Here is a 53,699-nt window from a genome sequence, read left to right on the forward strand (position 1 = left end):
CTCAATGGCCTGAGCCCTGTCGACTACAGGGCTCAGGCTGCTGGTTAATACTGTCCAACTTTAGGGGGGCAGTCCAGGGAAAGCATCAACCCTGAGAACGCGAAGCGGTCGTCGGCCTAGCTCCTGCGTCAACGGCACCGGCAGTTGGCTGAGCGGGCCGCCGTGGCGGGTCCAAGGTTAACGTCAACATTAAGATCAGGCCTGCTCCGCTCGCCCCTGTTCCAGCAACCGCTCCATCAGCATCCGTGCATTTTCGGTGCAGGCGCGGTCTTCGGGGCGGTTTTCGATGCTGTCGATGGCTACCAGCAATTGCGCGCGATTCTGCGCCAGTTGCTGTTGCAGCACTTCAATCTCGGCGACCTTGCGTTTGAGCCCGGCCAGCAGCGCGTCATGCTGCCAGCCGTCGGCGTTGGCCGGCAGCAGTTGGCGGATCTCCTCCAGGCTGAAGCCGGCACCCTGGGCGCTGGTGATGATTTGCAGGGTCCACAGCGCTTGCGGGGCGTAGTCGCGGTAGCCGTTGGCCTTGCGCGCCACCGATCTGATCAGGCCGCTGGCTTCGTAAAAGCGAATTCGCGAGGCACTCAGGCCGCTGCGTTTCGCCAGTTCTCCTATTCTCATAGCTCGCCTTCAACAGGGCATTGACCTTAAACCTCACTTTAACCCTAGGACGCAGCAAACACATCACAGAGGAGCAACGAACATGGCATTCGTCACCACCAAAGACGGCGTTGAAATCTTCTACAAGGACTGGGGCCCGCGCGATGCCCAGGTGATTCTCTTCCACCACGGCTGGCCGCTCAGCGGCGACGACTGGGATGCGCAGATGCTGTTCTTCCTGGCCCAGGGTTATCGGGTGATCGCCCACGACCGCCGCGGCCACGGGCGCTCCAGCCAGGTCTGGGATGGCCACGACATGGACCATTACGCCGATGACGTGGCAGCAGTGGTCGACCACCTGGGCGTACGCGGCGCGGTGCATGTCGGGCACTCCACCGGTGGCGGCGAGGTAGTCCATTACCTGGCCCGCCACGGCCAGGACCGCGCCAGCAAGGCGGCGATCCTCGCGGCGGTGCCGCCGCTGATGGTGCAAACCGCCAGTAACCCCGGCGGCCTGCCCAAGTCGGTGTTCGACGACCTGCAGGCGCAGCTGGCGGCCAACCGCGCGCAGTTCTACCACGACATTCCCGCCGGGCCGTTCTACGGCTACAACCGCCCCGGCGCGACGCCGTCGCAAGGGGTGATCCTCAACTGGTGGCGCCAGGGCATGATGGGCAGCGCCAAGGCCCACTACGACGGCATCGTCGCCTTCTCGCAGACCGACTTCACCGAGGACCTGAAGCGCCTCACCCTGCCGGTACTGGTGATGCACGGTGACGACGACCAGATCGTGCCGTACGAAAATTCAGGCCTGCTGTCGGCCAGGCTGCTGAGCAACAGCACCCTGAAAACCTACAAAGGCTACCCCCATGGCATGCCCACCACCCATGCCGACATCATCAACGCCGACCTGCTGGCCTTCATACGCAGCTGATGCGATGGTGCCAGGGCCCTGCCCTGGCACTTCGCCCACCCCTCTGAAAAAGCTTGTTGACATTAAAGTTAACTTTAACGTTATGGTTCGGACACGATCAACCGAGGTGTTGCCATGAACGTGTTCGACAAGCTGACATTGCCCAACGCAAGCGAAATCCCCAACCGCCTGGCCAAGGCCGCGATGGAAGAGAACATGGCCGACGCCGACCAGGCACCGTCCGCAGAGTTGCTGCGCTTGTACCAGGCCTGGGCCGAAGGTGGCGCCGGCCTGTTGATCAGCGGCAATGTGATGGTCGACAGCCGCGCCATGACCGGCCCGGGCGGCGTGGTGCTGGAGGATGACCGGCAGTTGGCCAAGTTCAAGCGCTGGGCCAGTGTCGGCCGTGCCCAGGGTGCGCAGTTCTGGCTGCAGATCAACCACCCCGGGCGGCAGATGCCGGCCAACCTCGGTCAGCCCACCTGGGCGCCGTCGGCGGTGGCGCTGGAGATGGGCAAACTGTCGAAGCACTTCAACCCACCCCAGGCGATGACCGAGACGGTGATCCACGCTGTCATCCAACGCTTTGCCCGTACCGCGCGACTGGCCGAACAGGCCGGTTTCACCGGGGTCGAGATTCATGCCGCGCATGGCTACCTGCTGAGCCAGTTCCTCTCGCCGCTGAGCAACAAGCGCAACGATGCCTGGGGCGGCTCGCTTGAGAACCGTGCACGGTTGTTGCTGGAAATCGTCAAGGCAGTGCGCGCGGTGGTAGCGCCGCAGTTTGCCGTGGCGGTCAAGCTCAACTCCGCCGACTTTCAGCGCGGCGGCTTCAGTGCCGATGATGCCCGTCAGGTGGTGCAACTGCTCAACGGCCTGGGCGTCGACCTGGTGGAATTGTCCGGTGGCAGCTACGAAGCCCCGGCCATGCAGGGTGATGCTCGTGACGGGCGGACCCTGGCCCGGGAAGCCTACTTCCTGGAGTTCGCCCGCGAGGTGCAGAAGGTGGCGAGCATGCCGCTGATGGTCACTGGCGGCATCCGCCGCCTGCCGGTGGCCCAGCAGGTGGTCGACAGTGGCGTGGCCATGGTCGGCATCGGCACGGCGCTAGCCATCGACCCCAACCTGCCCCGCGCCTGGCAGCAAGGCAAAGGCACGGCGCCGGCGCTGGCGCCGATCACCTGGAAGAACAAGCCGCTGGCATCGCTGGCCAACATGGCCCTGGTCAAGTTCCAGCTGCGCCAACTCAGCCAGGGCAAGGCGCCCCGCCCGCAGGTGTCGCCGCTGTGGGCGCTGATCGGCCAGCAACTGGGCAATACACTGCGCGCCCGCCAGTACCGGCAGTGGATCGCCCAGCGCGTGCGTTGAGCCACTTCACCCGCGATGAGGCCAGCACAGCTCTATCAGGGTCCATCAGCTCTGGCAGAAGCGGATCCGGTTGCCAAACGGGTCATAGACTTCCAGCACCTTGCCCCAGCCCTGCTCGACAATATCCGGCCGGCCATAGCCGTAACGCTTGGCCTGCAGCTCGTCGCGCAGTGGCTCGATATTGTGCATGGGCACGAAGATCGTCGCGCCCGGGCTGGCATCGCCGTGATGCTCGGACAGGTGCAACTGCAGGCCATCGCGGCTGATGCCCAGGTACAGCGGCAGGTCAGCCTCGAAACGGTGCTCGAACTCGACGCTGAAACCCAGGAACCCCAAATAGAACTCGCGGGCCTTGGTTTCATCGAAACTGCGCAGAATGGGGATGGGCTTGTCGAAGCGGATCGCCGCTGCCGGGCTGTCCGGAGGCAACAACGCAGCGGCGGTGTTCCAGTCTTTATAACCCAGCTGCTGCGCCACCAGCTCCAGCGCGCCTGAATGGGAAAGCTGCGGGCTCTGGGCTTGCAGCGACACGCGCAGACGCTTGGCCATCTGTTTGGCCTGTTCGAGTGAAATCATCGTTCCTCCTGGAGTCGAGGCCACAGGGTGCTCGCGTTGCCAAACTTCGACTGCAAGAAAAGCGACAGGGTTCGGGAGTTGTTCACATGCTTTCACCATGCCCTGAGGGCGCGAGCGGCAGGCAGCATTGGCCTGGGGGCGATAGTACACAGATGATCAGCGCACTGTCGATTTTGCCGCGCCTGGTTCGACTATGGTCAGGCATGCCCTGGTCGGGGAGCTGGCGCAGGCGATCCGTACCCTCAAGCAACAGGCGGGCGACACCTTGTTGACCCAGGGCAGCGGCGAGCTGGTGCGCCAATTGCTGGCGGCAGGGTTGGTGGATGAACTGCGGCTGTTGATCCACCCGATCATCCTCGGGCGTGGCAAGCGCTGGTTCGACGACCAGGCACACGCGTCGGCATTTACCCTGGCGCAATCGAGCAGCACGCCAAGCGGAGTGCTGGTTGCACGTTATGTGCTTAACGCAGAGGTACGCACCGGCTCGTTTGCCTAGACTGAGCAGGTACCGTCGACTGGAGAGCGCAATGCCCGCCCCTGAAACCGAGCTCTTGCAAAGCTGGCGACACAACGCCCGGGCCTGGATCGAAGCCATCCGCAGCGGCGCCATCGAAAGCCGCCTGATGGTTACCGATCAGGCCATTCTGCTGGCCGTGCTCGGCCGCCAGCCCGAACGCGTGCTGGACCTCGGCTGTGGTGAAGGCTGGTTGTTGCGGGCGCTGGCCAAGCGCGGCATCGATGCCGTGGGCGTCGATGGCGACCCGACCCTGGTGGAAGCGGCGCGGGCAGCAGGCGCTGCTCAGGTACACCTGGCCAGCTACCAGGCACTGGCACAAGCGCAGGTAGATATTGGCCGCGACTACAACCTGATCTGCGCCAACTTCGCCCTGCTGCACCAGGACATCATCCCCCTGCTCGGCGCCATGAACGCCCTGCTCGCCCCTGGCGGCGCCCTGGTGATCCAGACCCTGCACCCGTGGACGGCCGCTGCAGGCGACTATCAGGACGGTTGGCGGCAAGAGACCTTTGCCGGTTTTCAGGGCCAATGGCAACCCATGCCCTGGTACTTGCGCACCTTGTCCAGCTGGATCAATGCCCTGGACATGGCGGGGTTCAGGCTGATCGCCCTGCAGGAGCCGCAGCATCCGCAAAACCCGCTGCCGCAATCCTTGTTGCTGGTGGCCGAGTCGAGAGGATGAGTTCGGTCACCTCCCATTCCATCCACGTAAAAGGAAGCACGCGTCATGAGCGAAGAGACAAAAGTAAAAGGGCCAGCTTCGTACTTCCCCTCCATCGAGAAAAAGTACGGCCAGCCCATCAGCCACTGGCTGAACCAACTTGGCACGGTCAACGACAAGAAGCACATGGAGATGGTCAACTGGCTCAAAGCCGAACATGGTATGGGCCATGGCCATGCCAATGCGCTGGTGGCGTATTTTTTCGCGAGCGCTAAAAACACCTGACGACACAGACCCGATACCACAAGGCACAGGCATCACCGCCGAGCGGGTCGATCACCCGCGACTCAAGCGGCGTCCGACCCTGGCGCAGTTCTGCGCGCTGGAGCACGTGATCGTCTCACCCGATGGCGGCGGCTTTTTCGCGCCGACCGATGCGGCCCTGGCCGAACAGGGCCTGAACCGCCAGGTGGGGCCGGTGGGCAGGTGAACCGCACAGCCGTAACCGTGCTTGACGTAACCAACGCCGCCATCAAGCTCGCCGCGATGGGGGGATGTCCATCGTCACCCACGCCATAGCGCTCGAGGGTCTCGGGATACCTGAGCGTTGCATGAGTTCGGCAGCGGCGCTGACACTTGCCTGGTAATCGCGGATCAGTCTGGCGAGGAGATTGTTCATGCAGGCTCGCGTTGACAGGGCTGGTCCTCGTCGCACCAGCCAAGCGCTTTGTAGGAGGTTTTATCCTGCTCGGGATAGTCGCTTCGGTACTCTCCCCAGTCCATGTAGGCATAGTATTGGCTCATTGCATCGAAATAACTGTCAGCTTCGACTTCCCACACAAGCCTTGAGCCGGCGCCCATGAGCGCCCGCGCGTTGTCACCGCGGGGCCCAGCCAGGCAGAAGGTTTGACAGTCATCCGGTTCCACCCAGAGTTCATGTTTCATGTACAACGCTCGCGATTGAGTCCGCGCTATCGTGCACGAAATCATCGGTGAATGACCATTCCAAATCCTGTGGGAGCAGCTGGCCAGCGATCGAGCGCGAAGCGGTCGCAACCCAGCCGGTACCTACCGTGATTCGTGCAAAGCCCGGCAACACTGCTATTCCTGTACCCAGGTCCGCGTTTGCAAGGAACAACCGTCCAATGCTGGTCATCGAACACCTGCACAAGTCCTTCAGTACCGCCCAAGGCCCGCTACCGGTGCTGCAAGGCGTCGACTTGCACCTGGCCCAAGGCAGCAGCCTGGCGTTGATGGGCGAGTCCGGCAGCGGCAAGAGCACCCTGCTGCACCTGGTCGCCGGCCTCGATCGCGCCGACAGCGGGCGCATCCTGATCGACGGCCAGCCCCTGGACGGACGTTCAGAAGCCGCCCTGGCACGCTGGCGGCGGGAAGGCATCGGCCTGGTGTTCCAACAGTACAACCTGATCAGCAGCCTCGATGTGGCGGCCAATCTTGCCTTTCAGGCCCGGCTGGCGGCGCGCTGTGAGCAGCACTGGCTGGACTACCTGACAACCCGCCTTGGCCTCGCCAGCCTGCTGCAGCGCTACCCGGAGCAACTGTCCGGCGGCCAGCAGCAGCGGGTTGCCATTGGCCGGGCACTGGCCGCCCGTCCGCCACTGGTGCTGGCCGATGAGCCCACCGGCAGCCTCGACGAAGCCAGCAGCGATGAGGTACTGACGCTGATGCTGCAACTGGTCGGCGAGGCCGGCAGCAGCCTGCTGATGGTCACCCACAGCCCGCGCCAGGCTGCGCGCCTGGAGCAGCGCTGCGTCCTGCATGCCGGGCGTATACAGCGCGAGGCGCTGTGATGAGCCCGCTGCTGATTACCCTGCAGGCACTGCTGAGCCATTGGCGGCGCCATCGCTTGCAGTTTTTCAGCATCTTTACCGGCCTGTGGCTGGCCACCGCACTGTGGACCGGGGTGCAGGCGCTCAACAGTCAGGCCCGGGCCGACTACGCCCGCGCCAGTGCGGTGCTGACCGGCCCTGCGCAAGCGCAGCTGGAGGCCCGTAGCGGTGAGCGCTTCGATCAATCGCTGTATCTGCAACTGCGCAAGCTCGGCTGGCAGCTGTCGCCGGTGCTGGAGGGTCGCCTGCGCTTTGCCGGCGAGCAGCCGCTGACGGTGCGCCTGATCGGCATCGAGCCGCTGAGCCTGCCAGCGGCAATGACCGTTGCCGGCACCTCGCTGCAAGGGTTCGACTTGCAGGCATTCACCGGCATACCGGGGCAAGCCTGGGTGGGCCCCGATACGTTGCGACAACTGGGTGTGGATGCCACTGGGCGAGCTACCAGCAGTGACGGTCAGGTGTTGCCGCCCCTGGTGGTGCAGCCGCAGTTGGCACCGGGCGTGATCGTGGTGGATATCGGCCATGCACAAGCGTTGTTGCACGCACCCGGGCAATTGTCGCGATTGCTGGTGGGCGATGAGGCCAGGCCCTTGCCGGCAGAGCTCGCCGAGCGCCTGACCCTGCACGCGCCCAGCGACGACGGCGACCTGCAGCGTCTGACCGACAGCTTTCACCTCAACCTCACCGCCCTCGGCCTGCTGGCCTTCGTCGTCGGGCTGTTCATCGCCCATGCCGCCATCGGCTTGGCCCTGGAACAGCGCCGCGGCCTGATTCGCAACCTGCGCGCCTGCGGCATCAGCTTGAACACCCTGTTGATCGCCCTGGTACTGGAGCTGGGTGTTTTCGCCGTACTCGGCGGCCTGGCCGGAGTCGCCAGCGGTTATGGCCTGGCCGCCCTGTTGCTACCTGATGTCGCCGCCAGCTTGCGCGGCCTGTACGGCGCCCAGGTGGCCGGGCAACTGAACCTGCCGGCCTGGTGGTGGCTGGCGGGGGTCGTGGTGAGTGTCTTCGGTGCCTTGCTCGCGGGAGTGAGCAGCGTGCTGCGTGCTGCCCGTTTACCGTTGCTGGCCCTGGCGCAGCCGCAAGCCTGGCGCCTGGCCCAAGGGCCCTGGTTGCGCCGCCAGGCGCTGGCGGCCGGGCTGTTGCTGGCGGTTGCGTTGGGCTGCTGGCAATGGGGCAACAGCTTGGCCAGTGCCTTGCTCCTGCTCGCCACATTGCTACTGGCGGCAGCGTTGCTGTTGCCCGCCCTGCTCGATGGCGCGCTGGCCTGGCTGGCACGCCTGTGTCGTGGGCCGTTGGCGCAGTGGTTTGTCGCCGACAGCCGCCAGCAGCTCCCTGCCCTGAGCCTGGCGCTGATGGCGCTACTGTTGGCGTTGGCCGCCAGTGTCGGTGTGGGCAGCATGACCGAGGGCTTTCGCAAGACCTTCAGCGCTTGGCTCGACCAGCGCCTCTCTGCCGATCTTTACCTCACCCCCCAGGACACGACACAGGCCCTGCAGATCGCTGAGTGGCTAAGCCGGCAACCGGCAGTCACCGTGCTGCTGCCCAGCTGGCGTGCAGAAATACGCTTGCAGCAGTGGCCGGTACAAGTCCAGGGCATCATCGATCACCCCGCCTACCCTGCGCGCTGGCCATTGCTGGAACAACGCCCGCAGGCCTGGGCGCAATTGGCCAGCGGTCGGGCGGTGATGCTCAGTGAACAACTGGCCCGGCGCCTGGGCGTGCAGGTGGGCGACCCCCTGCAGCTACCGAGCCAGGCCATGACCGTGGTCGGCATCTATGCCGACTATGGCAACCCCAAGGGGCATCTGCTGGTCAATGCCGACTGGCTGCGCGGGCACCTGCCAGAGGCAAAGCTGAGCACTATCAGCCTGAACCTGGTGCCTGAAGGTATTGCGCCGCTCAAAGCCGACCTGCAACAACGCTTCGCCCTGGACGACAGCCGCGTGGTCGAGCAAGCCAGCTTGAAACGCTGGTCTACCGAGATCTTCAGCCGCACCTTCGCCGCCACCACGGCGCTCAACAGCCTGACCCTGGGGGTGGCGGGCATCGCCCTGTTCATCAGCCTGCTGACCCTGAGCCAGAGCCGCCTGGGCCAGTTGGCCCCCCTCTGGGCCCTGGGCGTGCGGCGCACCCACCTGGTGTGGTTGTCACTGGGGCAAACCCTGATGCTGAGCAGCCTGACCGTGCTCCTGGCCATCCCCTTGGGGCTGTTGCTGGCCTGGTGCCTGGTGGCGGTGGTCAATGTCCAGGCCTTCGGCTGGCGCCTGCCCCTGCATGTATTTGCCACGCAACTGCTGCAACTGGCGCTGCTCGGCCTGTTGACCAGCCTGCTGGCCAGCGCCTGGCCGTTGTGGCAACTGGCGCGGCGCCAGCCGAGCGCGCTGTTGAGGCAATTTGCCGATGAAGCGTAACCGCTGCCTGTTGATCGGCCTGTTGCTGCTGGGCGGTTGCGACCAGCCTGCGCCAACGCCCAAAGGCTTTGCCGGATTGGGCCAGGACGCCGCGGCCTTCAGCCAGGTGACGCGCGCCCATTCGCTGGTGTTCCCCCTCGACCACGCGGCCCACAATGGCTTTCGCATCGAGTGGTGGTACGTCACCGCCAACCTCAAGGACAACCAGGGACGTGACTGGGGCGCGCAGTGGACGCTGTTCCGCTCGGCCCTGCGCCCCGGCCCGGAAACAACCGGCTGGAACAGCCCCAACCTGTGGATGGGCCATGCCGCACTCACCGGCCCTGGCGGCCATCAGTCCAGCGAAACCCTGGCGCGCGGTGGCATTGGCCAGGCGGGCGTCGAAGCCACGCCGTTTCGGGCCTGGATCAACGATTGGTCATTGCAGGGCAGCAACGACCTCGCACGCCTGCAAATGACCGCCAACGGCAAGGGCTTCAACTACACCCTGAACCTGGTCAGCACCGGCCCGCTGGTGCTGCATGGCACCCAGGGCTACAGCGAAAAATCCGGCAAGGGCCAGGCGTCGTACTATTACAGCCAGCCGTTCTACCGGGTCAGCGGCGAGGTCGAACGCGACGGCCAACGCCTTGCGGTGACCGGCAGTGCCTGGCTCGACCGCGAATGGAGCAGCCAGCCCCTAGCCGCCGGGCAGTCGGGCTGGGACTGGTTTTCCCTGCACCTGGACAGCGGCGCCAAACTGATGCTGTTTCGCGTGCGCGAGACACAAGGCGCGCCCTATCGCGCAGGCACCTGGATCAGCGCCGAGGGTCGCGCCCAGGCACTGCAGGGTGAGCAGGTCCAGCTCAATGAGCTGGCCTGGAGCAAGCAGCAAAACGGCCGCAAGGTGCCCACCCGTTGGCGCGTGCAGGTGCCGGCGCATGGCGTGGATGTGCAGGTCGATGCACTGGAGCCGAACGCGTGGATGTCTACGCGCTTTCCGTACTGGGAAGGGCCCGTGCACTTTAGTGGAAGTGTGAGCGGCAAGGGCTATCTGGAAATGACCGGGTACTGACCTGGGCCGGGCAGCTCGGTCAGGATGGGTAGGTGAACGGGTCCCAGGTGAGTGGTGGCATAGCCTCCCCTGCGTTCAATCCTGCCATTTGGGCCGGACATGATCACATGAAAAACGTCGGGTATGATTTGGCCTACGCAAGCGCAGGCTCCGGCGCTTGCAATCACGGAGTTGATAATGGAATTTCCCACCACCCTATGGCACTGGTACGGGCAGGCAGAGTACAAGCGCGTGCTGGCGGTGTGCGAGGCGATTGAAGGGCTGACCTTTCTGGCCATGAGCGCCAGTGCGCAAGAAGATGCCATCCACCCCTGCCGGGCGTGTGAAACCTGGTCGGTAAAGATGTTGCCCTTGCATGACGCGCTGACTGTCTGCGGCAGCGCAATGCCTGCTCAGGTGCGCAACCCGTTGCAGCGGGTCTGGGAAATGTGCAACGAACTACCCGAGACAGCATTCGATTGCGGGGTCCGGCTGATGTTCGAGCACGAGGAGTGGCAGCCTCTGCGAGACGCCGCTGAGCTGACACTCGCCTTACTTGAGGTGGACCAGCTGGCGGCTTTTCTTGAGGAACTGGAGGTGGACTGTAGAAATGAAGTATGGGGACTGAAGAGATAAACAAGCGCCAGCGCTACCGTTTCGCAACGCATTCAGTCTGCTGGCAACAGCAACTCATGCCGCACTTGTAGGGCGATTGCGGCAAAGCCTTTTCCAGTACCTCGCTTGGCCGTTGAAAAGTGCTGATAGTTTGCTCCTGAACATTCAATTGCCGCTTTTTCAGTAAGCGTCCAATATCCATTACGATCCCTCGCAGGTTTCTTGATAACAGCATGGCGTTGCGCTAGCGCGCTCGCAATACGCGACAGGAGACGCACCATGGACCGATTCACCGGCGGTTGCCTGTGCGGCAATGTGCGCTTTGCAGCCTCGGGACGCCCCTACCGGGTCGGCCTTTGTCACTGCCTGGACTGCCGCAAGCACCATGGCGCGCTGTTTCACGCCTCGGCGATATTCCCCGAACACGCGGTCACCCTCGAGGGCGAAACCCGTGACTACGCCGGGCGCTATTTCTGCCCGTGCTGCGGCTCGTCGGTGTTCGCCCGCTCAGGCGATGAAGTCGAGATAAACCTGGGCTCTCTGGATGCCCCGGACCTGCTCACGCCCACCTACGAAAGCTGGACCATCCGCCGCGAGTCCTGGCTGCCGGCCTTCCCGATCAGCAGGCACTACGAACGGGATCGCGACGCGTCGGGGCGCTTTGAGGACTAAGCGACCAGCCGGCGCTCCATGGCCTGGGACATCAGGCTGGAGCCCTCCCGTAGTGGCTCCGGGGCGCCAACCGCCTGGAAGCCATGGGCCTGGTACAAACGCATCGCCGGGCTATCGGCGAGCGTGACGCCGAGGCGAACCCGGCGCACCGCAACGCTTGCCGCCCATTCCAGTGCCGCCTTGAGCAAGGCACTGCCGGCGCCCAAGCCGCGCGAAGCGGGATCGACCCACATCTGATAGAGATCCGCCACTGCGGGCTCGGCAGCGGCCAACTTGCACCAGACCAACCCACATACCGCGTCGCCATTGAACGCGAAAAATGCCCGGTCGTCAGCGTTGGCATTGGCGGCCGCGATGCGCGCCGCCCAGTTGTCATCGGCCCTTTGCGACTCTGCGTCGAAGGTGCTGCCGAAGGCATCCGGTGCATCCTGCAGTGCCCGCAGGCGCAGATCCCGGTAGGTTGGCCATTCATGGGGTAAAACGGGACGGATGGCGATCACAAGGCTTCCTGCGCTGGTTGACCCTAAACAGCTGCCAGACTACCACCAAGGTGCGATCATGCCGCCCTTCATCGACACCGCAGGATCAACCCACGATGTTTTCAGCAAGATGGACCTGGCTGGCCCTTACCCTGTTTCCCGCCCTGACCCAAGCCACAACACCGGAACCGGTGCCACTGACCCGGGTGTTCCAGGACTGGCGGGTGGCCTGCGACAACACCCGCCGCTGCACCGCAGTATCGGGCAGCACCGACAACCCAGGGATGGGCCTGTACATCGTTCGCGAAGCCGGCGCCAAGGGCAGCACCCGGGTCAGTGCGATCAGCTACGATGACGTCGCCCTGCGCTACGAGTTTCACCTCGATGGCCGCCCTACCGAAAAATGGCACATGGGCTCCCAGGGCCGTGAGTACTATTACCTGGAAAACGACGCCGCCGTCGAGAAGCTGCGCGAGCTGCGCAACAGCGACACCCTGAGTTCCAACAGCAACTTTGGTGAGCGCCGGGTGTCGCTGCAGGGCTTGAGCGCCACCCTGCTGCTGATGGATTCGGTGCAAGGGCGCATCGGCCACCCCAGTGCATTCGTGCGCCCTGGCTACCAGCCGGACAGCCGGGTGCCGCCGGCCCCGGCCACTCCCAAACTGCCGCGTTTCACCCTGGCACCGGCCTTGAGCGAGGCCGAGCAACAGGCCATAAGCGACTACATGATCGCCTTGAGCAAAGACGAACTGAGCGCTGCGCCCCATCAAAACTGGCAGGCCCAGGCCGAGGTCTACCCCCTGGACCCGGCTCACGCCCTGGTGCGCCTGCGCTACGGCTGTGCCGAGGACGGCTGCAACCACAGCCTCTACCGCGTCTCGCGCACGGCCCCTTACCAGGCGACGCCGCTTGAGCTCAAAGCGGCCCCCGAGGCTCATTTTGCCCCTGACCTGTACGGGTTGATCAGCTTCAACCCGGTCAGCGGCCAGTTGAAGGTTTTCCGCGAGATGGGCAAGGACTGCGGCGATAGCTCGATCTGGCAATACGACGGTACGGCCATGCAGCTCAAGGACCGCCGGACCATGTGGCGCTGCGACAGCATCAACGAGCAATACTGGCCGGTGATCTGGCGCGCCAAGGGTTGATCGCTGATGGCCGGCATCGGTCAGCTTCACCACGCGCGTGTTGCGCCCCGGCCTGATCAGCGAGCAGACCCGCCATCGTCATGCGTGGCATGATTTGCGAAAATCCCTGTCCCCTTTTGTTCGCTCGCTTGTCATCAAGGGCATGTGAACCCAAAAGAGAGCGCAACAATGCCCGCACTGACACGCCACCGAACGCGCCTGGCGTCTTCGTTTTCGTCCCCGACCCTGTGCCTGATGCTGGGCCTGGCGTCGCTGGCCCCGCTGTGTGCGCTGGCCGATAGCACCACCCGCAGCTACCAGGTGCCGGCTGGCGACCTGGGCGCGGCGCTGACCCGTTTTGCCGCCCAGGCCGGGGTCAGCCTGTCGGTGGACCCGGCCCTGGTCAATGGCCAGCGCAGCGCCGGCTTGAGCGGCAGTTTCAGCGTCGATGAAGGGTTTGCCCGGCTGCTGCAGGGCTCGGGCCTGCAACTGCAACCGGTGGCGGCGGGCGCCTACACCCTGGTGCCGGCACCGCAACGCGGCGACGCCGTGGAAATCGCCCCGACCAGCATCCTCGGTGCCCACAGCGGCGCTGACGACGATGGCCAACGCTATGCCGGTGGCCAGGTCGCCCGCCGTGGCTCGCAAGGCTTGCTCGGCTCGCGCGACTTCATGGAAACCCCCTTCAGCATGACCACCTACACCAGCGAGGCGATCAAGGGCCAGCAGGCGCGGACCCTCGGCGACCTGATCGCCAGCGACCCGTCGGTGCGCGCCACCAACCCGGCTGGCGGGCGCTTCGAGCAGTTCACTATTCGCGGCTTCAGCCTGTTCAACAGCGATGTCGCCTACAACGGCCTGTATGGCATCCTGCCGACCTATTCCATCGACATGGAAATGGCCGACCGCGTCGACATCATCAAAGGCCCCAGCCAGCTGATCAACGGCATCTCCCCACGCGGCAGCGTCGGCGGCGGCATCAACGTGGTGCCCAAGCGCGCCAGCGACAAACCGATCACCGAGTTTACCGGCAGCTACGCCTCAGGCAGCCAGATCGGCGGCGCCGTGGACATCGGCCGGCGTTTTGGTGAGGACGGCAAGTTCGGCCTGCGCTTCAACGGCGTCAAGCAATCGGGCGACACCGAATGGGACCAGCAGAGCGTCGACCGCGAGATGGCCGTGCTCGGCCTGGACTTTCGCGGCGAGCGGCTGCGCCTGTCCACCGATATCGGCCATACCGAGCGCAACACCGATGCGCCCCAGGAGGGGGTGATCGTCGGCGCCAATGCCAAGGTTCCGGATGCCGAGGAGGTGCGGCGCAACTACGCCCAGGCCTGGAGCAAGGCGCGCACCAACGACACCTTCGGCGCGGTGAACGCCGAATTCGATATCAACGACTCGCTGATGGCCTACGGCGCCGTCGGCGCGCGCAAGAGCAACCACGACTTCCTCCGCCATAACGTGCCGGTCTCCAACGATGCCGGTGACTTCAGCGTCCAGCCGCGCGACTTCACCCGCGACGAGAACGTGCGCACCGCCACCGCCGGCCTGCGCAACTGGTTCGAAACCGGCCCGGTGAGCCACGAGGTCAACCTCGCCGCCAACTACTTCTACATGGATTTCGAAAACGGCGGCGGGCGTTATGCGGCGCGCCCGAGCAACCTCTACAACCCGCGCCCTACCCCTACTCCCGGCCCCCTGCTGCGCTCGGACCCCAAGGTCTATACCGAGAACCGCTTCAGCGGCGTGGCGCTGTCCGACACCCTGGGCTTTTTCGACCAGCGCCTGCTGCTGACCCTGGGCGCGCGCTGGCAGCGGGTCCAGGTCGATGACTGGAGCGATGGCATCAAGGGCGACACCGCCTATGACGAAGAGAAGGTCTCGCCCTCGGGCGGCATCCTGTTCAAGCTCACCGACCAGCTCTCGCTGTATGCCAACTACATGGAAGGCCTGAGCCAGGGCAAGATCGCCCCGTCGACCTCGATCAACGAAGACCAGATCTTTGCACCGTTCATCAGCCGCCAGGTGGAGGTGGGTGCCAAATATGATCTGGGCAGCTTCGCCTTGACCGCCAGCGCCTTTCGCATCAAGCAGCCGGCTTACGAGACCAATGCCAGCACCCGGGTGTTCGGGCCCAACGGCAAGCGCGAAAACAAGGGCGTCGAGCTCAATGTGTTTGGCGAGCCGCTCAAGGGCTTTCGCCTGCTGGGTGGGGTGATGTACATCGACAGCGAACTGACCGACACCGTCGGCGGCAGCTTCGATGGCAACCGCGCCCCGGCAACGCCGGAGTACAACGTCAGCCTGGGCGCCGAGTATGACGTGCCGGCCCTCGCCGGCCTGACCCTGACGGCTCGCGGCCTGCATTCCAGCTCGCAATACCTGGACCAGGCCAACAGCAAGCAGATCGACGGCTGGGAGCGCTACGACCTCGGTGCACGCTATGCCTTCAAGGTCGATGACAAGGACATCACCCTGCGCGCCAGTGTCGAGAACGTGCTGGATGACCGCTACTGGGCCTCGGCGGGCGCCTCGGATGACAGTGAGGCGGGGCTGACCTTGTCGACGCCGCGCACCTACCTGGTGTCAGCGACCCTGGGTTTCTGAGGGCACAGCTTCGCGCTCGATCGCGGGTCAAGTCGAGGCGTCGCACCGCCGCTCCCACCCTTATTGTGGGAGCGGGCTTGCCCCGCGATGAGGCCAGCCCAGACAACACATTGGGTTGCTACTCTCCCCTGACCGCCGCCTCAATCACCGCAATGTCAATCTTGCGCATCCCCATCATCGCCTCGAAGGCGCGCTTGGCCGCAGCACGGTCTGGGCTGGTCACCGCCTCGACCAGCACCCGTGGCGAGATCTGCCACGACAGCCCCCACTTGTCCTTGCACCAGCCGCAGGCGCTTTCCTGGCCGCCATTGCCGACAATGGCATGCCACAAGCGATCGGTTTCCGCCTGGTCTTCGGTCGCCACCTGGAACGAGAACGCCTCGTTATGCTGGAACATCGGCCCACCGTTCAACCCCACGCAGGGGATGCCCAACACGGTAAACTCCACGGTCAGCACATCCCCCTCCTTGCCTGAGGGAAAGTCGCCCGGCGCCCGATGCACCGCACCGACCTTGCTGTCGGGGAAGGTTTGCGCGTAAAAGGTTGCAGCCTCAAGCGCGGTGCCGTCGTACCAGAGGCAGATGGTTGTTTTATTGCTCATCCTGGTTCTCCACGATTGGTGAATGGCAGGTTGATTCTAGTCATGAAGACAGCGGACATACGTGAGGATTTATACAACATGACCAGGATCAGCATTGCCTGCGCCTCACCCACCAGTGACCTGGAAATCGCCGTGTTTCTGCATCAACGGCTGAAGATGTCGATCAGCGGCGCCCGCAAGCTGTTGGCCATTGGCGCGCAGGGCTTTTTCTACAGCGCTGAGCTTTACGGCAATGACCATGTCCAGCGCGACAGCGACATTCGCGACATCCTGGCCTTCTTCCAGCAAAAACAGCTGGCGCTGATGCTGGTGGAAACCGACGAGGGCCAGGCGCTGCCTGTAGCGGATCTTGAGCAGTATTCAATACCCGAAGAGCACCTGCTCAACGCGCTGGACGCCTGCCGAGGGCGTTACCACTAGCGGCTTCATGCACCGGCAAGCTCACAACGCGCCGTTCAACTGCCCCAGGTCCGCCGCCAGTTGCAACCGGGCGGTGTACCAGTTGACCAGCGACTCCACGCGCCGCTGCTCGGCGATGGCCAGCTCGTTCTGTGCCCTGAGCAGCTCGATGATGCTGCCCACCCCGGCCTTGTAACGCCCCAGTGCCACCTGATGGGATTGCCCGGCGCTGGCGACAAAACTACGGCTGATCGCCAGCGCCCGCGTGCGCGCATCCAGAGTCTGGCGGCTCTTCCAGACGTTGAGGGCGACCGTGCGCTCGGCCTGCTCCACCGCCTGCTCGCGGGCACCGGCTTCGTAGTCGGCGGCACGGGCACGACGACGGCTAAGAAAGCCATCGAAGAGCGGCACGGTGATCTGCACCCCGACACTCCAGGTCTCGATCTGCTGGCGCGTCGACACCTGGTCGATCGGTGTGTCCTCCTGCTGGTAGCTGCTGAACAGCGACACCTTCGGGCGCCCCTCGGCACGCGCTTGATCCGCCTTGGCGCGGGTGGCGGACCACTCGGCGCGGGCCTTTTCGATGGCCGGGTGCAGGGCCCTGGCTTGCGCCATCAGGGCATCGACGCTGGCCATGAACTCGCCCTCCTGCCCCGCTGGCTCGTTCAAGGCCGTAAGCTTCAGCGGCGCCGAGGGTGACAGCCCGAGCGCACTGGCCAGGGCACCCTGGGCCGCCGCGTATTCACCCTCGGCCAGCACCCGTTCGAGTTGCGCCTGCTCATGGGTGGTCTGGGCCTGCAAGCGGTCGGTCTGCTCGCCGGCCCCGGCCTGGTATTTGGCCGTGGCCGCCTTGAGGCTGTTGGCCGCCAGCGATTCGGCGCTGCGCTTGGCCTCGAGCAACGCGGCGTTGGCCTGGACCTGGTAGAAGGCTTTGCTGGTGTCGAGCACCGTTGCCTGGATTTTTTCCACGCGACTGCTGGCGGCGGCATTCAACAACTGGCGGGCGCCCTCCACTTTCGCCGCCCGCAGGCCAAAGTCATACAGCACCCAGCTCAGGTTCACGCCATAGCTGTTGGTGCGGGTGTTCAAGGTTGAGTCCGCTTCGGGAAAGTTGTCATAGCGCGTCTTGCGGCTCGCTCGCCCGCTGCTGAGCTGGGCTTGTACGGTCGGCCAGTACGCCGAGTGCTCGGCATCAAGGTTGGCCTGGCTGCTCAGCTGCGACAGCCAGGCTTCGCGCACTTCAGGATCGGCGCACAGGGCAATGGCGACTGCCGTGGACAACCCCAGCGGCTCGTCCAGCTGCACGCGACCGGGACAGGCATCAAGCGGTTCGGCGGCCCTGCCCGGCGCAGCCAGGCTGGCTGCCAGCAACCCTGCCAGACACAGGCTGAGCAGGTGCCGGTTCATGACGACGCCGCACCGCGGATAATCTCGCCCGACTCGGCTGGCGCGTGCTCATCCGTCTCGATCAGCGGCCCGTCATAGACCACCCGGCCGTTGTCGAGCGCCAGCACCCGGCGCGCCGAGCGGATGGTATCGGGGCGATGAGCGACAATGATGCGGGTGATGTTCAGCGCTTGCAGCGCCTGGTTGACCGCCGCCTCCCTGGCGATGTCGAGGTGGCTGGTGGCTTCATCGAGAAACAGCAGCTTGGGCCGCCGGTACAGGGCCCGCGCCAGCAAGATGCGTTGCTTCTGCCCACCCGACAGTACCGTGCCCATGTCGCCCACCAGGGTGTTGTAGGCCATGGGCATCTGCGCGATGTCATCATGCACCGCAGCCATGCGCGCGCACTGCTCGACCCAGCGCGGGTTGGCTTCGGCACTGAAAAAACTGATGTTGTCGGCAATCGAGCCGGCGAACAGCACATCGTCCTGCAACACCGTGGCGCTGACCCGCCGCAGGCGGTCCAGGTTATGGCTATCGATGGCAACACCGTCGAGCAACACGCTGCCGCTGCTGGGCGCGAGGATGCCGAGCATGACGTTGAGCAAGGTGGTCTTGCCGCCGCCCGAGGGGCCGACAATCGCCAGTGAATCCCCGGCCTCGATGCGCACCGACACCTCGTCCAGCACATAGGGTTCATGCTCGCCGTAGCGGAACTTGAGCTGGCGCACTTCAAGGCTCGGCACACGCTCATCGGCGTCGCTGTCGTCAGCGGCCGGGCACTGCCTGTGTTCGGGTACCTGCAGCAGGATATCGGCCAGGCGCTCGCCATGCAGGCGCAGCATCAGCACATCGACCAGCTTGTCGATCAGCCCGGCTACACGGCTGTTGAACTGCTCCTTGTAAGCGTTGAAAGCGATAAGCATCCCGGCGCTGAACTGGCCCTCGAGCACCAGCCTTGCGCCGAGCCAGATCACCAGCAACGTCACCAGGCCAAACAACAGGCCGTTGAAGGCGCGATAGGCCAACTCCAGTTTCTGCGGGCGCAAGCCGGCGTTGATTTCCTCGACCAGCAAGCTGCCCCAGGTGCTGGCGCGCTGCTCCTGATGGCCGAACAACTTGATGGTGCGCACCCCGCGCATGCTTTCCAGAAAATAGCTCTGTTGCCGGGCGGCGTGCACCAGTTGCTCTTCGCTGGCGCGGCGCAACGGGCCGAACCAGGCCCAGCGCGCCAGTGCATAGATGACCATGGCCAGCAGTGCGATCAGCGCCAGCGGCGGGCTGTAGGCGAACATCAGGCCCAGGGTCACCAGGGTCATCAGGCCATCGAGCAAGGCCTCGACAAACGAGGTGGTCAGGGTGTGCTGGATCGATTTCAGCGAGCCGAAGCGCGACACGATATCGCCCAGGTGGCGACGCTCGAAAAAGGCCACGGGCAAGCGCACCAGGTGGCTGAATACATTGATCTGCCATTGGCTGCTGAGCAAGGTGCCCAGGTACATCAAGGCCCAGGAGCGGGCCAGTGCCAGGGTTTGCTGCATCAGCAGCAGCAAGCCGAAACCGATCGCCAGGACCGCCAGCAGGTCGAGGTCGGCGCTGACCAGAACCTTGTCGATCACCGTTTGCAAAAAAAACGGGCTGAGCACAATACACAGCTCCAGCGCCGCCGCCAGCAACAGCACATGGCTCAGCACCCCGGCAAAACCTTGCACCCGGCCCAGCAACTGGCGCAAACGCAGCGGTGGGTTGGCCGGCCCCGGCTGGAAGTCGCCCTGAGGCCACAGCTCCAGGGCCACGCCGGTGAACGCCGCCGAGACTTCATCGAACGACAGTGTGCACACCCCGCGTCCCGGGTCGTGCAGGGTTACCCCGCGCGGCCCGACTTCCTTGAGCACCACGAAGTGGTTGAAGTTCCAGTGCAGCACACAGGGCAATCGCAACTGCCCCAGCGCGTGCAGCTCCAGGCGCAACGGCCGGCTGGCCAGGCCCAACTGAGCGGCCATGGCCATCAGTTGCTTGAGGGTCGCGCCCTTCATTGACGGCGACAGCTTCTGGCGCAGCGAAAACAGGTCGTGGTGCTGGCCGTGGTAACCGGCGATCATCGCCAGGCAGGCCTGGCCGCACTCGGCGGCTTCGGCCTGGAGCACCATGGGCAGCTTGCGGCCGATGCCGAAGGCCAGCGATTGGCGAATGTTCAAAGGCGTTTCCCTATGCCGCGCAGGGGTTCAAGCAGCCACTCATAGAGAGGCATGTTCTCCTGCAGGATGTCTGCGTCCAGTTGCATGCCCGAGCGCAAGCGCTCGTTCAATCCGCGCCCGAGCATGCTTTGTTGTTCGAGGGTGACCCTGACCCGGTACAACGGGCCCTGTTCGCGCTGCTGCTCGGAGACGCCGCCCACGGTCATGATTTCATCGGCCGGCAGCGCGCTGCGCGACACCGACGCCACAGTGCCGCGGGCCAGGCCAAAATGCTGATAGGGATAAGCCTGATAACGCAGCAGCACCGCATCCCCAGGGCGCACGAAGCCCACCGAACGGCTGGGCACATAGAGTTCGGCGTACAGCTGGGCATCCTTGGGCACGATGCTCAGCAGTGGCCTGTTGCTGTCGGCGCGGGTGCCGTTGACCACGCCAATGGCCGTCACTTCGCCACTGGCCGGCGCGGTAATCACCACCTGGCGTTTGACTTCGCTTTCCAGCAGGCTGCCCTGGCTCTGCGACAAGCGCCGCTCAAGCTCAGCCAATTGCTTGCCCTGGTTGAACGGCAACTCGGCAAGCTCGGCGCGCAACGTCGCAATATCGTTGCGCAACGACAGCAATGAACGGCTCAGTTCTTCGCTGCGCAGGCGCACCTCCAGCACCGCATCCTGCTTTTCCTGAAGCTGGTCGCGGGACACGTAGTCCTGGCGCTGCAGGTCGGCGTAGCGCGCGGCGATGCCCTGAGCCAGGCCCAGGCGCTGGCGGCTGATGTCCATCTGGGTGACGACTTTGTGCTGCTCGCTGTCCAGCACGGCCAGGCGCCGTCGCTTGCCCTCCAGCTCTTGCAGGTGCAGCGCCCGGGTAGTGGCGATCTCCTCGGTAAGGCTATCGTTACGGCGCTTGATCAAACGGCTGATGGCGACCTGCGCGCCACCGGCCTCGGCATACAGGTCACTGCCTAGTGCCATCAATGTCGCGCCCGCCTCGACGGTCTGCCCCTCGACTGCGGCAAGGCCTTGCACCACCCCCGCCTGCGGCGCAAACACCTTGATCAGGCCCCCCTGGGGTACCAGCACACCGGTCACGGTGGCGCGGCGGGTGTAGCTGGCGCAGGTCAGAAACACGATCAACAGCACGCTGAACAGCAGCGCCGCGAGGGCCGCCCAGCGCAGGGGTACGGGCGAGACCAGCAGTACACTGCCCAACGCCTTGTCACGCCGTGCGTGCACGGCTTCGCTCCTGAATAACATGCCAATCCATGACCCGGCGGATAACGTTAATAACACTGAACAGACTGTTCACCTGAGTCCGTAGCAGCATAACGGCGGGTTAATCCGCAGGCACTAGCACACTTGTACTATTGCACATGAGCCCGTGGCATTACTAACTTGGCCGGGGATCGAAACAGCGAACAACTGTAATTGAAACTGTGATCGGTCTCTCATTTTTAAAATGAGTAATACGCTGCGCCCAGGCCCTCTCCTGGGGGGGATCAACCTAGGACGAACCCACTGTATCAACGAGGTAACTATCTCATGACCCATGCACAAAACATCGACATGACCACCGCCACGCCAGCCGCCCTGCGGGTGCTGGACGATCAGGAAGTAGACCAGGTAAGCGGCGGATTCTCCGTCAGCGCAGGCTCCTGGACACTGACCGGTGGTTCCTACAACTTCGGCGCTGGCGCCGGTTACCGCTTTGACTTGTACAGGGGCGGTGCGCACCAGGGCAGCTATACCCTGTGCAAATAAACTCGGTAAGTAGATGAGTTGGTTGTAAGTAAAGGGCCATTGCGGCCCTTTGCTTTATATAAAACCTTCACCCTTAGCGCTGTTGACTCACGCTGAGTGCAACGACTGTGAAAAAAACTCAGTTCTTCCAGCAATCCACGAAGCGTTCACACACCCCGTAGCGCCAGTCCAGGCCCACCCTACGCGTCATATGACTGCTCCCGACTTCAGATCGGCAACTCCGTGGTCAGCTTGATCTTCTGCATCGGGATCTCGGTCTTCAAGCTCTGCACCCCCTTGATCCGCGCCAGGTGCTTGATCTGAAACTGGCGATAGGCGTCGAGATCAGACGCCACCACACGCAGAAGAAAATCACAGTCGCCGGCCATCAGGTGGCACTCCAGCACCTCCGGCAATTCGCGCACGGCATCGGTAAAACGGTCGACCGTGACTTCGTCCTGACCGGTCAACCACACTCGCACGAAGAGGGTAACGGCGGCATTCACCTTGAGCGGATTGACCAGCGCCACATAACGCTCGATCACGCCTGCCTCCTCCAGCAAGCGCACGCGCCGCAAACACGGCGAAGGTGAAAGACCGACCTGCTTGGCCAGCTCCAGGTTCTGCAGGCGGCCATCGCGTTGCAGGGCGCGGAGGATCCGGCGATCTGTCGCATCAAGGTTCATGGGCGCACGATTCCACAAAATCAGAAAATAGTAGTTTCAGATGCCAAATATCCAAGAACCTTGCTCTTCTTAGCAATCAAATTTTCCGCCAGGGCTGGAATAATTTGCCGCTCTGGAGGTGCACATGACTGAACATGACCTGACCCTGCCGGCGATTGCCGGCAAACATGACTACCACGAGTTTATACGCGGTGCACAGGCGGCACTGCCGGTGCTGCTGGGCTTTGTGCCCTTTGCCTTGGTGCTGGGGGCGCAAGCTGCGCACAAGGGCTTGAGTGTGTACGAGGTAGCGCTGATGACCGGGCTGAATTTTGGTGGCGGTTCAGAGTTCGCCGCCATCGAGCTGTGGTCATCACCCGTGCAAGTGCTGGTGATCGTGGCAATGACTCTGCTGGTCAACAGCCGCCACCTACTGATGGGTGCGACCTTGGCCCCCTACCTGCACCACGTGCCCCTGAGCAAGGCGCTGCCTGCACTGTTTTTCATGTGCGACGAGAGCTGGGCCATGGGCCTGGCCGATAGCCGGCTGCGGGCACGCTTGAGCCTGGCGTATTTCCTCGGGGTGGCGCTGTGCCTGTGGCTGACCTGGGTCGCCTGTACCGCCCTCGGCGCCCTGGTCGGCCCGACACTTGGCGACCTGCGCAGCTACGGCTTCGACATGGCCTTTGCCGCGGTCTTCCTGGTATTGCTGCGGGGCATGTGGCGCGGTCTGCATGCAGCCTTACCGTGGCTGTTCAGCCTGCTGACCGCTGCCCTGTTCTACCTGCTGATTCCTGGCGGCTGGTACGTACTGGCCGGCACGCTTGCGGGGCTGGTATCTGCTTATCTGTGGGCCAAGTCATGATCGACAACCTGACCTTGCTGACCATCGTGGCGATGGCCTGCGTAACCTACCTGACCCGCGTGTTGGGCTTCATAATGCTGCGCAATCGCACCCTGAGCCCGCCGCTGCAGGAGGTACTGCAGGCGGCGCCGGGGTGCGTACTTGTCGCCGTGCTCGCCCCCACCTTCACCAGCGGCCAGCCCGCCGACCTGATCGCCCTGGCAGTGACGCTGGTCGCCGCCATGCGCCTACCCTTGTTGCCGGTGGTGCTGATTGCCGTGGTCAGCACGGCTGGCTTGCGCTTACTGCTTGCGAACTGAATGCCAATGAGGCCCTGTATGCACTTACCCACTCGCGAAACCCTCTGGGTCGACACCCCCCACGGGCGGCTGTTCTGTTGCCGCTGGTTCCCTGTGACGGTCGCGGGCGAGCCGCAGCGGCCACCGATCATCCTGTTCCATGACTCCCTGGGCTGCGTCGCCCTGTGGCGAGACTTTCCCCAGCAGCTGTGCCTGGCCACCGGGCGTGAGGTGATCGCCTATGACCGGCTCGGCTTCGGGCAGTCCGCTGCGCATCCCGGGGCCCTGGCGCTGGACTTTATCCGCGACGAAGCCGAATGCTGCTTCAGCCATGTGCGGCGCAGCCTGCAGATCGAGCGGTTCGTCGCCCTCGGGCATAGCGTTGGCGGCGCCATGGCGGCGGCCTGCGCAGCGTTTTACGGCCAGCATTGTACGGCGTTGATCACCCTCTCGGCCCAGGCCTTCGTCGAAGACCGCACCGTACAGGGCATACGTGAAGCACAGCTGCTGTTCGGGCAACCAGGGCAGTTGGCGCGCCTGGAGAAGTACCACGGCGATAAAGCCACGTGGGTGCTGGAGGCCTGGACCGGTACCTGGCTGTCGCCGGCCTTCAGCCCGTGGACTATCGAAAGCGTGATCGACACCCTCGCTTGCCCGCTGCTGGCCCTTCACGGCGTGCACGATGAATATGGCTCCGAGCTTCATCCCAAGCGCATTGCCCAACTGACGTCAGGCCCTGGCCACTACCAGCTCATCGATGATTGCCACCACCTGCCCCACCGCGAAGCGCCGGATGTCGTGCTCGCTGCGGTGCAGCGAATGCTCACGACGCACGATTAATTGCCGTCGGCCACCTTGCGTTCGATCTCGGCGATTTTGCGGCTGAGCTCTTCGGCGGCGTCTGCCTGGGTACGATGGGTGGTCGGGGTGATCGGCCGGTTGGCAGGGTCGTTGTCTTCAGCAGGCTTGTCCGTCTCGTTGGCGGGCTTGTCGCGGTCATTGCTGTTCATTGCAGTTACCTCCCGTGTCATACCCGTTGGATACCACAGCAGCGTCGGAGTTCTCATCGGCCACCGGCTTGAAGTTGGCCAGGCTTCTGCGATGATGCCCGGCCAAAACGCACGTTCGCTTACCCCGCAGGATTGAACCACAATGGTTGACGCAAGATGGAACTGGCTGCCCTTGATGCTCCTGCCGGCCCTGGCCCTGGCCGCGCCGGAACCGGAACAGGAGCCGGTGCTCAAGCAGTTCAAGGAATGGGTCGTGGGCTGCGACAACACCCGGCGCTGTACCGCCGTGTCGAGTAGCGTCGATCAGGGCATGGGCCTTGAGCTTGTTCGTGAAGCCGGGGCGGAAGGTGCCACCGCCTTGACCCTGTTCACCGACGCCAGTGTCGACCTGAGCGCCAGGCTGCTGGTCGACGGCGGCCCTGCGCCAGCGGGATTCCGGCCGGGCTCGCAGGGGCAGATGCGCTATCACGCAAAAGGCGACGTCGCGGTTCGGTTGCTGCGCCAACTGCGCAACGGCCAGACCCTGTCATTGGACACTACCAACGGCCAGCACCCGGTATCGCTGCAGGGCCTGAGTGCCTCCTTGCTGTTTATCGACTCAGTGCAAGGACGCATCGGTCACCCCAGCGCTTTCGTAAACCCCGGCACGCGCCCCGACAGCCAGCTGCCGCCAGCACCGCCGACACCCACCCTCGCCCCCTTCACACCGCCGCCAGGGGTGAGCGATGCCGAACAGAAGGCAATCGCCGACGCAGTCATTGCCATCACCCGGCTTGAGTGGAGCGAACCCGAGTATGACAACTGGCAAGCCGAAGCCGAGGTCTCGGCCCTGGACGCGACCCATGTGCTGGTAGGCCTGCGTTACGGCTGTGCGGCCCAGGGTTGCATGTACAGCTACTACCGCGCCTTGCGAACAGCGCCCTATCAACCCACCTCGCTGCACATCTCGGTCCCCAAGCATGATGTACTGGGCGGCGAGATGTATGGCTTTTTCAAGTTCGACCCGGCCCGCGGCGAGCTGACCCAGTTGCAGCCAGGAGGGCGCTACTGCGGCGCGAACGCAACCTGGCGCTATGACGGAGCCGTGATGCAGCTCAAGTCATTTAGCCGGATGAGCTGGTGCGACAGTGTGGATACCGCCCATTGGCCGCAGATCTGGCGTACCAAGGGATAGCGCCAGGCATACAGCTTGGAGCGGGCATTAGATACAATCCGCGCTTTGACCCAAGAGCTCATGCGCATGGATGCCCTCGCCCGCTTCGCCCTTCGCGCCCTTGCAGCGGGGATCCCGCTACTGGCCCTGGCCGCTTGCAACTCCGTACCTTCGCAAACGCAGGTCGATCCGGGGCTGGCGATTTTCAACGAATCCGTCGCCCTGCCGGTGCTCCCGGACGCCATCGTGCGCGAAGGCGAGCGGGTCACTTACCTGGTCTCGCGAGCCAACAGTCCACTGCCGCTGGTGCGTTTCGATGCCTCGTGCAGCGAAGGCTGGGCGAGCATGGCTTACCAGGTTCAGGACCGCATGCAGCCCTTCACCGACCAGCCAAGCAGCGGCCACCTGCCCCAGCTCCAGCGTCAGCAACTGCAGCACAGCGCGCAACTGCAACAGGTGTGTGCCCAACGTCCGGCCCCCGACTGGCGGGTGCTCAACCTGGAGGAAGATCAGGACTGGCTGCTGATCGACCGCAACAGCCTGCAGCAACAGGATGGCATTACCTACGCCTGGACCGGCATTCAGCGCCGCCGCTACCCGATGGAATACGGCCACGTGGTGATGGCCCTGCACAGCCGCGAGCGCCTGGCATTCTACTGCGACCGGCAGCTCATCCGCCGTCTCAGCCAGTTGATGCTCGACAACGACAACCGCGCTGACAGCGACCGGCTCAAGACACCGCCCTTCAGCGAGTTTTACCGGCAGGCACCGCGCTACTACCAGCAGTTGTTCAAGGCCGCCTGCCAGCCGCCGGCCGAGCTTGGCAACCTCCCGTCACTGACCGCCCGCACGCCGTTGCCGCCGCCGTTCCTGCCCCCCAGGGCCCAGCCTGAAGTGCTCGCGGCCATCGCCGCCTTGAACCTGCCGCCGCCGCGCCTGACGCTACAACGGCTGGATTACCGCTACGACGCCAGCCTGAAAGACGGGCACGATGCCGCTGACAGGCCGCGTCAGGTGTTCCTCAGCAACGACAGCCGCTCCAGCCAGCTGTTGCTGCAGGCCGTGGACCCGGCAATAGCGCAACAGCTGCAACTGACGTTTCGCGGCCTGTTCGAGCTGGCCGCACGCGGTATCGACATCATGACCGGGCAGGAACAAGACGCGAGCGAGCGCTTGATCGCGCTGTCATTCAGTGGCGACTGGAAGGCCATGCCCGCCCATGCGCAATTGAGCTACACCACGACGCACGTCAATCAAATAAAGTCAGTCAGCGCCGCCGTCGCCCGTACCACCCACTGCAAGGTTGGCCGGGAGCAACCGGCCAGCAGGCTGCACCCGGCATTGCAGGGCAGCGCCAAGCCGCTGACCTGCACCTGGCTAAGCACTGGCAAGCGCCGGTGGGTCGAACATTACAACTACCTGAGCGACTACGGCGTGTTCGTCCGCAGCGCAGAAGACAACCCACGGGGCACTTGGCGCTGGCGGATCGAGTCGGTGCAGTGAATCAGTGCAAGACAGTGGCGAAGGCCGCGTCCATGCGCTCGCGGTCGTAGTCCAGCAGCCACGGCTGATGCTGACGGTACAACAGCGAGAGCACGTCATGGTTGGGGCCCACCACATCCATGCCCCGATCGTCATAGGGCAAGGCCATCAACCGCTGGTTGAGGTTGAACAGGTAGACACCGCAGCAAGGGCTCGGGCGAATGGTCCCCGGATTATCGGCCAATGCGCACCAGAGCACCGGTTGCAGCAGCGACAGTGGCGCCTCGAAGGCGAGGTGCAGCCAGTACTCGGGCTGGTGCTCTTCGAACCAGTCGTCCGGGTCCAGCCGCTGGCTCCACAGCGAGCGCTGGGCGGGGATGCGAATACCGGCGGCACGCAGGTCACGCAACACGTCGCGATGGGCAAAACCATTACCGTTGGAGTGCACGCGCAGGCACACCACCATCGATTGCTCGCCGGCAAACAGGTCGCGGCACACCGTGGTTGCCTTGCTGACCGCCAGCAGAAAGCGCTCGAGGGTCCCGGCGCCTTCGGCCAGCTCAAAGCGCAGGCCTTGCGGGTAGCTATAGAACAACGGCCTGGCAAAGGCCAGGCCGCTGAAGATCTGTTGGATTTGCAGTTGTAGAGTCACGTTACCTTCCTGGCTGTCGGCCCCACACTTCAGGGGCCAGAGTCCGTTCAGGCATACTACTGGAAATCAACTGGCTACCGCCACGCTGTCTACTGAAAGGAGTTCACATGGACGTACACTGCACCTCGATCGAAGAAGTTCGCCACCACATCGACGGCATCGACCGCGAACTGGTCGCCCTGCTCGCCCGGCGCGGCAACCTGGTCAACCAGGCGGCGGCGTTCAAGAAAACCCACGACGATGTCCGCGCCCCGGCACGGGTCGAGCAGGTGATCGCCAAAGTGCGCGCCCTGGCCGTGGAGTCCGGCGCATCTGAAGAGGTGGTCGAGCGGGTTTACCGGGCAATGATCGCAGCCTTCATCGATGCAGAGCTCAAGGCGCATGCGGCGCTGTCAGTGCAGCCTGCACCTTAGTTACGATCGCGGGGCGACGCTTCGACTTGCCCCGCGATGCCTCACTCAGTGCGGTGCGCGGGGGATGGTCTTGAGCAGGTCTTCAGGGCTGATGTGGCCCACCACCTGTTGCACGCTACCCGGTTGCGGCAGGCCGAGGATGTGGCCTTTCATCTTGCCGATCACGTGCATTTCGCACGGCTTGCAGTCGAACTTCAGGGTCAGCACTTCATCGCCGTGAATCAGCTGCATCGGCGCGACCTTGGTGCGCACGCCGGTAACGCCCTTGGCCTGCTTGGGGCACAGGTTGAAGGAGAAGCGCAGGCAGTGCTTGGTGATCATCACCGGTACTTCGCCCGGCTCTTCGTGGGCCTCGTAGGCGGCGTCGATCAGCTTGACCCCGTGACGGTGATAGAAGTCGCGGGCCTTCTGGTTGTAGACATTGGCCAGAAACGACAGGTGCGACTCCGGGTACACCGGCGGCGGGTTGGTCTCGGCCTTGCGGCCACCGCGCGGGTGCGCCTGGATACGCGCGGCGGTCAGCGCTTCGATGACCTCGCGGCGCAGCGCCTTGAGCTGCGAGTTGGGGATGAAATACGCCTGCGGCGCATCAAGCTGAACGTCGGTGGCATGGTACTCGGTGGTGCCCAGCTGGCCGAGCAGGTCGCACAGTTGCTCCAGCGCCTGCTCCGGCTTGTTGGCCAAACCGAACGGACCGTCCAGGGCGACGCTGGCACTGATGCCCTCCTCGCTGGTGGCGGTCAGGGCCAGGCGCTGCTCGCTCAACTGCGCGACCCAGGCCAGGCCGATACGGCGCTCGGCCGAGGTCTTCTGCAGGGCCTGCTGCCAGTTGTGGTCAAGGTTGCGGCTCAGCGGATGGTTGGGCCGCAGCTGGTGCATGCCCTTGGGCATCTCGTTGGGCTCGACGCGGTAGCGGTAGCGCTTCTCGCCGTCTTCATCGAACTCGCCTTTTGCCTCGGCGATGTTGGCGCGAAAACCCACCACTTCGCGCTTGACCAGCACATTGAGGCCGTCGCCGTTGGACAGTGGCTCATGGGTGACCACCTGCAGGTCACGCTTGCCGACTTTTTCAACCACGCCCACCGGCAGGCCGGTGAAGGTCGGCGAGTCGAAGGCGCCGATGTCGATCTTGCGCTCGCTGACAAAGTAGTCGGTGCTGCCGCGGTGGAAGGTCTTGTCCGGGTCGGGCAGGAAGAAATGCGCGGTACGCCCGCTGGAGGCGCGGGCCAGGTCCGGGCGGTCTTCGAGCACGGCGTCCAGGCGCTGGCGATAGTAGGCGGTGATGTTCTTCACATAGCCCATGTCCTTGTAGCGCCCTTCGATCTTGAACGAGCGCACACCGGCCTCGACCAGGGCACGGATGTTGGCGCTCTGGTTGTTGTCCTTCATCGACAGCAGGTGCTTCTCGTAGGCGATCACCCCGCCCTTCTCGTCTTTGAGGGTGTACGGCAGGCGGCAGGCCTGGGAGCAGTCGCCACGGTTGGCACTGCGGCCGGTCTGGGCGTGGGAAATGTTGCACTGGCCGGAGAAGGCCACGCACAACGCGCCGTGAATGAAGAACTCGATCGCCGCGTCGGTTTCGTCGGCGATGGCACGGATTTCCTGCAGGTTCAGCTCACGGGCCAGTACCAGCTGGGAAAAGCCGGCCTGGTCGAGGAACTTGGCCCGGGCCAGGGTGCGGATGTCGGTCTGGGTGCTGGCGTGCAGCTCGATCGGCGGGATGTCCAGTTCCATCACCCCCAGGTCCTGGACGATCAGCGCGTCGACGCCGGCATCGTACAGTTCGTGGATCAGCTTGCGCGCCGGCTCCAGCTCGTTGTCGTGGAGGATGGTGTTGATGGTGGTGAACACCCGGGCGTGGTAGCGATGGGCGAATTCCACCAACTGGGCGATATCGCTGACGTCGTTGCAGGCATTGTGGCGAGCGCCGAAGCTCGGGCCGCCGAGGTACACGGCGTCGGCGCCATGCAAAATGGCCTCGCGGGCGATGGCGACATCGCGGGCGGGGCTGAGCAATTCCAGGTGATGCTTGGGCAGGGACATGTTTTTTTAGTCAGGCTGTCACGGTCGAGGCGCGCATTGTAGCGGCGAAACGCCCGATCGGCACCCGTAGCCTGCCCGGTGGCTGTGGGAGCTGGCGCTCCCACACAAACGGTCTCAGGCCTTGGCCGCCATCGCCGTTACTTCCACACGCATGCCTTCCACTGCCAGCGAAGCCACGCCAACCGCGGCACGCACTGGCCAGGGCTTGGCGAAGAAGCGCTGGTAAACCTCGTTGAAAGCAGCACGCTCGGCCATGTCGGTAAGGTAGATGGTCAGGTGCAGGACCCGGTCCATGGAGCTGCCGGCACGCTCCAGGGCGACCTTGAGCGCTTGCAGGGTGCACTCGCTCTGGGCAGTGATATCGCCCAGTTCCAGGCTGCCGTCGGCACGGGTGGGGATCTGGGTCGAGACCAGGATGCCAGCGAAACCGGCAACGTCGGAGGAGATCGACTCGGCGTCCGGGTCGGGGATGAAGCTGATGTCTTGGTTAGCCATGGGTATCTCGTGTCTGGGGAACTAAAAAAGGGCGGTCACCCGCCCCTTTTGCTTACTTGCCGCTGGCCAGCGCTGGCGTGCGCGGTGGCACCAGGCGCTTGGACCCGGTCGATTCAAACGCCGCCGCCAGGCGCAGCAACGACGAATCGTCGTAGGCGCGGCCGGCAAAGGTCAAGCCCACCGGCATGCCGATATCGGCCATCACGCCCATCGGCACGGTCACCGTCGGCACGCCCAGGTGACGAATCGCCAGGTTGCCGTTGGCCACCCACACGCCGTTGCTCCAGGCAATGTCGGCAGACGCAGGATCGACATCGGCGTTGGCCGGGCCAACGTCGGCCACGGTCGGGAAGATCACCACGTCGAGCTTGAGTGCATCCATCCAGTCTTCGAGGTCGATGCGCCGGGTCTTTTCCAGGCCGCGCAGGCCATCCGGCACGGTGCTGATCTGGTCCCACGGGGTGATGCCGCGCTCGGCCATACGCACGTACTCGTCCATGCCAGCGGCCAGGTCGCCTTCGCGGTTGGGCAGCGTGCCCGGATCATGCGGGAAAATCTTCGGCCCGTCGACGTCGACCAGGCGCTTGAGTTGCGGGTCGCCGTTGGCCTGGAGAAAATCATCGAAGGCCCAGGCAGTCAGGTCCCACAGCTCGTGGTGGAGGAACTCCTTGGACACCAGGCCGCGATTGAACACGGTCGGCGCGCCAGGGCGATCACCTTCGCAATTGGACACCAGAGGGAAATCGACTTCGATCACTTGCGCGCCAGCCGCTTCCAGGGCCTTGCGCGCTTGCTCCCAGAGGGCGATCACCGACGCTCGGGTGTTGATCCGCTGCCCGGTCGGGCCGCCGATGCCAGGGGCTTCGCTGGTGCCGGCCTCAGGGTCGGCGTTGATGTACATGCGCGGCACGCCGAAACGCTTGCCCTTGAGCGCGGCGGCATCGGCCGCAAGCTCGTGGTAGGACGCCGGGCGTACCGAGTCGACGCTCGGGATCGGCACCCAAGGCTGCAGGCGCCACAGGTCGCCGCGTTTGTCCGGGTCTTCGGCGACGACGATGTCGAGCACTTCCAGCAGGTCGGCCATGGTCCGGGCAAAGGGCACCACCACGTCCATGGTCGGCGTCAGCGGCCAGTTGCCGCGCACCGAGATCACCCCGCGCGACGGTGTGTAGGCGCACAGGCCGTTGTTCGAGGCCGGGCCGCGGCCGCTCGACCAGGTTTCTTCCGCCAGGCCGAAAGCCGCGAAGCTTGCGGCGGTGGCGGTACCGGCACCGTTGGACGAGCCCGAGGCAAAGGGTGCCGTCAGGTAGTCGGCGTTGTACGGGCTTTCGGCGCGGCCGTAGACCCCGCGCTGCATGCCGCCGTTAGCCATCGGCGGCATGTTGGTCTTGCCCAGGCAGATGGCGCCGGCAGCGCGCAGGCGTTCAATGGTGAAGGCGTCGCGATAGGCCACCAGGTCAGCGAAGGCCGGGCTGCCGGAGGCGGCGGTCAGGCCCTTGACCAGGTAGCTGTCCTTGGCGGTGTAAGGGATGCCGTCGAGCGGACCGAGGGCCTGGCCCTTGGCACGGCGCGCATCGGAAGCCTGTGCTTCACTCAAGGCTTCGGGGTTACGCACCACCACGGCGTTGAGCTTGGTGGCAGTGTTCGGGCCGTCGTAGGCGTCGATGCGCGCCAGGTAGGCTTTAACCAGCTCAACCGCAGTGGTCTGGCCGGACTCGAGCGCAGCGCGCAGCTGGGCAATGGAAACCTCTGTGACTTCGATCATGCTGCTACCGCCGACTGTTGATGGCTGACTGGGTGAAGGCTTCCATCACAAGGGGTCTGGAGCACAGGGACTTGACGAATTTCAAGATGGGTTCTCATAGTTGTTCTCATTGCACGGCATGACGCTGCAGGGTCTGGGCGAATTACCTGAGCGGCCTATTTAGCACCAAAAATGCCCACAGAGGAACGGGGGGCCAGCGGGCAGCGGTGCATTCAGCCGCGTGCGGGGTTGCAAAATCGGGCGGAGCCCTTGCCCGGAGCCAGCCGCCCTGTAAACCCACAGAAGTGCGCAGATGATGAACAGCGAACAGCCACGGGACCCCGAGCCTATGTCACGACGCGCAGCCATCGCTTATGCGACTGGCCTGCCGCTGGCGTTGCTGGGGCTGATTTTCTGGCCGGCCGGGAGCCTTGCCTGGAAGCCCGGTTGGGCTTTCCTCATAGTCCTGGTGGGCGGCTTTGGTGCCAGTGCGCTGCTGCTGGCAAGGGTCAATCCGGTAATCTATCGCGCCCGCAGCCGCTTTCAGCCCGGCACTAAAGGCTGGGACAAGGCGCTGCTGGCGATCATCCTGCCAACGATGGTCGCGGTGCTTCCGGTGGCGGCTCTGGATGCCGGACGTTTCCACGAATCAGCAGTACCTGGTTGGGTGGTATTGCTGGGGTACATCGCTGTACTCAAAGGTATTGCCCTGACCGCCTGGGCCCAGGCGGTCAATCCGTTCTTCGAACCTGGCGTGCGCATCCAGGCCGAGCGCCATCAGCGGGTGATCGACAGCGGCCCCTACCGGTTTGTTCGTCATCCTGGCTACAGCGCAGCGATTACGCTGTTTTTTGGCATGGCGCTGGCACTGGGGTCGTGGTGGGCGCTGCTGCCCGGGACGCTGGCGGCGTTGGTGCTGGTGCTGCGCACGGCATTGGAAGACCGCTTGCTGCGTGCCGAACTGCCAAGCTATGCCGAATATGCCGAGCGGGTACGCTGGAGGCTGGTGCCCGGACTGTGGTGAAGGTAGTCCATATTCAGCTTTACCCCTCCCGACGCCACGAGCATCATGCGCAGTTCGCGCTCACGGAGGACTTCGCACATGTTCAGGGCACTTTTCGACACGCTGTTCAGGCGCACACCTACAGAGGAAGGGTTTGCCCGGACCTTCATCAAGGCCGCCCGTGCCGGCGGCTATGCCGAGACCCTGGACTACCAGGCCGACGAGTTTCGCCTGCGCTACGGCGACAGCGGCTATTTCAACCTGCACAACGCCTACCGCGACTACCTGAACGCCGACAAATCGCGCAAAGCCGATGTGCTTGCCAGTTACCTGCGCGCCTTGATCGACACCCGCAACAGCACAGGGCCGCAACCGCTGGAGCAGGTGAGCCCGCTACTGAGGCCGGTGATCCGCAACCTGGCGATGCTCGAAGAGATCCGCCTGCACCATGTGCGCAGCGAGGGCTGGGACTCGCCCTGCCCGCTGGCCTGGCAGCCGTTCTCGGAGGATTGCGTCACCTTGCTGGCGGTGGACTACCCCGACACCACCTCGACCCAGACCATGGGCCCGCAACAGGACTGGGGCATCACCCTTGAGCAGGCGCTGGCAATCGCCCTCGACAACCTGCGCGACGCCAGCCCCGATGCCTTCGAACAGATCCTCCCGGGGGTGTACCAGGGCGCCTGGCAAGATGGCTACGACACCAGCCGGGTGCTGCTGCCCGACGTGCTGCAGCGCGTGCCGGTATTGGGGCAGCCGGTGTTCATGATGCCCAGCCGCGATGTGCTGATGGTCACCGGTGACAAGGACGCCGAAGGCCTGCGGCAGATGGTCGAGCTGAGCTTTCATGCCCTGGAAAACGGCCGCGCGCAGTCCAGCCGGATCTACACCTACCAGGACCGCCGGATCGTCCCCTTCCAGGTGCAGGACGGGCACCTGCAAGCGCGCCTGGGCGACCTGCAGCGCTTGTTGCACCATGGCCTCTATAGCACGCAAAAAGAGTTTCTCGACAAGATCCACGAAGCCCACCCCGAGGACATCTTCGTCGCCACCCACAGGCTCTACAGCGATGCCGACACCCCCGGCAGCAGCTTCTCGATAGCGGCCTGGACCGAGGGCGTGTTCACTTCACTGCCGAAAACCGACCGGGTGATCCTGGTCCAGCCTCAGGCCGATGGTTCGGCACAAACCCGGGTGGTTGCCTGGCTCGAGGTCGAGTCGCTGCTGGGCGAGCTGCTAAGCAAAGACGGCGAACTCTACCCGCCACGCTTTCGCACCCTCGGCTTTCCCAGCGCCGAGCAGTTGAGCCAGTTGACGCCCATGGGCTGACCCCGCGGCCTACTCGCGTCGTTGACGCTGCACGTCAGCCGCTCAGGCAGACGTGCGCCGCCCGGCGTTCTGGTAAAATTTGCCAACCGCTATCCACCACCAAGTACCACCGCGATGAAGCCCCTGAACCCGCCCCGCCACATTGCGTTCATCGCCTACCCACAGATGGGCCTGCTCGACCTGACCGGTGCGCAAACGGTGTTCTGGGCGGCGTCCAGGGTCATGCAGGCGCGCGGTCTGCCCGGTTACCAACTGCATACCGCAAGCCTGGAAGGCGGCCTGGTGCCCAGTGCCGAGGGCCTGGCCGTGGATACCTCGCGCCTGGAGCAACTGGCCGCCGTGGCCATCGACACCTTTATCGTCCCCGGCGCCCCGGCGATCTGCCAGACCCTGGACCACTACAGCACCCTCACCAACTGGCTGCACGCCAATGCCGCGCGGGCCCGGCGTATCGCCTCGGTGTGCAGCGGGGCCTTTCTGCTGGCCAAGGCCGGCCTGCTCGACGGGCGCCGCGCCGCCACCCACTGGGCCATGTGCGACACCCTCAAGCAGGCATTCCCGGCCATCGAGGTGGATGCCGATGCGATCTTCATCCAACAGGGTACGGTATGGACGTCGGCCGGGGTCAGCGCCGGCATCGACCTGGCCCTGGCCCTGGTAGAAGCCGACTGCGGTCGCGAGGTCAGCATGGCCGTAGCCCGCGAGCTGGTGGTGTACCTCAAGCGCCCGGGCGGCCAGGCCCAGTACAGCACCCTGCTGCAGTCACAAAGCCAGGACGCCGCAGCGTTTGAGCACCTGCACCTGTGGCTGAGCGAAAACCTCGGCGACCCGCGCCTGAACGTCGAGCGCCTGGCCGAACAGGCGTGCATGAGCCCGCGCAACTTCACCCGCATGTACAAGCTCAAGACTGGCCGTACGCCGTCCAAGGCCATCGAACTGTTCCGCCTGGAAGCCGCCCGGCGGCTGCTGGAAAGCTCGACCGGCAACATCGAGCAGGTCGCCCGCCAGTGTGGTTTTGCCGATGAGGAGCGGATGCGCAGCACCTTCCAGCGCCATCTGTCGATCTCGCCGCGCGACTACCGCAGCCGCTTCAGCGGCACCGCCTGACCCGCCTGGCCGAAACTCAGGGGTATTTGGCCTGGGGCCGCCGCCGCCCTGCCCTTACGATTGCGCCATCGGCAGTCAACCGTAGCGGTTGATGCCCCGTGGTCATTCGTCGTCAGGAGCTCTCCCATGCAACAGCACATTCTGGTTATCGGCGCAGGTTTTGCCGGCGTCTGGAGCGCCTTGAGCGCGGCGCGGCAGTTGGACTTGCATGACCGTCAGGACGTCACCGTCTCGGTACTCGCCCCGCAGGCCGAGTTACGCATGCGTCCTCGCTTCTACGAGGCCGACGCGCATACGCTGTTCGCACCGCTGGGCGCGTTGTTCGAGGCGGTTGGCGTGCGCTTTGTCAAAGGCTCGGCAACGGCTATCGATGCCCAGGCGAAAACCGTCGGCTACCGCAACGAAACCGGCACCCTGCAGCAACTGCGCTACGACCGCCTGGTCCTGGCGGCGGGCAGCCAACTGATGCGCCCGAACCTGGCCGGCATGCACCAGTACGCCTTCGATGTCGATGAACTCGAATCGGCAGTGCGCCTTGAGCAGCACCTCAATAGCCTCAAGTCCCAACCCTTGAGCCTTGCGCGCAATACCGTGGTGATCGCCGGCGGTGGCTTTACCGGGATCGAAACCGCCACCGAAATGCCTGCGCGTTTGCGAGCGGCACTGGGGGATGACAGCGAAGTGCGGGTGATCATTGTCGACCGCGCCAGCAAGGTGGCTGCGGCCATGGGCGAGGCTATTGCCCCGGCGATTGTCGAGGCCAGCGAACAGCTGGGCATCGAGTGGCTGCTTGATGCCACAGTGGAGTTGGTCGATGCTCACGGCGTGACCCTGGCCGATGGCCGGCGGATCGACGCCAGCACGGTGATCTGGACCGTCGGTTTTCGCGCCAACCCGCTGACCGAACAGGTGCCCGGCGAGCGTAACGGCCAGGGGCGCCTGCAGGTCGATGCCAACCTCAAGGTCATCGGCCAGGAGCATGTCTATGCCGCAGGCGATGTCGCCTACGCCGCCACCGATGAGCTGGGCAACTACTCGCTGATGTCCTGCCAGCACGCCATCGCCCTCGGCCGCCACGCCGGCAACAATGTCGCCGCCGACCTGCTCGGGGTCGCACCGCTGGCCTACCGCCAGCCCAAGTACGTGACTTGCCTGGACCTGGGGGCCTGGGGCGCGGTGTTCACCGAGGGTTGGGACCGTCAGCCAAAGTTGCTGAAGGCAGAAGCCAAGGCTCTCAAGGCCCAGATCAACACCGTGTGGATCTACCCACCGGCTGCGGATCGCGCCGCCGCCCTGGCCGCCGCCGACCCGCTGATTCCGGTGGCCTGACGTGCGGGGGCTGGATAAAAGCGGCACAAAGCGCCATCCTCCCCGCCTTTTGCCCGCGCGCCTGACCTGCCAAGGAGTTTCCCATGCACGACCTGCCACTTGCCGCCGCCGACTTCGAGTTCCTCGAAGCCACCTTGCAGAGGTACGGCGATGACCATTCGGTGCTCAACGCCTCGGAGCTCGACGGTTATTTCACCGCGCTGGTTTCGAGCCCGGTGCAGGTGGACATCAGCGAGTGGTTCCCGGCCATCTGGGGTGGGCAGAACCCGGAATGGCAAAGCGCGCAGGAGTGCCAGCGCTTTGTCGAGCTGTGTGCCCGTCATTTGAACAGCCTGGCGACCCAGCTGGTTGAGGCGCCGCAGGCGTTTGCGCCACGTCTGGAGCAGACTGAACACCTGGGCCAGCCACTGCCGCTGGCGGAGGAATGGTGCTTTGGTTACCTGCGCGGCATGGCCATCGCCAACTGGCCTGCGCTACCGGTGCCACAAGCGCAGGCGTTGCAGGTGATTACCGGGTGGGCCGAACAGGATGAATTCGAGCTGCCGGCGGATCTGGACGTGACCTTGCACCGTCAGCGGGTAGTGGCGATTGCCCCGGCGGCGCGGGCGTTGCATGACTACTGGTTGGCGCAGCGCTAGAACGTTTGTGCCTGTGTCGCCTGGATTGCGACCGCTGTGGGAGCTGGCCTTGCCGGCGATGAGGCCGGTACAGCCAGCACATCAGGTGTCGCCTGGATTACGAACGCTTCGCGCTCGATCGCTGGCAAGGCCAGCTCCCACAGGTTCGGCGCTTTACCTGTAGGAGCGGGCTTGCCCCGCGATGAGGCCAGTACAGCCAACACATCAGGTGTCGCCTGGATTACGAACGCTTCGCGCTCGATCGCTGGCAAGGCCAGCTCCCACAGGTTCGGCGCTATACCTGTGGGAGCGGTGCCCCTCCCTGCCTCAGCTCACTTGAGGTCAAACCGATCCAGGTTCATCACTTTCGTCCACGCAGCAACGAAATCCTTGACGAACTGTTCCTTGGCGTCGGCACTGGCATAGAACTCCGACAGCGCCCGCAGCTGCGAGTTGGAACCAAACACCAGGTCAACCCGGGTGCCGGTCCACTTCAACGCGCCGGTCTTGCGATCACGCCCTTCGAACGCGTCGTTGGCCGCCGACACCGGCTTCCATTCCACATCCATGTCCAGCAGGTTGGCGAAGAAGTCGTTGCTCAGCGTGCCCGGCCGCTGGGTGAAGACGCCGTGCTTGCTCTGCCCGACATTGGCCCCCAACACCCGCAGGCCGCCCACCAGCACGGTCATTTCCGGGGCACTCAGGGTCAGCAGTTGCGCCTTGTCAATCAACAGGGCCTCGGCCGGTACCCGGTAGCTGCTCTTGAGGTAGTTACGGAAACCATCGGCAACCGGCTCAAGGAAGCCGAACGATTCGACATCGGTCTGCTCCTGGGAAGCATCCATGCGGCCCGGGGCAAACGGCACGGTAATAGTGACCCCGGCGTTTTTCGCCGCGTGTTCAACCGCCGCGCTACCCGCCAGTACGATCAGGTCGGCCAGGGAGATTTTCTTGCCACCGCTCTGGGCGCTGTTGAAGTCATTCTGGATGCCTTCAAGGGTGCTCAGGACCTTGACCAGTTGCTCCGGTTGGTTGGCCTGCCAGGATTTCTGCGGTGCCAGGCGCAGGCGCCCACCGTTGCCCCCCCCGCGCTTGTCGGAGCCGCGGAAGGTCGACGCCGACGCCCAGGCGGTAGCCACCAGTTCGGCCACCGACAACCCCGAAGCCAGCAGTTTGGCTTTAAGGGCGCTGACATCGCTGTCGTCGACCAGGGCATGGTCAACGCTGGGGATCGGGTCTTGCCACAGCAACTCCTCGTTGGGCATTTCCGGGCCCAGGTAACGCGACAGCGGGCCCATGTCGCGGTGGATCAGCTTGTACCAGGCACGGGCGAAGGCATCGCTCAACTGCTCGGGGTTTGCCAGGAAGCGCCGGGCGATTTTCTCGTAGATCGGGTCGAAGCGCAGCGACAGGTCGGTAGTCAGCATGGTCGGGTTGCGCCGCTTGGACGGGTCGTGGGCATCGGGAATGATCCCGGCCCCCGCGCCGTTCTTCGGCGTCCACTGGTTGGCCCCGGCCGGGCTCTTGGTCAGTTCCCAGTCGAAGCCGAAGAGGTTCTCCAGGTAGTTGTTGCTCCAGCGGGTCGGCGTGGTGGTCCAGGTCACTTCCAGGCCGCTGGTGATGGTGTCGGCGCCCTTGCCGGAGCCAAAGCTGTTGCGCCAGCCCAGGCCCTGTTCTTCAAGGCCGGCGGCTTCCGGTTCCGGGCCGACGTTGTCGGCGGGGCCGGCGCCATGGGTTTTGCCGAAGGCATGACCGCCGGCAATCAGGGCCACGGTTTCTTCATCGTTCATGGCCATGCGCGCGAAGGTTTCGCGGATATCCGTGGCGGCGGCGACCGGGTCGGGGTTGCCTTCCGGACCTTCCGGGTTGACGTAGATCAGCCCCATTTGCACGGCGGCCAGGGGGGTCTCCAGGTTGCGGCCTGCTTCACCGGGTTCCTGCATCGCCTGCGGGCCTTTGCCGTAGCGGATATCGCCCCCCAGCCATGTGCTTTCCGAGCCCCAGTACACGTCTTCATCCGGCTCCCAGACATCCGGGCGGCCGCCGGAAAAACCGAAGGTCTTGAAGCCCATGGATTCCAGCGCCACGTTGCCGGCGAGCACGATCAGGTCGGCCCAGGAAATAGTGCGGCCATACTTCTGCTTGATCGGCCACAGCAGCCGCCGGGCCTTGTCCAGGCTGACGTTGTCGGGCCAGCTGTTGAGCGGGGCGAAACGTTGTTGACCGGAGCCCGCGCCGCCACGGCCGTCACCGGTGCGGTAGGTACCGGCGCTGTGCCAGGCCATGCGGATGAACAGCGGCCCGTAATGGCCAAAATCCGCTGGCCACCAGTCCTGGGAATCGGTCATCAGCGCATGCAGGTCTTGTTTGAGGGCTTGAAAGTCCAGGCTGTTGAAGGCCTCGGCATAGTTGAAGGCATCGCCTTGGGGATCGGACTGCGGCGAGTGCTGGTGGAGGATCTTCAGGTTCAGTTGGTTCGGCCACCAATCGCGGTTCGTCGGACCACCGCCAGCAGCATGACTGAACGGGCATTTCGATTCAGTAGACATGGGTGAGCTACCTTTGTATCCAGCGTTTTAGTTATCTCCACATCAGGTCCGGCCGGCACATGCCAGCACATCTTCAAGGCTAGTCCCGCCCCCGGTAGTCAGCAAATAGACGCAGTATTACCCGTCGATAGCCATAATCTCTTATACCAACCCCAGGGACGGAGCAGATCGTAGGTGTAGCCGCCTCCCCCTGAGGTCATGATCATGAACAGCCGTGCGCATCGCACCGCCTTCCACGAAGCAGGCCATGCCCTGGCCTTCTGGTGGAACGGCCTGGCGATCAAGCGGGTGACGGTGCGCACCCGCGCCGAAGCGCTGATCGGACCGATGGTTGATTTGCGTGGCAACCTGCAAGCGGTCAAGGGCCTGGTCGAGGCCGACTACCTGGTGCCATTGCCTGCCTTCGAGCCCCCGGGGATCGCCGAGTATCTGCCGTCGATGATCGAGCTGATCGAACGCGATCTGCTCAACTGCTTTGCCGGGCCGGTGGCCGAAGCGGTCTATCGGCATTGCGCCGTTGATCGCTTCCTCACCACCAGCGGTGCCGGCGACCTGCGCCGGGCCCATGAACTGATTGCCCTGCTGCCCGCGCGCAAGTTGCTGGATGCCGAGCCGGTGGCGCTGGTGCGTTGTCACTGCCTGGTGCGGCGTTACTGGCCGGCGTTGCGCGCGCTGGCCGAGCAGCTGCGCGAGCGCGGAGCGCTGGATGGCGACACGCTGATCGCGCTGCTTTGCCAGTTGACCGGCGAGACGCCACAACGGCTCAGCAATCCGCTGACACCCCTGGATCTGCCATCACGCCGCGGTAGGAGCGGCGGTGCGACGCCTCGACTCGCCCCGCAATAAGCGCTTCAGCCCACCGACGGCACCTTTACCGGCTGGCCATGCTGACGGGTGGTGATGATGCCGATAAAGGAAATCACCAGCGCAAGGCCGATGGTGGTGGTCACCTCGGCACGGTGCTCAGGGGTCACCAGCATGACCCCGAGCGCTGCGCTGATGAACGCGATGACCAGGTAGGTCAGCCAGGGGAACAGCCACATGCGAAACGTCAGCTCGACCTTCTGCTTGAGCAGCATCCGGCGCATGCGCAACTGCGACACGGCAATCACCAGGTACACCAGCAGGGCAATGGCACCGGAGCTGGCCAGCAGGAACTGGAACAAGCCGGCCGGGGCAAAGTGACTGACCACGGTGATCACTGCGCCCAGCACGGTGCTGGCGATGACCGCAGCGCGTGGTACGCCAACGGCCGAGGTCAGCTTGACCTGCCGGGGCGCTTCACCGCGCTTGCCCAGGGAAAACAGCATGCGCGAGGCAATGTAGATCGAGGAGTTCATGCAACTGGCCACTGCCACCAGCACCACCACATCCATCATCAGCTTGGCGTGGGGGATGTTCATCAGCTCCAGGGCGCGCTGGTAAGAGCCCACCGACGCCAGTTGCGGGTCGTTCCAGGGCACGATGGAAATGATCACGGCAATCGACAGCAGATAGAACACACCGATGCGCCAGATCACCGAGCGGGTGGCCTTGGCGATGTTCCTCGCCGGGCTCTGGGATTCGGCAGCGGCAATGGTCACCGCCTCCGTGCCGATAAAGCTGAACATCACCGTGATGAACGCACCGACCACCGCCGACACGCCGTTGGGCGCAAACCCGCCCTGGGTTTCGAGCAAACGGCTCAGGCCGCTGACCTCGCGCTCCGGCACCCAGCCCATCAGCACGGCTGCACCGAGGGAGATGAAGGCGATGATCGCCACGACCTTGAACAGCGCGAACCAGAACTCGAACTCACCGTACTTGGCCACGCTGAACAGGTTGGTCGCGGCCAGGACGATGATCGACAACAGGGCAAACAGCCAGGTATCGACCATGGGCAGCCAGTTGTTCAGCACATGCCCGGCGGCCAGGGCCTCGATGGGGATCACCAGCACCCAGAACCACCAGTACATCCAGCCGATGGTAAAGCCGGCCCAGGGCCCGATGGCCTGGTCGGCATAGGTCGAGAACGAGCCGGTATCGGGGTTGGCCACGGCCATCTCGCCGAGCATGCGCATCACCAGGATGACCAGCAGGCCGGACAGCACATAGGCCAGGATCGCCGCGGGCCCGGCGGCGGCAATCGCATGCCCGGAGCCGACGAACAAGCCGGCGCCAATGATGCCGGCGATGGAAAGCATGGTGACATGGCGCGGCTTGAAACCCTGCGCCAACTGACCGCTCGAATCCTTGGAGCCCAGGCTGATCATTATATTTATTCTCTTGTGATCGGAACGCATGGCATTGACTGCTGGCGTCACCTTACCTGTGCTGCTTGACGGCGGATTTGCCTGAGCGCGCCGTTCGCTGTGTCTGATCTCGCCATGAAACGTTCGTGCCAGCTCAGTGCAACGCCCGCGTCACCAGGAAATTAACCAACTCCGGCTCGTCGTCCAGTTCGATCGAACGAACCGGGCGCGGCAGGTTGTCGAGCACTGTGCGCCAGAAGGCGTGGGCGGTTTCGTCCTGCTCGTAGTAACGCACCAGCCACTGGTTCTGCCCGCTCGCCAGCACCTGGCTGGCCAGGGCGCTGGCGATGCCTTTGCGCCGGTAGCGCTTGAGGATGAACAGGTCGGCCAGTTCCAGGGCATCGAGGCCGGGCAGCTCGCTGCGTTCGATCAGCAAAAAGCCTGCGATGTAGCCGTCGACCAGGATCAGGTTGGCGCTCCACTGCGGCTCTTGCCAGTAGCGTTGCAAGTGCTCGTCGTGGACGTAGAAACGGCCGTCGACCTCGACGTCTTCCTGCTCCCAGTCCGAAGACTCGTAGGCGTAGAACTGGTAAAGGTTGCGGATCAGCTCAGCCTGCTCGGGGCCGGTTTGCAACAGTTCGACAGTGAGGTCGCTCATGACAGGACCTCATACAGCGGAAGAATCGACGGCATTGGTATCTCGATAATTGAACGAACAGCGCGTTTTGCGGGCGCTATTGTTTACAAAAGCCGGGGCCAATGCCATCGCTAAAACGCGTTACCTGGCCGGCAGCGCGGCGACCGCGTCGATTTCGATCTGCATGCCATCCAGAGCCAGGCGCGGCACCGGGATCAGCGTGCAGGTCGGGGTCATGTTGGCGCCCCAGGCGCGCTGGGCTTCGGCGCCCCACAGGTGCAGCTTGCTTTCGTCGTGGTCGACGATCAGCAGGGTCAGCTTGAACACATCGGCCAGGGTTGCGCCTTTTGACGCCAGGGCGATCTGCAGGTTGGCCAGGGCCTGGCGCGCCTGTTCGGCAAAATCGCTGGACAGCCGGCCCTCGAGGTCTTCCCCGCCCTGCCCCGCGATGTACAGCAGCCGGGCATTGGCGGCGACCTCGGCGACATGGGAGTAGGCATTGGCACTGGGGTCGTAGAGGCCTTCGGGGTTGGACAGGTGGAAAGCTGCGGTCATGGTGCTGCTCCGAATGGTTGGAGCGGCGAGTATCAAACCTCGACCTAAGTAGAGGTCAAGCCTGATGTTACCAGCGCTGCGCGCTGGATCGCTGGCAAGCCAGCGATGTGGGCTGCAGCGGGTAAAGTCTCATTGCTCATGGCTCGCCCTCCTCAAGGTTCAATGATGACTGCCGTGTTAATGTAGCCCTTCGCACGGATTCGACCAGAGAGCAGACATGCCCATAGACCTACCTGAAACCATCCGCCCGCTGTTCATTGCCGCCGGCTGGCCTGCCCAAGTGACTGCCCCAGAGGCGGACATCGGGCCCAACGGCCACCCCGCCAACGACTTGCTCAGGGCGTTCAATGGCCTGTGCGTCGGCCACTGCGGCGCCGGTGAAGAATGCGCCGCCGGCGACATCGAGTTCAGGGCCAAGCCCGGCCTGCACGACGAAAAAGTCATCGTGGCGATGCAACGCAAGCTGAACACAACCCTGGTGTGCATCGGCGATGTGCACCACGGCCATGGCGCGCTGTTTGTCGACAGCCGGGGCGCCTGCTACCTCATGAGCCAGGTGCACGACGCCTTCTGGCTGCAGGGAAACACCTTCGCCGTTGCCGCAGAAGGCCTGTTGCTGGGCCGCAAGTCACAAACACAACTGCTGTGAAATTCAGGCGCAAATAAGGCAAATTGCTGGCCCCCTGCTACCCGCTTCGTAGGCAAACTCGCTTTCTTTTCAGCGAGTTAGGTAGGTGCTATGCGGGCTTATGGATTGACCCTGGCAGCGTTTTTTCTCGTCGCACTCCCGCTCGGCGCCCAGGCCAAGGCCTTGGGCAACAATGACCGCTACATGTGCAGTTGGGGTTCGGACATCGCCGCCGGCGCCCAGCAATCGAAGCTTTCCGGGGTGACCCTGTACGCTGCGCGCAAGCGCCTGCAGGTGCGCAAATTCACCAAGCCGTGGATGCGCATGACCGCCATGGGCATCACCGAGCAGACCTACAACAGCCAGTCACGCCTCAAGCCTGCGGCCATCAAGCAGACTTACTACGAGCAATGCGTCAGCCATGCGCTGGCGCGGCGCTGAACACGCCGGCTGCTTCGAGGGTTTCAATCAGCCGCTCCGGCCACACCGTGTCGGTGGTTTGCCGCAGTTCCTCGGCCGACCACCAGCGATGATCGGCCATTACCTCGACCTCCGAAGGCGTCCATCCCTGGCGGCACAGTTGCTGGTCCTGCGCCTGGATCAGGTAGTACTGCTCGACCGAAGTGACCCACTCGCCGCTGGGCAACTGCATGGCGAAACGACGCTCGTTCAAGGGTACGCCCACGGCGTCGACCTGGATGCCGGTTTCTTCGCGTAGCTCACGAATCGCGGCTTGCTCGAAAGTTTCGCCCTCCTCCACCCCGCCCCCCGGTGTTGCCCAGTAATCGTCGCCGGCCAGCGCGCCGTTGCGATGGACGAAGCGAAACAGCAACACGCTTCGGGAGGGGCTGATGACCAAAAGCCGGGCTGATTTTCGTTCACGCATCGTGGTGTTCCTGTCCTTGGTTTATGATCGCGGGCGAGATTCTACCGGGCTCCAAGGATGAACAACGACAAAGCTGCGCTGACGACCATTGATTATCACGGCAGCTGCCTGTGCGGCGCCATCAACTATCACATCAACACCCAGATCAAGGCCGTCACCCATTGCCATTGCAGCCAGTGCCGCAAGGCTCATGGCGCGGCCTTTGCCACTTACGGCAGCGTACCTGTTGCGGCCTTGAGCTGTAGCGACCCGCAGGGTGCATTGCGGGTGTTCAAGTCATCGCCAACGGTCAATCGCAGCTTTTGCTCAGCCTGCGGAACGCGTTTGTTCTGGGCCAATGCCAGTGGCGATTATCCGGACTGGGTCAGCGTTGCGCTGGGTACCCTGGACACACCTTTCGAACCTGCCCGGCAAAAGCATGTGCATGTGCAATCCAAAGCCTGCTGGGTGGTGATTGGCGATTCGTGGCCGCAACACCAGTAACCGGGAAAACTTCAAGTCAAGGACGCACCATGTATCGTTTGTTTTACTCCAGCATCGGCCTGTTGATGGCGCTGGCGACGACGGCTCAGGCGAGCAGCCTCTGCCCTGGCGCCAACACCGAAGTGCAGATGCTTGAATGCATGCAGCAGTCGTTGAAAAAATCCGATCGGCAATTGAATGAGCTCTATCAGGCCTTGGTCGCACGCTTCAAGGCGGAGGGTTCGGCACCCGGACAACCCACCCAGGACCTGGCACTGAAAAAAGCCCAGCGCGCCTGGATTGCCTTTCGTGATGCCAGTTGCGAATTCGAGACCTACGAGTCCGTTGGCGGCAGTGGCTTTGCCACGATCCATACCCACTGCTTGCTGAAACAGACACAAGCCAGAATCCAGTACCTGAAGCAAGTAACCGACATGCCCTGAAGGTTCAGACCGGCAGGCTGGCAGCCTCGCTTTGCAGGGCTGCCTGCACCGCCGGCCTGGCCGCTACACGCTCGACATAGCCAGCCAGCGCTGGCCATTGCGCGATATCGATAGCGAACACCGGCAACCAGCCCAGCACAGTGAACAGGTAGGCATCGGCAATGCTGAAGTTGCCCCGCAGGTAGTCATTGCAGCCCAGCATCTCGCTCAAGTAGTCCAGGCGCTTGAACAGCTTGTCGCGAAAGATCACCTTGGCCGCCTCCGGCAGCTCGGCGTTGAACAACGGCGCGCTGCCGGCATGGATTTCCGAACTGATGAAGTTGAGCAGCTCCTGCAGTCGCGAGCGTTCCCAGCTGCCATTGGCCGGCGCCAACCTGATCTCGGGCTTGAGGTCGGCCAGGTACTGGAGAATGGCCGGGCCCTCGGTCAAGACCTCGCCGTTGCCCAACACCAGCGCGGCTACGTAACCCTTGGGGTTGATGGTGTGAAAGTCGCGGCCGTCGGCGCTGCGTTTGCTCTGGTTGTTGACCCGCACCAGCTCGAACGGCAGGCCGAGTTCGCGCAGGATGATATGCGGCGCCAGCGAGCAGGCATTGGGGGCGAAGTAGAGTTTCATCGGGCGTCTCCTGACAGTGTCGAGCGACACAGGATCAGCCCGCGCATGCCCAAGGTAAACTTAGGGTCTTACAAACTGATCATTAGCAGCACTTATGTCAGGCTGCGCTTTCCCCTACCGGAACTTCAACGCCAAGCATGGCCTTGTGCACATGCCTGAGCAGCGCCTGGGCGGCAGGCGACGGCGGCTGTGCTGACGAACCGACCAGCCCGAAACGTCGGTAGATTGGCGGATCCAGGTCATACACCCGTAGCCAGCGCGGGTCTTCGGGCAGCGTCGAGGCCGGCACGATCGACACGCCCAGGCCCTCGCCCACCAGCGCCAACGCCGTGTTCCAGCCGCGCACCGTCAGGCGCACATTGCTCAGGTTCAGCCCCGCCTGTTGCACCAGGCTCTGGCCATGCAAGTGACAGCCGCCCGTGGCGACAATGAACGGCTCATCGACCAGCTCGGCAAGCCCGAGCGGGCTCAGGCTCCCGCGCCGGGCCAAGGGGTGGTCAAGGGGAATGGCGGCCACCCAGCGGTCATGCCCGAGCATCACCGGCGAACGTTCTGCCTGCGGGTTCATCACCACGCCCAGGTCGATATCACCCGAAGCCAGCCAGCTTTCGACCTCCTCGTCGGTGCCCTCCAGGCAGATCACCTCGATGCCCGGGTGCAGGCGCTTGAAAGTCTGCAACAGCGGCGGCAGCACCGAGGCGAACACGGACGGGAACGTCGCCAGGCGGATGCGCCCCAGGTGGCAACCACGGCTGGCATCGACCAGGTTCTGGATCGACTCAAGCTCGGCAATCATCCGCCGCGCGCGGACCAGCACCTGCTCGCCCAGCGCGGTAACGCTGGTGCGCTTGCGCTCGCGCACGAACACCTTGACCCCCAGTGCCTCTTCCATCTGGCTGATCGCCTGGCTGGCGCCGGACTGGGTAATGCCGAAGGCCTCGGCGGCACGGGAGACATTGCCGGCATCGGCCACGGCCACCAGCAACTTCCAGTGCATCAGGTTCATCATGATCGTGGTCTTCCTGGCAGCCAACACGGCGCCGTCGATCTTAGCGCCGTTGGACAAGCGCACAAAGCCCACCATACTGAGTCGTCACTGCGGACAAGTACGCCCGCAGCCTACCCAAGCTTATCTGCGAAATAAGGAGTTCCCATGGCAGGTTGGTTCGAGTTGAACACCAGCAGTGACGGTCAGTACCGCTTTGTCCTCAAGGCGGGTAATGGCGAAATCATTCTTACCAGCGAGTTGTACAAGGCCAAAGGCTCAGCCGAAAGCGGCATCGCCTCGGTCCAGGCCAACAGTGGCGTGGACGAGCGCTACGAGAAAAAAGAGGCCAGCAACGGCAAGTTCCACTTCAACCTCAAGGCCGCCAATCACCAGGTCATCGGCACTAGCCAGATGTACGCATCGACGCAGTCGCGCGATGCCGGCATCGCCTCGGTGAAGAGCAACGGCAGCAGCAAGACCATCAAGGACAACACCTGAGTCCGAACCGTCAGCGGGCAGTGATGCCCGCTGCCTCACACTTGATACTCGACCCGATCCGCCTCCACCGGCGTCGGCACTTCCCAGCGAAAATACATGCGTTCGATGTCCTTGTTGCGCAGCGTGGTGTCCCGGCGGGCATTGCGGCGCATCAGCTCGCGCTCGCTTTGTTCCAGGTACACCAGTTGCACGTCGGCGTCATAGCTGTAGAGCAGGTCGAGGGTCTTCTTGCGCATCTGCTGCGACAGGTGCGTGCTGTTCCACACGAAAGGTTCACGGCGGCGCAGCAAGGCCTTGGCCTTGTCGATGGCGTACTGCGCCACCGGCCCCTTGTCGCCGTGGCTCAGGCCCAGTTCCTGGCGGGCATCGTCGAACGACACCACGGCCAGGTCAGCCGCATGCTGGCTGACCCAGGTGTCCTTGCCGCTGGCCGGCAGCCCCGCCAGCACGATCACCTGCGAACCCTGCACCTCACGGTACAGGCTGTACTGCGGCAGCACCGAGGCCCCGCGAAAGTAACTGCGCCGGGTGTAGTCGTCGGCAAAGGCCTTGGGTTGATCCAGGCAGCCCTCCTCCTCGGCCAGCAGGCGGAACACTTCGATGTCGTCGAGTACCCCCTGCTTGCCGGCAAAGCCGCGGCCCTGCATGTCGGCGCTGGCCACTGCGCAGAGCATCCACAGCGGCAACTCCCACGACAGGCGATGGAGGATCTGCTCGGCCGAACGCCCGCTTTTGTCCCCTGCCAGGGCAAAGAACGGCAACTGGTGCACGCTGATGATCCGGCAGATGGTTTCGCGCAGCTCAAACGGCACACCGGCCTGCCACAGCAGGATTCGCGCATCCACCGCTCCCCGGCGTGAGTGCCCGGGCTGGCCGACCTTGCCGGTGATTTCATCGATCACCGTGCACGACGGCTTGGCGATGTCGTGCAGGACTGCGGCGTAGAACAGCACGAACTGCTGCTCGGGGGTGGCGCGTTGGTATACCGGGTCGGCGAGCAAGGCATCGACCACCATCATGGTGTGGGTCCAGACGTCGCCTTCCTGGTGGAAGACCGGGTCCTGGGGGGTTGCCGCCAAGGCGCGCAGCGACGGAATCGCCTCGAGCAGCGCCGGGTAGTCGACCGCGCGGCCGGGGCTGGGCATCAGCCCTTGCAATGTGTTCATGTCCATATCATTCAACTCCTTGTTCGGCCGCCGCAAGGCTGGCCCAGGTGACCTGGGGCTCGGGTGCATACAGGTCGACACCGGCTGCCAGCAGATTGGGGATGTACGGCTGGCGCAGGTGGTGTTCATCGGCTTCGAGGATGGCCTGGACGAAGTCGTGGCGCACCCATTTGATCCGCCCGGTGGTGTGCTCGGCGGTTTCGATTTTCAGGTACAGGCCCTCCATCAAATCGGAGCGGTCGCCCTGGTTCCAGGCCTTGGCAAAGTCCAGTTGCTGGCGGGCGATGACCTCGGCGAAGGCGGCCTTCCAGCGCCGCGACTTGGCTTGGGAATGGCCGACCAGGGCGAGCAGATCCTTCAGCCGTGGCGGCGCAATGCCTTCGAACAGCACCGGCACCGACAACACCGGACCACCCGCGAGCAACTGCTGGCGCCGCGCCGTGGAGAGGAACACCTGCTCCTCGCGGTCCCAGATATCGAACTCGAAGAACAGGTGCGGCAACTGGTCGTAGAACACGCTGTGGCGCTTGCTCATCACCTCGCCGAACAGCACGTAACGGTCTTCCAGGTGCTCGAGCAGCCAATCTTCATGACAGGCCGCCCATTGCTTGAACTGGCTGAACTGGCGCTCGCGGCTACCGCCGGCCAGGTAATGGCCACGGGACTGCAACAGCAGCTCGCCGGCGGCGGAAAAACTGATCGCGGCATTGGCGCCGTCGAGTTTTTCCTCGACCACCAGGTACTGGCCGTTCAAGCGGCTATAGGACAACTGGTCATGATCGCTATCGCCGGCTTGCAGGCGAGAACTTTGCAGGTGCGGGGTGCGCGGGTATTTGTACAGGTCGAGCTGTGCGAGCTCGCGGATATCGAGTGTCATGGGTCTTCTCCAAAAGGGGGAAAACCGACGACAGCGGGCAGGTGAAAGTGCGTGCGCAGGCAGGCACCAACAGGCTTAAACGTCCGTCGTCGGCATCAGGCGTGTTGGTTGGCGTGGGGCACTGGCTTCACCTAAATAATGAGGGGTGGGTCTGAGGGTGCGGATTGGAAACGAGATGGGGGTGGGCTGTCAAGCACTATGCAGTCTGGGATGGCCTCATCGCGGGTCAAGCCCGCTCCCACAGGTCCGGTGCATGCAGATCCACTGTGGGAGCGGGCTGGACCCGCGATGCTCAGGCCGACTGGCGCTGCGCGTTTTTCAGCGCACCGCCCTTCGCGCTTTTACGCTCATGCCCCTGGCGCAAACGCAGCGCCGCCAACGCCGCCACCACCAGCACCACGGCGATGAACTTCAGGCCGTTCACGGCATTGCCGGAGCTCTGCTCGATCATGCCCATCAGCGACGGCCCGAAGAACCCGCCCAGCAGCCCGCAGGAGTTGACGAAGCCCAAGCCGCCCGCCAGCGCCGCGCCTTTTAGGCGCGAGGCCGGGTACAGGAAGATGATCGACTGCACGACAAAGAACATCACTGCCGAGAGGCAAAAGCCCAGCAGGCTGATCACCGGCCCCGCCTGGGAGGCGATGGCCAGGCCCAGGGCCATGGTCAGCAAACCGCTGACCAGAATCCGCCGCGCCCGCTGCGCGCTGCTGGCAAAACGCGGCAAGACGATCGCCCCTGCCGCCGCCGCAAGCCAGGGCAAGGAGGTGAGAAAGCCGATCTGCACCACGCTCAGGTCACCGTACTTGCCGATGATGCCCGGCAGGAAAAAGATCACCGTGTAGATGGTGATCTGGTGGCAGAAGTAGACAAAGATCGCCAACAGGATCTGTGGCGTCAGGCATTGCTTGAATGAATGCCCACTGTGGCCCGCGCCCTCCTCGGCCTCGCTGGCCAACTGGCGCTCGATCTGCTCGGCTTCTGCCGGGCTCAGCCATGGCGCCTTGCTCGGCCGGTCGGGCAGTTTCTTCCATACCACGTAGGCGAAGAACACCGCCGGCAGGCCTTCGAGCATGAACATCCACTGCCAGCCGTGCCAGCCCATCAGGCCGTCCAACTGCATCAGCGCGGCGCCCAGCGGCCCGCCGATGATGTTGGCAAAACACACGCCGAGCAGGAAGTAACCGGTGGCGCGGGCGCGTTGCTCGCGGCCGAACCAGTAGGTCAGGTAGAGCATCACCCCGGGGAACAGGCCGGCCTCGGCGATCCCCAGCAACAGGCGCAGCACGTAGAACGAGGTCTCGCCCTGGACGAAGGCCATGGCTGCGGAGATCAGGCCCCAGGTCACCATGATCCGGGCAATCCAGAAGCGCGCGCCGACCTTGTGCATGATCAGATTGCTGGGCACCTCCGACAGCGCATAGGTGAGGAAAAACAACCCGGCGCCCAACCCGTAGGCAGCCGCGGAAATCCCCAGGTCGACATCCAGTTGATGCTTGGCCAGGGCGATGTTGGTGCGGTCGAGAAAGCTCAGCACGTAGGCGGCAATCAGCAGTGGCATGAGTTTGACGAACAGCAACCGGTTGAGGGTTGCAGGATCACGGGGCACAGTCAGTTCTTCGGGCGATAGGGTAATGGTCATGGCACCAATCTCTAGTGTGACGGCAGCGGTGGGAAGGCCCCGGCCAACGCCGGCCGGGGCAGGCAGGCAAGCTAGAAGTCGACTGCGTAGCGGCCCTTGAGGCTGAGCATTTCCCGCGCCTCATCGGGGCTGGCGACCCGCCCGCCGAGGGCTTCGATCACCGTGCGGATGCGCTTGACCTGGTCGGCGTTGGACGCCGCCAGTTTGCCCGGGCCATCCCATAGCGAGTCCTCAAGGCCCACGCGCACGTTGCTGCCCATGGCCAGGCCCATGGTGCCCAGCGGGATCTGGTTGCGCCCGGCGCCGAGGACCGACCACTCGTAGTTGTCGCCAAACAGGCGGTCAGCGGTGCGGCGCATGTGCGCCAGGTCCTCGGGGTGGCCGCCGATGCCGCCACGCAAACCGAACACCGACTGGATGAACAGCGGCGCCTTGAGCAAGCCGCGCTGGAGGAAATGCGCGGCGGTGTAGAGGTGGCCGATGTCGTAGCACTCGATCTCGAAGCGCGTGCGGTTCTCGGCGCAAGCATTGAGGATGTAGGTGATGTCGCGGAAGGTGTTGCGGAAGATGCGGTCGTCGCTCTCTTCCAGGTACGGCCGCTCCCAGTCGTGCTTGAACTCGGTGAAGCGCTCGAGCATTTCGTACAGGCCGAAGTTCATCGAGCCCATGTTCAGCGAAGCCAGCTCCGGCTTGAGCTGGGCCACCGGTTGCAGGCGCTCTTCAACGCCCATGGTCGGCGCACCGCCGGTGGTGATGTTGATCACCACATCGCTTTGCGCCTTGATCTGCGGCAGGAACTGGCGAAACAGCTCGACGTCCTGACTGGGTTTGCCGTCGAACGGGTCACGGGCGTGCAGGTGGACGATCGAGGCGCCTGCCTCGGCGGCGCCAATGGCCGCGTCGGCAATTTCCTGCGGGGTGACCGGCAGGTGTGGCGACATCGACGGCGTGTGGATGGCACCGGTGACGGCGCAGGTGATGACGACCGGGCGTTTCTTGGACATGCGTATTCTCCGTTTTTATTCTTGGTGAGAAAGCAATGCGGTAAAAGCGCGGGTGTTGCTCAGAGGTATTCGACGTTGCCATCGACGCTGATGGCTTGCCCGGTGATGTTGCGGGCGGCCGGTGAACAGAGAAACAAGGCCATGGCGGCAACGTCTTCCGCGCTGACCATGCGCTTGAGGGAAATCTTGTTCAGGTACTCCTTGCGCATCACCGCTTCGGGCACGCCCACTTGCGCGGCACGATCACGAATCACCCCGTCCATGCGCGGGCCTTCGACGATGCCGGGCAGCAAGGCGTTGACGCGGATATCGCACTCGCCCAGCTCCGCAGCCAGGGATTTCATCAGGCCGACGATGGCCCATTTGCTCGCCGCGTAAGGCGTGCGCCAGGCGTAGCCGAGGCGCCCGGCCACCGAGGCGATGTGCAGCAGGTGGGCGTTGGGCGAGTCCTTGAGCAGTGGCACTGCGTGGTGGGCAAAGCGGTATTGCCCGGTGAGGTTGATGTCGAGGGTGCGCTGCCAATCGTCGTCGCTGATGGCGTCGATACCGGCGGTGGGCCCGGCAATGCCGGCGTTGTTGACCAACACATCGA

Annotated in this window: 57 protein-coding genes and 2 pseudogenes (1 of these 59 running past the window's edge); 32 read left to right on the plus strand and 27 right to left on the minus strand. The window is 64.1% G+C overall.

The features are described from left to right. Positions 1–195 precede the first annotated feature (195 nt). The gene (locus tag NLX68_RS03215) at positions 196–618 is read right to left on the minus strand and encodes a MerR family transcriptional regulator (RefSeq protein ID WP_254282650.1); all 423 of its coding nucleotides are present in this window, start codon (positions 616–618) and stop codon (positions 196–198) included. 82 nt (positions 619–700) lie between these two features. Between NLX68_RS03215 and NLX68_RS03220 the strand changes: the two genes are divergently transcribed. Both NLX68_RS03220 and NLX68_RS03225 read left to right on the plus strand, forming a co-directional pair. Further along, the gene (locus tag NLX68_RS03220) at positions 701–1,531 is read left to right on the plus strand and encodes an alpha/beta fold hydrolase (RefSeq protein WP_254282651.1); all 831 of its coding nucleotides are present in this window, start codon (positions 701–703) and stop codon (positions 1,529–1,531) included. A gap of 114 nt (positions 1,532–1,645) precedes the next feature. Next, entirely contained in the window at positions 1,646–2,878 is a 1,233-nt protein-coding gene (locus NLX68_RS03225) for an NADH:flavin oxidoreductase/NADH oxidase family protein (protein WP_254282652.1), read from the plus strand. Between the two features lie 45 nt (positions 2,879–2,923). On the opposite strand, the gene NLX68_RS03230 is transcribed toward NLX68_RS03225, so the two are convergent. Then, a complete protein-coding gene (locus NLX68_RS03230) occupies positions 2,924–3,454 on the minus strand; it encodes a glyoxalase superfamily protein (protein WP_036996071.1) in 531 nt (176 codons plus the stop codon). Between the two features lie 202 nt (positions 3,455–3,656). On the opposite strand from NLX68_RS03230, the pseudogene NLX68_RS03235 reads away from it, so the two are divergent. The 4 genes and pseudogenes from NLX68_RS03235 to NLX68_RS03250 form a co-directional block, all read left to right on the plus strand. Next, positions 3,657–3,950, plus strand: a pseudogene (locus NLX68_RS03235) (dihydrofolate reductase family protein); the annotation flags it as partial. 31 nt (positions 3,951–3,981) lie between these two features. Further along, the gene (locus NLX68_RS03240) at positions 3,982–4,653 is read left to right on the plus strand and encodes a bifunctional 2-polyprenyl-6-hydroxyphenol methylase/3-demethylubiquinol 3-O-methyltransferase UbiG (RefSeq protein WP_254282653.1); all 672 of its coding nucleotides are present in this window, start codon (positions 3,982–3,984) and stop codon (positions 4,651–4,653) included. A 45-nt stretch (positions 4,654–4,698) separates the two neighbouring features. Then, positions 4,699–4,917, plus strand: coding sequence for a DUF4287 domain-containing protein (locus NLX68_RS03245; protein ID WP_254282654.1), 219 nt, complete (start codon positions 4,699–4,701; stop codon positions 4,915–4,917). A 37-nt stretch (positions 4,918–4,954) separates the two neighbouring features. Next, positions 4,955–5,104, plus strand: a pseudogene (locus NLX68_RS03250) (LysR family transcriptional regulator); the annotation flags it as partial. Positions 5,105–5,307: 203 nt separating this feature from the next. Here NLX68_RS03250 and NLX68_RS03255 read toward each other — a convergent pair. Beyond that, positions 5,308–5,577, minus strand: coding sequence for a hypothetical protein (locus tag NLX68_RS03255; RefSeq protein WP_254282655.1), 270 nt, complete (start codon positions 5,575–5,577; stop codon positions 5,308–5,310). 200 nt (positions 5,578–5,777) lie between these two features. On the opposite strand from NLX68_RS03255, the gene NLX68_RS03260 reads away from it, so the two are divergent. From NLX68_RS03260 to NLX68_RS03275, 4 genes are all read left to right on the plus strand, one after another. Then, positions 5,778–6,443, plus strand: a complete 666-nt coding sequence (locus NLX68_RS03260) for an ABC transporter ATP-binding protein (RefSeq protein WP_036996073.1) — start codon at positions 5,778–5,780, stop codon at positions 6,441–6,443. Next, positions 6,443–8,896: an ABC transporter permease gene (locus NLX68_RS03265; RefSeq protein WP_254282656.1), complete on the plus strand. Its 2,454-nt coding sequence runs from the start codon at positions 6,443–6,445 to the stop codon at positions 8,894–8,896. The genes NLX68_RS03260 and NLX68_RS03265 overlap by 1 nt, the downstream gene beginning before the upstream one ends. After that, positions 8,886–9,950: a lipocalin-like domain-containing protein gene (locus NLX68_RS03270; protein ID WP_254282657.1), complete on the plus strand. Its 1,065-nt coding sequence runs from the start codon at positions 8,886–8,888 to the stop codon at positions 9,948–9,950. Before NLX68_RS03265 ends, NLX68_RS03270 begins: the two co-directional genes overlap by 11 nt. A 177-nt stretch (positions 9,951–10,127) precedes the next feature. After that, complete coding sequence (locus NLX68_RS03275) at positions 10,128–10,565, plus strand: hypothetical protein (RefSeq protein WP_254282658.1); 438 nt, start codon at positions 10,128–10,130, stop codon at positions 10,563–10,565. A gap of 32 nt (positions 10,566–10,597) precedes the next feature. Here NLX68_RS03275 and NLX68_RS03280 read toward each other — a convergent pair whose 3' ends face one another. Beyond that, complete coding sequence (locus NLX68_RS03280) at positions 10,598–10,825, minus strand: hypothetical protein (protein WP_254282659.1); 228 nt, start codon at positions 10,823–10,825, stop codon at positions 10,598–10,600. Here NLX68_RS03280 and NLX68_RS03285 point away from each other — a divergent pair. Continuing rightward, positions 10,824–11,216, plus strand: coding sequence for a GFA family protein (locus tag NLX68_RS03285; protein WP_254282660.1), 393 nt, complete (start codon positions 10,824–10,826; stop codon positions 11,214–11,216). The two genes, NLX68_RS03280 and NLX68_RS03285, sit on opposite strands and share 2 nt — an antisense overlap. On the opposite strand, the gene NLX68_RS03290 is transcribed toward NLX68_RS03285, so the two are convergent. Then, positions 11,213–11,716, minus strand: a complete 504-nt coding sequence (locus NLX68_RS03290) for a GNAT family N-acetyltransferase (protein ID WP_254282661.1) — start codon at positions 11,714–11,716, stop codon at positions 11,213–11,215. The two genes, NLX68_RS03285 and NLX68_RS03290, sit on opposite strands and share 4 nt — an antisense overlap. 95 nt (positions 11,717–11,811) lie before the next feature. Here NLX68_RS03290 and NLX68_RS03295 point away from each other — a divergent pair, with 95 nt between their 5' ends. Together NLX68_RS03295 and NLX68_RS03300 are read left to right on the plus strand one after the other, a co-directional pair. After that, a complete protein-coding gene (locus NLX68_RS03295) occupies positions 11,812–12,840 on the plus strand; it encodes a DUF1176 domain-containing protein (protein ID WP_254282662.1) in 1,029 nt (342 codons plus the stop codon). A gap of 234 nt (positions 12,841–13,074) precedes the next feature. Continuing rightward, positions 13,075–15,426, plus strand: coding sequence for a TonB-dependent receptor (locus tag NLX68_RS03300; protein ID WP_254283308.1), 2,352 nt, complete (start codon positions 13,075–13,077; stop codon positions 15,424–15,426). Between the two features lie 118 nt (positions 15,427–15,544). On the opposite strand, the gene NLX68_RS03305 is transcribed toward NLX68_RS03300, so the two are convergent. After that, positions 15,545–16,027, minus strand: a complete 483-nt coding sequence (locus NLX68_RS03305; protein WP_254282663.1) for a VOC family protein — start codon at positions 16,025–16,027, stop codon at positions 15,545–15,547. Between the two features lie 78 nt (positions 16,028–16,105). Between NLX68_RS03305 and NLX68_RS03310 the strand changes: the two genes are divergently transcribed. After that, positions 16,106–16,447 carry a hypothetical protein gene (locus tag NLX68_RS03310; RefSeq protein WP_254282664.1) on the plus strand — a complete coding sequence of 114 codons (342 nt, stop codon included), beginning with the start codon at positions 16,106–16,108 and terminating at the stop codon, positions 16,445–16,447. Between the two features lie 21 nt (positions 16,448–16,468). On the opposite strand, the gene NLX68_RS03315 is transcribed toward NLX68_RS03310, so the two are convergent. Genes NLX68_RS03315 through NLX68_RS03325 form a run of 3 tightly spaced genes read right to left on the minus strand, consistent with a single transcriptional unit; the run spans position 16,469 to position 21,260 of the window. Further along, positions 16,469–17,833: a TolC family protein gene (locus NLX68_RS03315; RefSeq protein WP_254282665.1), complete on the minus strand. Its 1,365-nt coding sequence runs from the start codon at positions 17,831–17,833 to the stop codon at positions 16,469–16,471. Further along, a complete protein-coding gene (locus NLX68_RS03320; RefSeq protein WP_254282666.1) occupies positions 17,830–20,010 on the minus strand; it encodes a peptidase domain-containing ABC transporter in 2,181 nt (726 codons plus the stop codon). The genes NLX68_RS03315 and NLX68_RS03320 overlap by 4 nt, the downstream gene beginning before the upstream one ends. Beyond that, on the minus strand, positions 20,007–21,260 hold the full coding sequence (locus NLX68_RS03325; protein WP_254282667.1) for an HlyD family secretion protein: 1,254 nt from the start codon (positions 21,258–21,260) through the stop codon (positions 20,007–20,009). Before NLX68_RS03325 ends, NLX68_RS03320 begins: the two co-directional genes overlap by 4 nt. A gap of 285 nt (positions 21,261–21,545) precedes the next feature. On the opposite strand from NLX68_RS03325, the gene NLX68_RS03330 reads away from it, so the two are divergent. Next, complete coding sequence (locus tag NLX68_RS03330) at positions 21,546–21,764, plus strand: hypothetical protein (RefSeq protein ID WP_010225604.1); 219 nt, start codon at positions 21,546–21,548, stop codon at positions 21,762–21,764. Between the two features lie 206 nt (positions 21,765–21,970). Here the strand turns inward: NLX68_RS03330 and NLX68_RS03335 are convergent, their stop codons facing one another. Beyond that, positions 21,971–22,429, minus strand: coding sequence for an Lrp/AsnC family transcriptional regulator (locus NLX68_RS03335; protein ID WP_254282668.1), 459 nt, complete (start codon positions 22,427–22,429; stop codon positions 21,971–21,973). 124 nt (positions 22,430–22,553) lie between these two features. Here NLX68_RS03335 and NLX68_RS03340 point away from each other — a divergent pair, with 124 nt between their 5' ends. The 3 genes from NLX68_RS03340 to NLX68_RS03350 are packed head-to-tail and all read left to right on the plus strand — an operon-like array spanning position 22,554 to position 24,391. Beyond that, positions 22,554–23,273, plus strand: coding sequence for an AzlC family ABC transporter permease (locus tag NLX68_RS03340; RefSeq protein ID WP_254282669.1), 720 nt, complete (start codon positions 22,554–22,556; stop codon positions 23,271–23,273). After that, positions 23,270–23,572, plus strand: a complete 303-nt coding sequence (locus tag NLX68_RS03345; RefSeq protein ID WP_254282670.1) for an AzlD family protein — start codon at positions 23,270–23,272, stop codon at positions 23,570–23,572. The genes NLX68_RS03340 and NLX68_RS03345 overlap by 4 nt, the downstream gene beginning before the upstream one ends. An 18-nt stretch (positions 23,573–23,590) precedes the next feature. Further along, positions 23,591–24,391: an alpha/beta fold hydrolase gene (locus NLX68_RS03350; RefSeq protein WP_254282671.1), complete on the plus strand. Its 801-nt coding sequence runs from the start codon at positions 23,591–23,593 to the stop codon at positions 24,389–24,391. Here the strand turns inward: NLX68_RS03350 and NLX68_RS03355 are convergent. Continuing rightward, positions 24,388–24,561, minus strand: a complete 174-nt coding sequence (locus NLX68_RS03355; RefSeq protein ID WP_162835463.1) for a hypothetical protein — start codon at positions 24,559–24,561, stop codon at positions 24,388–24,390. The two genes, NLX68_RS03350 and NLX68_RS03355, sit on opposite strands and share 4 nt — an antisense overlap. Positions 24,562–24,703: 142 nt before the next feature. On the opposite strand from NLX68_RS03355, the gene NLX68_RS03360 reads away from it, so the two are divergent. Then, positions 24,704–25,735: a DUF1176 domain-containing protein gene (locus NLX68_RS03360; RefSeq protein WP_254282672.1), complete on the plus strand. Its 1,032-nt coding sequence runs from the start codon at positions 24,704–24,706 to the stop codon at positions 25,733–25,735. A 66-nt stretch (positions 25,736–25,801) separates the two neighbouring features. Continuing rightward, a complete protein-coding gene (locus tag NLX68_RS03365) occupies positions 25,802–27,217 on the plus strand; it encodes a hypothetical protein (protein WP_254282673.1) in 1,416 nt (471 codons plus the stop codon). Position 27,218: 1 nt separating this feature from the next. Here NLX68_RS03365 and NLX68_RS03370 read toward each other — a convergent pair whose 3' ends face one another. Further along, positions 27,219–27,848 carry a DUF3885 domain-containing protein gene (locus NLX68_RS03370; protein ID WP_254282674.1) on the minus strand — a complete coding sequence of 210 codons (630 nt, stop codon included), beginning with the start codon at positions 27,846–27,848 and terminating at the stop codon, positions 27,219–27,221. A 107-nt stretch (positions 27,849–27,955) separates the two neighbouring features. Here NLX68_RS03370 and NLX68_RS03375 point away from each other — a divergent pair, with 107 nt between their 5' ends. Then, positions 27,956–28,261, plus strand: a complete 306-nt coding sequence (locus NLX68_RS03375; protein ID WP_010225597.1) for a chorismate mutase — start codon at positions 27,956–27,958, stop codon at positions 28,259–28,261. Between the two features lie 45 nt (positions 28,262–28,306). On the opposite strand, the gene NLX68_RS03380 is transcribed toward NLX68_RS03375, so the two are convergent. The 3 genes from NLX68_RS03380 to NLX68_RS03390 all read right to left on the minus strand — a co-directional run bounded on the left by NLX68_RS03380 (position 28,307) and on the right by NLX68_RS03390 (position 32,564). Beyond that, positions 28,307–30,304, minus strand: a complete 1,998-nt coding sequence (locus NLX68_RS03380; RefSeq protein WP_254282675.1) for a U32 family peptidase — start codon at positions 30,302–30,304, stop codon at positions 28,307–28,309. Between the two features lie 114 nt (positions 30,305–30,418). Then, positions 30,419–30,799, minus strand: coding sequence for a RidA family protein (locus tag NLX68_RS03385; RefSeq protein ID WP_010225593.1), 381 nt, complete (start codon positions 30,797–30,799; stop codon positions 30,419–30,421). Positions 30,800–30,851: 52 nt separating this feature from the next. Continuing rightward, on the minus strand, positions 30,852–32,564 hold the full coding sequence (locus NLX68_RS03390) for an amidase (protein ID WP_254282676.1): 1,713 nt from the start codon (positions 32,562–32,564) through the stop codon (positions 30,852–30,854). 328 nt (positions 32,565–32,892) lie between these two features. On the opposite strand from NLX68_RS03390, the gene NLX68_RS03395 reads away from it, so the two are divergent. The 5 genes from NLX68_RS03395 to NLX68_RS03415 all read left to right on the plus strand — a co-directional run bounded on the left by NLX68_RS03395 (position 32,893) and on the right by NLX68_RS03415 (position 37,949). Then, on the plus strand, positions 32,893–33,567 hold the full coding sequence (locus tag NLX68_RS03395) for an isoprenylcysteine carboxylmethyltransferase family protein (RefSeq protein WP_254282677.1): 675 nt from the start codon (positions 32,893–32,895) through the stop codon (positions 33,565–33,567). 78 nt (positions 33,568–33,645) lie between these two features. After that, on the plus strand, positions 33,646–34,875 hold the full coding sequence (locus NLX68_RS03400; RefSeq protein ID WP_254282678.1) for a hypothetical protein: 1,230 nt from the start codon (positions 33,646–33,648) through the stop codon (positions 34,873–34,875). A gap of 114 nt (positions 34,876–34,989) precedes the next feature. After that, complete coding sequence (locus NLX68_RS03405; RefSeq protein WP_254282679.1) at positions 34,990–35,982, plus strand: GlxA family transcriptional regulator; 993 nt, start codon at positions 34,990–34,992, stop codon at positions 35,980–35,982. A gap of 126 nt (positions 35,983–36,108) precedes the next feature. After that, the gene (locus NLX68_RS03410) at positions 36,109–37,311 is read left to right on the plus strand and encodes an NAD(P)/FAD-dependent oxidoreductase (RefSeq protein WP_254282680.1); all 1,203 of its coding nucleotides are present in this window, start codon (positions 36,109–36,111) and stop codon (positions 37,309–37,311) included. 83 nt (positions 37,312–37,394) lie between these two features. Next, positions 37,395–37,949, plus strand: a complete 555-nt coding sequence (locus NLX68_RS03415; protein ID WP_254282681.1) for a UPF0149 family protein — start codon at positions 37,395–37,397, stop codon at positions 37,947–37,949. Positions 37,950–38,260: 311 nt separating this feature from the next. On the opposite strand, the gene katG is transcribed toward NLX68_RS03415, so the two are convergent. After that, on the minus strand, positions 38,261–40,477 hold the full coding sequence (gene katG / locus NLX68_RS03420; protein WP_254282682.1) for a catalase/peroxidase HPI: 2,217 nt from the start codon (positions 40,475–40,477) through the stop codon (positions 38,261–38,263). Between the two features lie 198 nt (positions 40,478–40,675). Between katG and NLX68_RS03425 the strand changes: the two genes are divergently transcribed. After that, positions 40,676–41,323, plus strand: a complete 648-nt coding sequence (locus NLX68_RS03425) for a hypothetical protein (RefSeq protein ID WP_367949522.1) — start codon at positions 40,676–40,678, stop codon at positions 41,321–41,323. Between the two features lie 5 nt (positions 41,324–41,328). Here the strand turns inward: NLX68_RS03425 and gabP are convergent, their stop codons facing one another. The 3 genes from gabP to NLX68_RS03440 form a co-directional block, all read right to left on the minus strand. Then, a complete protein-coding gene (gabP, locus tag NLX68_RS03430) occupies positions 41,329–42,729 on the minus strand; it encodes a GABA permease (protein WP_254282684.1) in 1,401 nt (466 codons plus the stop codon). 133 nt (positions 42,730–42,862) lie between these two features. Continuing rightward, complete coding sequence (locus NLX68_RS03435) at positions 42,863–43,366, minus strand: GNAT family N-acetyltransferase (RefSeq protein ID WP_254282685.1); 504 nt, start codon at positions 43,364–43,366, stop codon at positions 42,863–42,865. Between the two features lie 120 nt (positions 43,367–43,486). Beyond that, entirely contained in the window at positions 43,487–43,900 is a 414-nt protein-coding gene (locus NLX68_RS03440) for a RidA family protein (RefSeq protein WP_254282686.1), read from the minus strand. 217 nt (positions 43,901–44,117) lie between these two features. On the opposite strand from NLX68_RS03440, the gene NLX68_RS03445 reads away from it, so the two are divergent. Next, entirely contained in the window at positions 44,118–44,549 is a 432-nt protein-coding gene (locus tag NLX68_RS03445) for an SUKH-3 domain-containing protein (protein WP_254282687.1), read from the plus strand. Between the two features lie 90 nt (positions 44,550–44,639). Next, the gene (locus NLX68_RS03450; RefSeq protein WP_254282688.1) at positions 44,640–44,969 is read left to right on the plus strand and encodes a hypothetical protein; all 330 of its coding nucleotides are present in this window, start codon (positions 44,640–44,642) and stop codon (positions 44,967–44,969) included. On the opposite strand, the gene NLX68_RS03455 is transcribed toward NLX68_RS03450, so the two are convergent. Next, a complete protein-coding gene (locus tag NLX68_RS03455) occupies positions 44,944–45,414 on the minus strand; it encodes an NUDIX hydrolase (RefSeq protein WP_254282689.1) in 471 nt (156 codons plus the stop codon). The two genes, NLX68_RS03450 and NLX68_RS03455, sit on opposite strands and share 26 nt — an antisense overlap. 57 nt (positions 45,415–45,471) lie before the next feature. Between NLX68_RS03455 and NLX68_RS03460 the strand changes: the two genes are divergently transcribed. After that, entirely contained in the window at positions 45,472–45,897 is a 426-nt protein-coding gene (locus NLX68_RS03460) for a GFA family protein (RefSeq protein ID WP_254282690.1), read from the plus strand. A 29-nt stretch (positions 45,898–45,926) separates the two neighbouring features. Further along, complete coding sequence (locus tag NLX68_RS03465) at positions 45,927–46,319, plus strand: lysozyme inhibitor LprI family protein (protein WP_254282691.1); 393 nt, start codon at positions 45,927–45,929, stop codon at positions 46,317–46,319. A gap of 4 nt (positions 46,320–46,323) precedes the next feature. Here NLX68_RS03465 and gstA read toward each other — a convergent pair whose 3' ends face one another. Further along, a complete protein-coding gene (gstA, locus tag NLX68_RS03470; RefSeq protein ID WP_254282692.1) occupies positions 46,324–46,935 on the minus strand; it encodes a glutathione transferase GstA in 612 nt (203 codons plus the stop codon). A 97-nt stretch (positions 46,936–47,032) separates the two neighbouring features. After that, on the minus strand, positions 47,033–47,944 hold the full coding sequence (locus tag NLX68_RS03475; protein ID WP_254282693.1) for a LysR family transcriptional regulator: 912 nt from the start codon (positions 47,942–47,944) through the stop codon (positions 47,033–47,035). Between the two features lie 144 nt (positions 47,945–48,088). On the opposite strand from NLX68_RS03475, the gene NLX68_RS03480 reads away from it, so the two are divergent. Beyond that, complete coding sequence (locus NLX68_RS03480) at positions 48,089–48,421, plus strand: YegP family protein (protein ID WP_115087087.1); 333 nt, start codon at positions 48,089–48,091, stop codon at positions 48,419–48,421. Between the two features lie 35 nt (positions 48,422–48,456). Here NLX68_RS03480 and NLX68_RS03485 read toward each other — a convergent pair whose 3' ends face one another. From NLX68_RS03485 to NLX68_RS03505, 5 genes are all read right to left on the minus strand, one after another. After that, a complete protein-coding gene (locus NLX68_RS03485; RefSeq protein WP_254282694.1) occupies positions 48,457–49,593 on the minus strand; it encodes an AAA family ATPase in 1,137 nt (378 codons plus the stop codon). Position 49,594: 1 nt separating this feature from the next. Further along, entirely contained in the window at positions 49,595–50,464 is an 870-nt protein-coding gene (locus NLX68_RS03490; RefSeq protein WP_254282695.1) for an RNA ligase family protein, read from the minus strand. Positions 50,465–50,756: 292 nt separating this feature from the next. Further along, positions 50,757–52,103, minus strand: coding sequence for an MFS transporter (locus NLX68_RS03495; protein WP_254282696.1), 1,347 nt, complete (start codon positions 52,101–52,103; stop codon positions 50,757–50,759). Positions 52,104–52,174: 71 nt separating this feature from the next. Further along, the gene (locus NLX68_RS03500) at positions 52,175–53,107 is read right to left on the minus strand and encodes a 3-keto-5-aminohexanoate cleavage protein (RefSeq protein WP_254282697.1); all 933 of its coding nucleotides are present in this window, start codon (positions 53,105–53,107) and stop codon (positions 52,175–52,177) included. Between the two features lie 59 nt (positions 53,108–53,166). Further along, on the minus strand, positions 53,167–53,699 hold the 3' portion of the coding sequence (locus NLX68_RS03505) for an SDR family oxidoreductase (protein WP_254282698.1). It continues 256 nt past the right edge of the window; only the last 533 of its 789 coding nucleotides appear in the window; the start codon falls outside the window, past its right edge; the stop codon is at positions 53,167–53,169.

The organism is Pseudomonas sp. SBB6 (assembly GCF_024213215.1).
GTDB lineage: Bacteria > Pseudomonadota > Gammaproteobacteria > Pseudomonadales > Pseudomonadaceae > Aquipseudomonas > Aquipseudomonas donghuensis.

What these genes read in the sequence shown, in the direction of transcription:
- NLX68_RS03380 (WP_254282675.1), bottom strand. Translation starts at nt 30,304, where the DNA reads ATGTCCCTGCCCAAGCATCACCTGGAATTGCTCAGCCCCGCCCGCGAT.
- NLX68_RS03295 (WP_254282662.1), top strand. Translation starts at nt 11,812, where the DNA reads ATGTTTTCAGCAAGATGGACCTGGCTGGCCCTTACCCTGTTTCCCGCC.
- NLX68_RS03300 (WP_254283308.1), top strand. Translation starts at nt 13,075, where the DNA reads ATGCTGGGCCTGGCGTCGCTGGCCCCGCTGTGTGCGCTGGCCGATAGC.
- NLX68_RS03400 (WP_254282678.1), top strand. Translation starts at nt 33,646, where the DNA reads ATGTTCAGGGCACTTTTCGACACGCTGTTCAGGCGCACACCTACAGAG.
- NLX68_RS03265 (WP_254282656.1), top strand. Translation starts at nt 6,443, where the DNA reads ATGAGCCCGCTGCTGATTACCCTGCAGGCACTGCTGAGCCATTGGCGG.
- NLX68_RS03285 (WP_254282660.1), top strand. Translation starts at nt 10,824, where the DNA reads ATGGACCGATTCACCGGCGGTTGCCTGTGCGGCAATGTGCGCTTTGCA.
- NLX68_RS03245 (WP_254282654.1), top strand. Translation starts at nt 4,699, where the DNA reads ATGAGCGAAGAGACAAAAGTAAAAGGGCCAGCTTCGTACTTCCCCTCC.
- NLX68_RS03410 (WP_254282680.1), top strand. Translation starts at nt 36,109, where the DNA reads ATGCAACAGCACATTCTGGTTATCGGCGCAGGTTTTGCCGGCGTCTGG.
- NLX68_RS03335 (WP_254282668.1), bottom strand. Translation starts at nt 22,429, where the DNA reads ATGAACCTTGATGCGACAGATCGCCGGATCCTCCGCGCCCTGCAACGC.
- NLX68_RS03355 (WP_162835463.1), bottom strand. Translation starts at nt 24,561, where the DNA reads ATGAACAGCAATGACCGCGACAAGCCCGCCAACGAGACGGACAAGCCT.
- NLX68_RS03375 (WP_010225597.1), top strand. Translation starts at nt 27,956, where the DNA reads ATGGACGTACACTGCACCTCGATCGAAGAAGTTCGCCACCACATCGAC.
- NLX68_RS03255 (WP_254282655.1), bottom strand. Translation starts at nt 5,577, where the DNA reads ATGAAACATGAACTCTGGGTGGAACCGGATGACTGTCAAACCTTCTGC.
- NLX68_RS03305 (WP_254282663.1), bottom strand. Translation starts at nt 16,027, where the DNA reads ATGAGCAATAAAACAACCATCTGCCTCTGGTACGACGGCACCGCGCTT.
- NLX68_RS03495 (WP_254282696.1), bottom strand. Translation starts at nt 52,103, where the DNA reads ATGACCATTACCCTATCGCCCGAAGAACTGACTGTGCCCCGTGATCCT.
- NLX68_RS03390 (WP_254282676.1), bottom strand. Translation starts at nt 32,564, where the DNA reads ATGATCGAAGTCACAGAGGTTTCCATTGCCCAGCTGCGCGCTGCGCTC.
- gstA (WP_254282692.1), bottom strand. Translation starts at nt 46,935, where the DNA reads ATGAAACTCTACTTCGCCCCCAATGCCTGCTCGCTGGCGCCGCATATC.
- NLX68_RS03330 (WP_010225604.1), top strand. Translation starts at nt 21,546, where the DNA reads ATGACCCATGCACAAAACATCGACATGACCACCGCCACGCCAGCCGCC.
- NLX68_RS03340 (WP_254282669.1), top strand. Translation starts at nt 22,554, where the DNA reads ATGACTGAACATGACCTGACCCTGCCGGCGATTGCCGGCAAACATGAC.
- NLX68_RS03415 (WP_254282681.1), top strand. Translation starts at nt 37,395, where the DNA reads ATGCACGACCTGCCACTTGCCGCCGCCGACTTCGAGTTCCTCGAAGCC.
- NLX68_RS03405 (WP_254282679.1), top strand. Translation starts at nt 34,990, where the DNA reads ATGAAGCCCCTGAACCCGCCCCGCCACATTGCGTTCATCGCCTACCCA.
- NLX68_RS03345 (WP_254282670.1), top strand. Translation starts at nt 23,270, where the DNA reads ATGATCGACAACCTGACCTTGCTGACCATCGTGGCGATGGCCTGCGTA.
- NLX68_RS03360 (WP_254282672.1), top strand. Translation starts at nt 24,704, where the DNA reads ATGGTTGACGCAAGATGGAACTGGCTGCCCTTGATGCTCCTGCCGGCC.
- NLX68_RS03240 (WP_254282653.1), top strand. Translation starts at nt 3,982, where the DNA reads ATGCCCGCCCCTGAAACCGAGCTCTTGCAAAGCTGGCGACACAACGCC.
- NLX68_RS03215 (WP_254282650.1), bottom strand. Translation starts at nt 618, where the DNA reads ATGAGAATAGGAGAACTGGCGAAACGCAGCGGCCTGAGTGCCTCGCGA.
- NLX68_RS03275 (WP_254282658.1), top strand. Translation starts at nt 10,128, where the DNA reads ATGGAATTTCCCACCACCCTATGGCACTGGTACGGGCAGGCAGAGTAC.
- NLX68_RS03460 (WP_254282690.1), top strand. Translation starts at nt 45,472, where the DNA reads ATGAACAACGACAAAGCTGCGCTGACGACCATTGATTATCACGGCAGC.
- NLX68_RS03325 (WP_254282667.1), bottom strand. Translation starts at nt 21,260, where the DNA reads ATGTTATTCAGGAGCGAAGCCGTGCACGCACGGCGTGACAAGGCGTTG.
- NLX68_RS03220 (WP_254282651.1), top strand. Translation starts at nt 701, where the DNA reads ATGGCATTCGTCACCACCAAAGACGGCGTTGAAATCTTCTACAAGGAC.
- NLX68_RS03425 (WP_367949522.1), top strand. Translation starts at nt 40,676, where the DNA reads ATGATCATGAACAGCCGTGCGCATCGCACCGCCTTCCACGAAGCAGGC.
- NLX68_RS03350 (WP_254282671.1), top strand. Translation starts at nt 23,591, where the DNA reads ATGCACTTACCCACTCGCGAAACCCTCTGGGTCGACACCCCCCACGGG.
- NLX68_RS03480 (WP_115087087.1), top strand. Translation starts at nt 48,089, where the DNA reads ATGGCAGGTTGGTTCGAGTTGAACACCAGCAGTGACGGTCAGTACCGC.
- NLX68_RS03395 (WP_254282677.1), top strand. Translation starts at nt 32,893, where the DNA reads ATGTCACGACGCGCAGCCATCGCTTATGCGACTGGCCTGCCGCTGGCG.
- NLX68_RS03225 (WP_254282652.1), top strand. Translation starts at nt 1,646, where the DNA reads ATGAACGTGTTCGACAAGCTGACATTGCCCAACGCAAGCGAAATCCCC.
- NLX68_RS03270 (WP_254282657.1), top strand. Translation starts at nt 8,886, where the DNA reads ATGAAGCGTAACCGCTGCCTGTTGATCGGCCTGTTGCTGCTGGGCGGT.
- NLX68_RS03485 (WP_254282694.1), bottom strand. Translation starts at nt 49,593, where the DNA reads ATGGACATGAACACATTGCAAGGGCTGATGCCCAGCCCCGGCCGCGCG.
- gabP (WP_254282684.1), bottom strand. Translation starts at nt 42,729, where the DNA reads ATGATCAGCCTGGGCTCCAAGGATTCGAGCGGTCAGTTGGCGCAGGGT.
- NLX68_RS03385 (WP_010225593.1), bottom strand. Translation starts at nt 30,799, where the DNA reads ATGGCTAACCAAGACATCAGCTTCATCCCCGACCCGGACGCCGAGTCG.
- NLX68_RS03450 (WP_254282688.1), top strand. Translation starts at nt 44,640, where the DNA reads ATGCGGGCTTATGGATTGACCCTGGCAGCGTTTTTTCTCGTCGCACTC.
- NLX68_RS03310 (WP_254282664.1), top strand. Translation starts at nt 16,106, where the DNA reads ATGACCAGGATCAGCATTGCCTGCGCCTCACCCACCAGTGACCTGGAA.
- NLX68_RS03260 (WP_036996073.1), top strand. Translation starts at nt 5,778, where the DNA reads ATGCTGGTCATCGAACACCTGCACAAGTCCTTCAGTACCGCCCAAGGC.
- NLX68_RS03435 (WP_254282685.1), bottom strand. Translation starts at nt 43,366, where the DNA reads ATGAGCGACCTCACTGTCGAACTGTTGCAAACCGGCCCCGAGCAGGCT.
- katG (WP_254282682.1), bottom strand. Translation starts at nt 40,477, where the DNA reads ATGTCTACTGAATCGAAATGCCCGTTCAGTCATGCTGCTGGCGGTGGT.
- NLX68_RS03490 (WP_254282695.1), bottom strand. Translation starts at nt 50,464, where the DNA reads ATGACACTCGATATCCGCGAGCTCGCACAGCTCGACCTGTACAAATAC.
- NLX68_RS03365 (WP_254282673.1), top strand. Translation starts at nt 25,802, where the DNA reads ATGGATGCCCTCGCCCGCTTCGCCCTTCGCGCCCTTGCAGCGGGGATC.
- NLX68_RS03445 (WP_254282687.1), top strand. Translation starts at nt 44,118, where the DNA reads ATGCCCATAGACCTACCTGAAACCATCCGCCCGCTGTTCATTGCCGCC.
- NLX68_RS03280 (WP_254282659.1), bottom strand. Translation starts at nt 10,825, where the DNA reads ATGGTGCGTCTCCTGTCGCGTATTGCGAGCGCGCTAGCGCAACGCCAT.
- NLX68_RS03455 (WP_254282689.1), bottom strand. Translation starts at nt 45,414, where the DNA reads ATGCGTGAACGAAAATCAGCCCGGCTTTTGGTCATCAGCCCCTCCCGA.
- NLX68_RS03440 (WP_254282686.1), bottom strand. Translation starts at nt 43,900, where the DNA reads ATGACCGCAGCTTTCCACCTGTCCAACCCCGAAGGCCTCTACGACCCC.
- NLX68_RS03230 (WP_036996071.1), bottom strand. Translation starts at nt 3,454, where the DNA reads ATGATTTCACTCGAACAGGCCAAACAGATGGCCAAGCGTCTGCGCGTG.
- NLX68_RS03315 (WP_254282665.1), bottom strand. Translation starts at nt 17,833, where the DNA reads ATGAACCGGCACCTGCTCAGCCTGTGTCTGGCAGGGTTGCTGGCAGCC.
- NLX68_RS03475 (WP_254282693.1), bottom strand. Translation starts at nt 47,944, where the DNA reads ATGATGAACCTGATGCACTGGAAGTTGCTGGTGGCCGTGGCCGATGCC.
- NLX68_RS03465 (WP_254282691.1), top strand. Translation starts at nt 45,927, where the DNA reads ATGTATCGTTTGTTTTACTCCAGCATCGGCCTGTTGATGGCGCTGGCG.
- NLX68_RS03500 (WP_254282697.1), bottom strand. Translation starts at nt 53,107, where the DNA reads ATGTCCAAGAAACGCCCGGTCGTCATCACCTGCGCCGTCACCGGTGCC.